We start from the raw sequence: 55,727 nt of genomic DNA, 5'->3' as shown, positions 1-55,727 counted from the left end.
CGTTGAGGCGGCCCTGGATCCTGAGACCCACCGCGCCCGGCGGCAGTGCATCGGCACTCACCAATACCGGGCCGAAGCCGCCGGTCCTGTCGAAGTTCTTGCCGATGGTCCATTGCGGCGTGCGCTTCTGGTAGTCCCGTACCGACATGTCGTTGAAGCAGGTGTAGCCGAAAACGAGCGACAAGGCATCGTCCTGCGAAACATGCTTGCCGGACTTGCCGATCACCACCGCAAGTTCGGCCTCGAAGTCGAATTTCTCCGAAACCCTCGGCCGCAACCCAGGTTCGTTCGCCGCAAGCAGGGATGTCGCGCCACGGTAGAAGAACCATGGATACACCGGCTTCTCGCGGCCGCCCTCCTTCGCATGGTCGTAGTAATTGAGACCGAGGCAGATGATCTTGCCGGGCTCCGGGATCAGCGGCGCGAACTTGATGGCGCCGATGCCCAAGCGCGGCGCAGACGAGGCGATGGCGGCCTTTGCCGCTCCAGCAAGGTCCGCGCCCGCTCGCAATGCCGCGCGCAGATCTGCCGGCACTTGAGGCTGGGCCTTGTTCAGGTCGATGACGCCATCGCCATCGACAACCCCGAGCCGGGGCACGCCCGCTTCGATGAAAGTCACGAATTTCATTGGGTTCTCCGTTTGATTTCTTTTGCCGTGCCCATGCACTCATGGACCCGTGCACTCATGCAGGCTTGAACAGCACCCGGCGTTGCGCCTCTTTGAGTCGCGCGCTCGGCGGCCGCGAAATGCCCCAGTGGTCGACCCGTCCGGGCGGCCACTTCCAATCTTCCGGACGGCCTGCCACGTAGCTGTCGTCGATCTGTTCGACCTCGGCCGTGTACTCGATGACGATGCCGAACGGGTCGATGAAGTAGTTGAAGGCGTTCGCGCCCGGACCATGGCGACCCGGACCCCACTCGATCGGATGGCCCGCGTCCTTCATCCGGCCGCCGCCGCGCATCACCGAATCGAGCTCCGGCATCATGAAAGCGATGTGATTGAGCGCATCGTTGTCCGAGTCGCCGAGCGCGATGCTGTGATGGTCGCGGTCGCAATTCATGAAGGCCATGATGCGGGTCCGGTCCGCCAGCGTGAAGCCCAGCGCCTGTTCGAAGAAGCGCTGGGTCGCCTCCACGTCGTGCGCGTTCAGCACCGCGTGCGCCAGCCGGATCGGCCGGTCCCTGACCTCCGTGGCCTCGGCGCGGCGCTCGTCGCCATGCACGACCTCGATCACTCGGCCGTCGGCATCGGCGAGCAGCATTGCAATGCCGCCCGATGGCTCATCGCTCGCGCACGGCGCCTGGAGCACGCGGCCGCCGGCCGCCACTGTTGCATCGGCGACGTGCTGCAGCGCCTGCGCCGAGCGGGCGCGCAACGTGACCTTGCGAATCGCCGGTGCGAGGCCGCCGCGGTGCAGGGCCAGCAGATGGTGATCGGCACCCGTGCCGCGCAGGTAAAGCACCTCGGCGCTCCGCGCGGCGACTTCGAGGTTCCATGTGCCGGTATAGAAAGTCTCGGCCAGCGCAAGATCGGGCACGTCGAGCGAGACGCTGCGCAGCCCCGCGATCCACGGTGAACTCATGGGGAACTCCTTGTCTCAATGCCCAGGAAGGCTTCGGCGTTCAGATGAACGAGCCGCGCCCGCGTGGGCTCGTCAAAGCCTGCTTCGGCCACGCGTTGCGCGGGCAGGCGCTCGTGGAAGTTGAATGGATAGTCGCTGCCGAGCATCAGTTGCCCGTGGCCGAACGTCTTCACCAAGTGCTGCAGGGCAGGCGTGTCGAACACCAGGGTGTCGTAGTAGAGCCGGCGGGCCTGCTCCACCGGTGACAACTGAAGAGCCTCTTTCAAGGCGGGGAAGACCTGCCAGCCCTGCTGCAGCCTGGGCAACAGCGCACTCAGGGTGCCGCCGCCATGGCTGAAGGCAACGCGCAGGCGCGGGCGGCGCAACATCAGGTTGCTGGTGATCACTGAAGCAGCGGAGAGTCCCACTTCAGCGGGGTAGGCGAGCACTTGCTGCAACGGCGGCGGCCCGACCAGCCGGTCCATGCCCGTCGGCTTCACGGCATGAACGAACACCGGCATGTTCAGCGCCTCGCACGCCTCGAAGAAGGGATCGAGGCTCGGATCGCCCACGGGAACCCCATTGACGTTGCTTCCCACTTCGATGCCGACGAGGCCCGGCGTTCGATGGATGTGCTGCAGCTCCGCGATGGCGGCATCGATGTCCTGCAAGGGCACCGCGCCAAAGCCCAGCAATGCACCCGCCGACTCGTCGACCATCGCAGCGATCGTCTGATTGAGAAAGCGCAGCAATTGCTGCGCTGCGGGAGCGTCCATCCAATACGACAGCAGCTCGGGCATCGGCGAAATCACCTGGCGCGAGAGCCCCATGGATGGCAGGTCTGCGAGCCGCTTCGGCACATCCCAGGCCTTGTCGGAGACCGTGCGATAGAGCTTGCCCGCGATCATCACGTTGCGATGACATTCGTGCGCCGGCGCCATCGAAGGCCATTGCGCCGGCAGCTTGCTGCCCAGGTAAGCAGGGAAGTCCCGCGGGACGACATGCGCATGCACGTCGACACCGCAGCGGCATGTCATCGTTGCGTTGCCCATCCAGTTGTCTCCAGCTCTATGGGGCCGAACTCTAGACAGAAGCGCCGCATCGATGAAGGTGATTCCGTGAATACATTGAATTCATGCGGTGGATGCACCCGCAAACGAAGCTTCGTGGCCGTGACAAAGTGCGCAGTGGCGTTGCTGTATCTAAATGTTTAATACACCGCGATCTCAACAAAACTCCAAAGGAGCCACTCCGTGCGCCACTCAATGCGTCGCTCAATGTGCAATGCCGCCATCAGTCTCGCCCTTGTCTCCGGCCTGCTCGCCGGTTGCGCGACCAAGGCGCCAACGGCCGCCAACGTCTCGACCATCAAGCTCGCCAACGGAATTCTGGTCGACGACAAGGGGATGACTCTCTACACCTTCGACGACGACAAGCCGAACACGGGCCGTTCGGCCTGCTATGGCAATTGCGCCGTGACGTGGCCGCCGGTCCTCGCTGGCGAAGGCGTCAATCCGACGGGCAATCTCTCGGTGATCACCCGCGCCGACGGTGCCAGGCAGTGGACATTCAAGGGTCAGCCGCTCTACACGTGGCCCGAGGACCAGGAGCCCGGGGACGTGTACGGCGACAACTACGACAAGGTCTGGCACGTCGTGAAGACGGGCCAGCTGTAAGCGTATGCAGAGCCACTCCTCACGCCGGCGCGTCTTGGCCATCCGCAGTTCGGTGGTTGCCCTGGCCGGTGCGCTTCTCTGCGCACTTTGCGCGGCAACGCCGCTTCAGGTCAGCGTCATTGACAAGGACGGACAACCCGTGACCGACGCGGTCGTCGTCGTGGTCACGACCTCGAAGGCGGCACCGTCCCGTCCGTTGGCCAAGGAGGTGACGATCAGCCAGGAGAAGATGCGCTTCGTTCCCGCAGTGACCCTGGTACCGGTCGGCGCAAAGGTTCACTTTGTCAATAACGACCCATGGGATCACCACGTGCGGGCTTCAGCCGCCGGGGTCGCGCAATTCGATGTCGGTCCCGCAGGCGGCTTCGAACTGATGATCGCCGGCAAGCCCGAAGGCAAACCCGGCAAGACGGCCGACGCGGCTTTCGAGAAGGCCGGCCCGGTGCTGCTCGGGTGTCATCTCCACAGCTCGATGCGGGGACACGTCTACGTGAGCGACTCGCCCTGGGCCGCAGTGACGGCCGCCGACGGCCTCGCCACGCTCGACGTGCCCGAGGGCGCCGCGACCATCAAGGTGTGGCACGCAGACCAGCTCATCGACATCGCACCGCTCCAGGTGGTGCTCGGAGATGGCCCGGCCAAGGCGAGCTTGCAACTCAACGTGGTTCCTCGGCGCAAGAGGATCTGAGGGTCTGAAGGCTCTGCCCGCGCGTGCTGCGCGCGCGGCCGTCACAAATGCGGATGTGCGCTCTTTGAGCGCGCTCTCGCCCGGCCGATGGCCAGCACGCTGAGCGCCGCCGCAGCCGCGAAAGCAAGCGCCGCTGTGTTGCCCGACACCGCGCGCCCCATGTCGAGCGCGATCTCGCCCGTGCGTGGCGCAACCAACTGGAGGCGCCGCTTCGTCAACTGCGTGCCCAATTCGCCGAGCTGGTCGCGCATCTTCTGCTCGGCCGCGGGAAACACGATGGTTTCCTCATCGGCCACGTGGTGAATGACGTCGCGCATGAGAGCCATCACTGTCTCGTCGTAGTCGATCGCCTCGGGCTCCATCTGGCGAAGCAGTTTGATCAGCCGCTTCATCTCATCGTGCTCGTGCAGGCTTTGCTGGATGCGCTCGCCGCAGATCTCCCGCACCGCCGGATAAAAAATCTCTTCTTCCAGCTGCGCATGTATCTCCAGGGAGGTGCAGATGGTGTTCACGAGACCCTTCTTGACGCGCGTGGGCGCATCCACCTTGAACTGGTGGAACGTGGACATGACATGCGTATGGTCCAGCCGAAGCATATTGGTCGCGCTGGGCATGATCTGGGAGACGAGACTGGTCATGAGACCTCCATTAAACAGTGATGGCTCATTGAAAGATCAGCACTGCGATCCTCCCGTCAGAAAGAGGCGAGCGCGCCGCGCGTCTGCATCCTACGTAGCGCTGCCGAGCGGCGCGGCTAGCATCACCGTGGCCGAGGTGCCGCTTCCGGCGTCAGCGCCTCGCGGCCCTTGTCGGTGATTCCGTAGACCATGACTTCATCCAAGTCTTCAGAAAGGCCCGCTTTGACCAGTCCGGCGGCATTGAGGAGCATCACTTTTTCAACCCTCTCGCCATCGTGGAAAAGTTGCGGAAAGGGCCCTTTTCCCACCTGGGCCAGAAGTTCAAACGGCATAGCTTTTGTCTCCATCGTCTTGCGCTAAAACGGAAAAAGCCCCTCGCCAAGGAGCCTTGCGCGAGGGGTCTGTGACAACTCCGGCGTGCGTTTGCGTGCCGAAATCGTCGACGCACCATATGCCCCGGTGACAAGGGGCTGTTCAGAGGTTTTCGCAGCCGCGTGTAGGACAGCGCTTATTGTCCGGAATCGTCCACATCGCATTCATTGATCCTGACCCGAGGTTTCATGAAAAAACTCTCTTCACGTTGGCTTGTGCTCCTGCTGGAGTCCAGTGCATTCGCGCTCTGTCTCTGTGGAAGCGCCTATGCCCAGCCCAAGGCACCAGCGACCGCGGCAACCCCGAAGACTCAGGCGCCCCCGCGCGCTGCGCACGGAAGTAGCGACATCGTCGATTCCAAACTGGCGGTGACCAAGAATTCGTATGTCCAGATGGCGGGCCAGCTCAGCAGCGACGCGGGCATCGCCTACCGCTACGGGCCGGACGCGACGGCCTACGGCACGGCCAACACAGGGCCTGCCCTTGCGAAACGGGAGGACACGCGGCTCACCGAGCCGGCGCAGAACCTCCCGTTCTACTGGTCCGTTGGCGGGCCGGTGACGGCCGACGCGGGCCCCTTCTCCACAAACCAGGCCAATGCGATCTTCGTGGCGGACGATCCAGCGCAACGGGTCGGGGTCAGCCTGCTCCAGGTTTCCGCCTACATGTACAACGTGTTTGCCCAACTGCCCCAGCTTCCGTGGCAGATCTACCAGGCAGGGCAAGGCATCGACACGCCCAACGTCATGAACTACAAGGCGGCCGGCATCGCCAGCGGAAATCCGGTCGCCATCGGACGCTGCTCCGGCCGCACCGGCTTCTGCGCGGAAGCCGTGGTCGCTTTCCAGAACGGAGTGCTCGGCGCAGTGGGCAGCAACACGGCGAGCAACAACGCCACCGCCAGGCTCGCGCCCAACAAGGTGCCGACCGGCGTCGCCGTGACCAACGGCAACGAATTCGCACTGGTCACCGTCTGGGACACCGCAGCGATGAAAGGCCAGGTCGCCGTGGTGGCGCTCGCCGGCTTGTGCGACGGCTGCGACGCAATGAATGCCGCGGAGCACAAGGCGGACGGCCGCTCTTACGCAGCCTGGCACAACTGGTGGAACGACTGGATCGGCGTCTACCCAGGCTTGCCCAACATGGGCAACATCGCCTTCATGAAGGTACTGGGCTATGTCGATCTGCCCGGGATGACGGCGCCAACCGAGATTGCGGTCACCACCGGCCTGGACCAGTTCAGCACGGTGCAGGGGGGCGGCATCTTCATGGGCGCCGACCACTCGCCCCTGCACAAGCATTGGGCGAGCTTCGTTCGCGGCGGACCCAACTATGATCGCTACGCCAAGGGCGGCGTGGCCGTGGTGATATCGAAGTCGGAGCAGAAAGCGGCCTTCATCGATCTGAGGCCACTCTTCAGCTACTTCAACGACACCTACTTCAGCCCCAACGTCGTCAGCACATCCAATCTCGGACGCGCACCCAACCACTGGCCCTTCGCCTTCGAGCACGTGCCCTCGCAGATGCCGGAGGTGATCAAGACGGTATCGCTCGGCGCCCGGCCCACCGCCGTGAAGACGACCATCTTCGGCAGCAATCAGCGCGCCTGGATTGCCACGCAGGACGGCACGCTGCACATCTACAGCCTGGGCGGCTTTGCGCCGGGTGCCGTGGTCGCCACGCCGAAAGCCGATGCGGATGCCATCGCCGAAGTCGGCACGGTGACCGGCATCGGCCGCAATCCGACGTCCCTGGCCACGTCGAAGGGCGAACCGGGCAAGTGGGACGGCGAACCGATCAACCAGCAGGTGATCGTCGGCTCGCGCGGCGACAACCGGATCTCTTGGGTGCGCTTCTCGAAGGACGGCAACACCGGCAGCGTCGTTCGCACGATCAAGCACAACCTGCTGACGGATCTCGTCGCAGTCGAAGAGGCCGACAATTTCGCCAACGGCAATCACGTAGTGAGCGTGGCCGACTACGCGGGAAGGGCCGTGCGCAACTATCGCTATGGGCCCGTCGTCTTCGCGGACGGCGGCGCTTGCCCCGCGCCCAAGGGGTGCCCGGTCAATGCGATCAACGGCAGCATCGCCGAGTACGGGGGCGCCCTGTCGATGCCCGGCAAACCTTTCCAGATCTCAACGGCGAACGTGCCCTGAGGCGCGCAAGGCTCCTGTTTGCTCCCTACTCGTGTGGGGGCAGATCCCCTTCAACAAAAAAAGCCGGGACACGAGCACCGGCTTCTTTGCCTTGAGTTGGCCTACTCACAGGGGAAGACCGCGCCCGCGCGAAGCGGCAAAGGCTTGGGACCGCACGCTGGCGCGATCGACGACGCCGACGGCTACGCTGCCGACGCCTTGCCCATAGCCTTCCGCGTACGGGTTCGCGCTGTGCGCGGCCACAACTGCATCGTTGCGCACGTAGGTGCGAGCGACCGATGAGTTCAGCCGCGGCGCCACGCGCGAAGAGACACCTTCGGCGTACGGGTTGTCGCTGTGCGCGGCAACGACGGCCTGAGAGCGGACGTCGCCGCGTTGGTTGACAGACACGGGCGCGTGCACGCCTTCATAAGTTTCCGCTTGAGCGGCGATCGCGGCCAGGAGCGAGACAGCGGCGGCGGCGGCAATGATCTTCGAGGTCTTCATTTCGGATTCCTTCAATGGTTGGGATGATTTGCAACAGAACATCGGATGAGGCCTGTCAGATGAAGTTTGCGACAGCTGGCCGAATAGAAAAACCGCTCATCTCGCACTGTTGATTTGTGAACATCGCAAAAATGCTCGCAGGTGTTCTCATGACTGCTTCTGAAGATCCAGACGGAGCGTCGTCACGATCCCCGACAGGCGAAGGGCAGTGAATCCAAACCGTCGGGCAAGCGCAAGCACTCCTACGTTGGTTGCGAGCGCATGCCCGCTCAATTGGCGGAAGCCATATCGGCGCGCTGCGTCGATGAGGCGTGACATCAATTCGCGCCCGAGGCCAAGCCCCTGCCAGGCATCCGCCACCACGATGGCAAAGTCTGCCTCTTGCTGCGACTACCTCAGCGGCAAGGTGCGGGTCTTCATCGATTGGGTCATTGCGCTGTTCGAGCGACACGAACATCTGAAGCGGCCACACACCTCTCCCTAGCGTCCTGAGGCGCCGAAGCGCGTCGGCGATCACCACTATTGCCGTTCGAACAAAGGTCGGTTTCACCGTGCCCTCTGGATAGCTGGGCGACCTATCCCTAGAGTCTCCTCATTGGTTCCAATGGAACTACTTAGGAGACGGCGATGAAGCTATGGAAATTCATTGAAGAGCATCACGAAGACTTCGGCGCCGCGCTCTTCATCCTGCCGTGCCTGTTGGCAACGTTCTCGATCGCCGGCGTTGAACAGAGACTGAAAAGACGAAGAGTGCAGTCAATCCCACGGCCGGCAAGTAGAAGCCGACGCCCACCAGAATGCCGATGGCCGAAGAACCCCATATTGACGCCGCAGTGGTTAACCCGCGGACATTGAGGCCCGTCTTGACGATGAGACCTGCCCCCAGGAATCCAATGCCCGCCAGGATGCTGCCGATCACTCGAGTGGGGTCCCCCTCGGTAGCATGCACGGTCCCCCAATACCAAAGCCACGGGAAGCCCGCCAGCAGGGTCACCGCACAGGAAGTGGTGCACACCAGACAATAGACCTGGCTGCCCGCGGCTCGCCCGCTGAAGTAGCGTTCGTAGCCAACGGACCAGCCCAGCAGCAGCGCAATGCCCATGTTCGCCACCATCCAGAGGCCGGCGCTATGCCAAACGGTACTGAGGTCGAAATGAGGCATGCGAGCTCCGCAGAGAAGCTCTTGCCCTGCCGCAGATACGGTAAGGCGCCGCGGGGGCAGAGCATCTCAGGCGGCGATTTAAGCAACGCCCGAGCGATCCGTCGAGGTTCTGTGAGGCTCAACCGACGAAGTTGCCGTTTCCGTTGAGCAGTGTCTGGCTCACGAATTCGCTCGCGCGCCCAGCTTGGTTGAAAGCGAGGTGCCAGCCATCGAGCTCGAGTGGGCGTCGACGCTGGAATTCCGCAAGCACGCGTGCGCGCGTCGGATTGGCGCCGACCCCCGCGAGTACCGTCGCCGTGTAGCGCCCTGCCAAATAGCCGGCCAGGCTCACCGGCGACGGCGCCTCGTCAAACAGACGCTGCAGGGCCGCCCGGTATGCGAGGACCACGGGCAACTTGCTGGTGAGTGGGTTTGGAACCACATCGGTGAATATCACCGGTACCGACTTCCCGGGGTTCAACTGCATGAATGTATTTGTGTCGCTGTCCGACAGGCACACCATGTAGCGCTGCATGCCGCGCTTGCTGAGTCCCCGCGTGAACAGCGACAGTTCGATGCTGCCACCCATGAACAAAAGGTAGAACGGTGCGCTCGCCGGCAGACGCGAGGCGAAACCGGCGACGTCCTGGTCGGGCGGCACGACGATGTCGCGCGTATTCACTTTCAGGCGGCTCGCCATGGCGGCCATCCCGCCGTGCATCGCCTGTGCGTGACGCGGGTTCGGGTAAACGACCCCGAGTTCGCTCACGCCAGCCACCGCGAGCGCCTTGAGTACATGCCGGACCTGATCTTCGCGCGAGGCGAAAAGCGCGAACAGGCGTGGATCCCCATCCATCCGCGAGTCCGCAAGCCAGGGCGCGACATGCGCAATGTCCATGCCCAACTGCGCGGATTCGGCAAGGCTCGAAAGCGCCAACTCCTCGCCTACCGCGCCCAAGATGGCGACCTGAGCCGGGTCATTCCTGACGTCCTGCAAAGCGCTGCGGACCGCCGCCTTCGTGCCATCGGTCTCGACGGTGGCGAGTTGCGGCACCGGCACCTTCGATTTCTTCAGTTCGGCGAAGGCCAGGCGAAGTCCGGTCGAATAGTCGCGTGACAACTGCTGCTGGTCTGGCGACATGTCGAGCAACTGGGTCACCCGCAAGGCGCTGACATCGAGCGGTCGCGACTGCGCGTGGACGAATGAAACGGGCGTGGAAAGAGCGGCAAAGCTGGCGATTCCAGCCGCGCTGCGGAGGAAGCGCCGCCGATGATGGACTGTTCTGGACGAATTCATCGGGCGCATCCTGCGGATGCAATATGTCGATTCAACGACACAGGCCTGCGTGGACGTGAACTAAGTCACGATCGCGTCACGCTTTCAGCGCTGGTATCGCGACGCAGGTGCCGCCCGCCTACCTGGGACGCGACTACGCGATCCTGGTGCCACAGGTCGACGCCGACGGCAACGACCTGGCCGGCATCCGCAGCCTCGATGTGGCCGTGCCGCTGGGCACCAACACCGGCTGGAACGTCACGAACGTCCCGGGGCGTATCGACCAAGCCGGTTACGTGGCGGCCGTGACCTCTGCAGCCAACGACCTGGTGGCGAAGCGCTTCATGCTGCGCGCGGATGCCGATGCAGCAATCGCTGCGGCAGCGGCGACACCGGTTCTGCCTTGACTTGGAAAACGGCTCGGCGATCTCCGCTGATCGGCTCGGCCGGCCCGCGCCGGTGAGCACAAGGCAACATGCACGCCATCGATTGCGGAGCGCGAAAAAGGTATGCCTGACTCAGCGAGGCATGAGCACCTGAAGCGCAATGCGCATTCCGTACTCGTAGGCCTCATCGGCGGGTATGGCGCCGATTTGCCTTTCAGCAGCGCCCACCGACGACGAGGCCGAGACGACAGCTGGCGCCGAAACCGGAAAAAAGTCGAGCCAGTGCGAAGCGGACAGCATCGCGGGCTCTTCCCCGCGACCCTCCAGCACCATCCCTGCAAGCCGCCCTGCAGCGTCGAGAACCGGTCCGCCGTAACTGCCAACTATTCCGATGCCGAGCTTTCGATAGCCATCGCGACCCAGAAAACTGCCAAAGAAGCCTTGACTCAGCCAAGGCCATGCAGGCTGCGCGCTCTCCTGTGCCGCATAGGCGAATGCGAAACCTGCGCTCCCCGCGAACGGATCCCGCGGCGCCACGGCCGGGATCCCCTCGACCGGTAGTGCAACGTCAAGGCGCAGCACCGTGACGCCGCGCGACGCGAGGGGCTGCGCGACATCCGCATGCGCTTGCGTTATCAGCCCCATGCCGTTGCGGACCCGGACGGCCTCGCTGCTCGCAGGCTCCACGGCTGTGCTGGGTACCAGCGCCATCGTCCCATTGGCGACCAGCACGCCACTCGAAACCACGCGGACCGAATTCGGAAGGGTCGGCGCGCCGCGCTCCGACACGGCCTGCGGTGCCATGCGCTGCGGCGACTGCAACAAGAGGCCCGTTGCGACGGGGGCCGCAGACGCGAAGGCTCGGGCGACTTCGAGCCCGACGGGATCTCCTGGCAGGCGCTCGCGCGTTTCCGTGAGCACGCGCGTCGCAAATTGCCTCTGTCCCCCTGCGCTGAGCAGCCAGGCGTACAACGCGCCCGCAGCGCCGGATTCAAGGTGAGCGCCGCTCACATGGGCACAGAAGGACAGTGCCCGCCGGTACTGCCCGGCCTGCATGTAGGCACGGACAAGGCCCATCTCGGTATCGGGCGCGTGCAGCATCATGGCCGCGCGCTCGAAGGTGTCGGTGGCCTCGACGACTTCGCCGCGGGCGAGTTGCGCCTCGGCGCGGTCTAGCAGCGCGGAGCGGGCCGCCATCATCATGGGGTCGTTCACCCGGAAGTCCGTGATCGCCGCCGCCGAGTGAGGCCAGGAGTTGTTCGCGGGGGCCTGCTGTGCGAGGCTCTGCATACCCTGCAGGCTCAACGCGAGCACCGCCATTGCAAGGGTCCGGACCGCGCGCATCAATCTCGATCGCCGTCAGGGGAGCTGCGTGATCCTCGGAATCGCCAGTGCGGGCAGCGTCGGGTCGTAAGCGGGCCTGGGCGCCTTGTAGCCGCCGTTCAAGTAGGCCGTCAGCGCATCGATGTCCTGGGCACCGCCGAGCGAGTTGGTGCCGCCAAGCAGAACCGTGAAGCCGTCGCCGCCGGTGGCCATGAAGTTGTTGACGGTGACGCGATAGGTCTTGGCCGGGTTCTGGACGACGCCATTGACCACGATATTGTCTGGCGCACCGGTCGCAATGGGCGGCGTCACGGTCACGTCGGTGGGCGTCAGCACCAGGTTCACGATCTTGGAGCAGGCCGGCGCGCCGGCGCTCCAGGAGTACTTCAGACCGTTCGACACCTGCATCACACGCTGTGCAGTCTGTCCCATGCAGCCAGTGAATTGCTGCTCCAGCAGATCCTTGATCTGCTGCCCCGTCAGCGTCATGGTCACCAGGCTGTTCCCGAAGGGCTGCACGGTGAAGCCATTGCCATAGGTCACGTCGTACGGGTAGGTCCCGGCCGCATTCACGAAGCCCGGGCTGCGCACGCCGCCGGCATTCATGAACGCGACGACCGCGCCACCGAGCGATACCGGTTGCGTAGCCTGCAGCTGCGCGTCGGCGATCAGGCTCCCTGCGGGCATCTCACCGGCCGCATTCGCGGTATTCGGCAGGGCCGACGTGATCGTGCTGATGACCTGGTTGGACAGCGGCGACACGAGCGTGTTGTATCCGTCGACGATGTTCCGGACGCTCGGGTCACTCGCAATAGCATTGTTGATGGCGGGGTCGGTGCGGTCGACCAGGCGGTTCGTGGCCGACACCGCCAGCACTTTGTGGGTACGCGGGTGCAGGGTCAGGTCGATGTCTGTCAGCACACGACCGAAGGCGCTCGCGCTCGTGACGGGGACCAGGCGGCCTGCACGGTTGGGCAGCCCCGTCGGCCGCGGCATGCTGACCGGCGCGCCGGTGACGCCCTTCACCTCGACCGTGTTGGCGGAGCAGTTGTAGGCGGCATGCGTGTGGCCGCTGATGACCAGGTCGACCTCGTTGCCGAGACCCTTCACGATCCTGGCGATGTCGGAATCGGTACCGTCGGCGTTCTTCAGGTTGCCATCACAGCCGTTGATGTCCCCGACGTTGGGGCTGGTCTGGAAGCCTCCCTGGTGGACGAGCACCACGATCGCATCGACGCCCTGTGCGCGCAGCCGCGGGATCAGGGCATTGACGGTCTGCGCCTCATCGCGAAACTCGAGACCGGCGACGCCGGTCGGCGTCACGATGCTCGGCGTGCCCTTCAGCGTCATCCCGATAAAGGCGATCTTCGCGCCCTGGAAGGTCTTGATGCCATAGGCGGGAAACGGCGTGCGCCCGGTCGCCGTCTCGATGACGTTGGCCGACAGCCACTTGAAGCGAGCACCGTCAAACGTACCCGGCGCATTCGAGCCCAGTCCCTTGCAGCTGTTCGGATCGGGCATGCCACCGGTCGTCTTGCACCCGCCCGATTGCAGCCGCCGGAGTTCGACCGAACCCTTGTCGAACTCGTGATTGCCGACGGCGTTGAACTCGACGCCGATCCTGTTGAGCGTCTCGACTGCGGGCTCGTCGAAGAACAGAGCCGAGATCAGGGGCGACGCACCGATGAAGTCGCCCGCCCCCACCACCACGTTGTTGACGTTCTGCGCCTTCATCCGCGCAACGTATGCGGCGAGGTATTCGGCTCCGCCGACCGCTGGGCGCTCGGCTGCCGGCACCAGCGTGTTCACGCCGAAGGTGCCGGGTGTCTGCAGGTTGCCGTGGTAGTCATTGAACCCGATGATCTTGACCTTGATCGGCTCGGGCGGCCGACCGTGGTGGTCGTTGTCTCGGTCATGGTCGTGATCACGATCGCCTCCGCGATCACGCTCATTGTCGCGGCCCCCGTCCCGGTCGGCACTATAGGAATTGCGGGATCTCGCATCGGGCTGCGCGTGAGCCGTGGTGATCGTCAGTGCCAAACATGGCGCCATTAACGACAGGGCGCAGACCAGCGAGAAGCGAAGTTTCGACATGGGGTTCCCTCCGGGCCTTTGGATCGCAAACTATCGAGTCCAAAGGTGACCGTGTGGTGACGGCACGGTGAAACCGAGCGCCATCGTCCCGATGTTGCGAGGACATCGACGCATTCAACTCGCGATGAAGATCCTCGAAGAGTGGCGCATCGACCGGTACTACGCGGGAAAGGCGAAGTTCTTCGACCCGTCCCATCAGGTCAGGCAGATGTCATTGTCTTAGAGAGCAACAGAGGGGCTTGATCGTTTGATCGTTTGATCGAGCATCACCCCAGCGCCGGCATCACTTGAACCCGATCGTCTTGCCGGACCCGTCCTTGATCTCGCTCCAGGCCGAGACGGCCGCCGAAGAGTCGCGGGCTAGCGGGCCCGAGCAGCCACGCGACCGCGGTGACCGCAAGAATCTTCGAAATCGGTGTGTTCATGATGGTTTGCCTTCGATGGCCTGGAGCGCTACCCCATTGCGGCGCCATGCGTCAAAGGCTAGCGGCCACCTGTGGCTCTGCGATGAACAAGCATCAAAGCCCAAGCCTGCCGTGGGGTCGGTCACCAAACCTCCACACGGGACCCTTTCTGCGCTGCAGATCTTGGACTTCGAAGCATGGCGCAACGCAGAACTTATCCGGACGCCTCTGCCTCCGACGAGCCCAGTGCGCGATCTGGACTATCTGGATCAGCGATCGAAGGTTGACGTTTTATTGCGAAGTCAGGTGGGGCTTCCGAGGCGCAGCCGGCTCGGGAACTGACGATCGAATTCGTGTGGCGTGATGTCCGCGAGATGCTCACAGGCGGCATTTGGAAGCGCCACGCTGATTTCCTCGTGCCAGAGCACAAGACCGAAGAGTCGACGGACCAGCATGCGCTCCTCTCGTGGCATTGGAAACTCCGACACATGGTCAGGCACGCGCTGCATTGAAACGCGTCGCCTCACCTCGATCATGAACACGCCCGTACGCTTCGCTCGGATACGCACGGCGCTTGCCATTCGGAACTGGAGTTGGAGTTCCCAACCCGCCAGCAACAGAAGGATGAGCAATGCGGCCAGCATGAGGCTTCGTGCGTAAATGGTTCTTGGAAAAAGAAAAATCGAGGACCTTGAGCGAAGACTAGGCTTCGGTGCGTCTTGGCGCAATACATCGAAAGCGCTGACTCGGCAACTGGTTCACGAATATCGAGGTTCTATCGCTTGCGAGCAACTCTGTCTGGCGGTGGCGCAAGGGCGATCAATGCCAAGGGGCTTAACCAAGAACTTCCTTCAGTGGTGGCAGAGCTACTCCGTGCTGCCCTCGCACCGCCCTTCCCGCCTCGAACATGATGCGCTCCAGGATGCAAGGCACTTCGAAGATTGCGCGATTCTGCATCCGCCGAGTCGCCTCTCGATAGCCATCCAGCCCGGCCATCAGGCATTCGACCGCCTTGTCGATCTGCGTAAAGCTGCTGCACACCACTCCCAGGCCCTGCTCCCTCAGCCATTGGACGTTGTAGCGCTCCTGCGGAAGCGTTGCTCGGTTTCGCGCGACGATCACTGGCAAGTGCATCTGCACCGCCTCGCTGAGGCTTCCAGGTCCTGGCTTGCCGATGAAGAAGTCCGCAAGCTGCATGTAGCGTGCCACGTCCGGCGTGAATCCCAGCACCAATCGCGGCGCGCGTGACGGCAGCGCACGCAGGGCCTGCGCCAGCTTCGCGTTGTGCCCGCACGCAAAGATGAGCTGCATGTCCGGCAACCGCCGTGCGATCGTCAGCATGGCCTTCGAGCCTTGACCGCCGAAGAGCACGATCCCCGTCAGGCGATCGGGATCGAGCCCGCAAGCGGCTCGCTCGGCGTTGCGATCGATCCGCGGTGCGTCATGAAAGGCCGCTCGCAACAGCATGCCGGAGGTCGCGTGAATGCGCGCCTCGGCGCAGCCGGCGGCGCGGGCTTGCTGAACGGCTTTGGGGCTACCGCACACGAGATGCTGCGGCAGATCCTTCTCGATCCAGAAAGCAGGCGGATGGTCGGCAAGGTCGGTGAGGACCGTCACATACGGTACGCCCGGGAGCGTGGACCTCAGCGACTCGCACAGCGAACGGTTGAAGTTCGGGATGAGCGATACCACCATGTCCGGCTCCATGACGAGCCAATGCCGTTGCAGGATGCGGACGAGGCCTGCATGCGCAAGTCGAATCAGACCTTGCAGCAGCTTGAGTTCGTGCGAGAGCCCCAGCGTCCATCCGCGCGCGAGCCGCTTGTTGTAGATGTCCTCCGGGTCCATGCCGGTGAGCTTGCGGAAGCTGTCGCCGGGATCGAGCATCTCGCGCAGGTTGACCAGGCGCACCGTCCATGGCAGACCCGCGCGCTGAATGGCCGCCGAGAGCGCCAGCGCCGAAGCCCGATGGCCCCCGCCCGCATTGAAGTAAACGAGGTCGACCGTCCTACGCGTTCCCGATCGTGGAAGCTTGACGCCGGTCATACGCTTGCCGGCTCGGACCGGAAAGCTGGCCGTCCGGCTTGGGTCGCCACGGGCAATTGGCCGGCCCAATAGAGGATTTCAAGCGTCCCGTCAGTGTGCTCGGCGAGGGCGGTGAGGCTCTCGACCCAGTCGCCGTCGTTGGCGTACAGAATGCCGTCGATGTCCCGCAGTTCAGCGTGATGGATATGGCCGCAGACGACGCCCTGCACACCAAGGCGTCGCGCTTCGCGCGCGACCGCGGTCTCAAAATCACCGACATAACTGACCGCACGCTTCACTTTCTGCTTCAGGTACTTGGAAAGCGACCAGTACGGCAGGCCCATTCGTGCGCGCAACGAATTCAGATGACGATTGAGCCGCAGCGTGAACTCGTACAGTGAATCCCCCACATGCGCCAGCCACTTGGCGCACTGGATGACACCATCGAAAAGGTCGCCATGCATGACCCAGAGCTTGCGGCCGTCCGCTGTCTCGTGGATCCATTCGTCCGCCACGTCGATGCCGCCGAAATTGTGGTGGAGATACTTGCGCGCGAACTCGTCGTGGTTTCCCGGAATGAAGATCACGCGTGTGCCCTTGCGCGCCTTGCGCAGCAACTTCTGGACAACGTCGTTGTGCGTCTGCGGCCAGTACCAGTGACGGCGCAGTTGCCAGCCGTCGATGATGTCGCCGACCAGGAAGAGGGTCTCGCAATCAGTGTGCTTGAGAAAGTCGAGCAGTGCAGTCGCCTGGCAGCCCGGGGTTCCGAGGTGCAGGTCCGAGATCCACAGCGTGCGAAAACGCTGGAGAGGCCGCGTCGCATCCCCCTCGTCCGGATCAATCAGTGGAGGAGCATTGGCGTGCCATGCACGCAAAAAAGCGTCGTCGCGTTGCATGGACACACAGCTTCGCACCCGCGAGTGACCAGGAAGTGGCACTCGCGTGACGCAGCAAAGACATGCCGCCAGATGCCGCGGACGCTCTCGGCCGCCTCGCGCTCCGCTGATCATCCGTGTCGTACGCCGTCTAGACGCTGCATGCCCCGGTCGGGATAAAGAAGATGGTGCGTCTCCTTGTCTCCCGTACGAGATCCAGCATACGCCGCGTCTGCGCGAACGCAGGGGCCCTTGAAACTTCCTACCCAGTCAGCGTCCTCGTCCCACACCGGATGCGCGCGGCGCGCTCAGATTTTCTTTTCCGTTCCAAAGGAGTGCAAATGAGCGCAACGGGCTCCTATGAGGATGCGGTCGACCTGGGAAGACGTATCGCGGTGCTCGCCGCGGACGGGTTCGAGAAGGTCGAACTGACCGTGCCCGTCACGGCCATGCGAGCAGCGGGCGCGGACGTCGACATCATCTCCCTTCGCCACGGACGCATCCGCGGGGTGAACCTTCACGAGCCGGCGAGCCGGGTGAAGGTGGACTACACACTCTCGGAAGTCGCGATAGAAGACTACGACGCCCTGTTGATCCCCGGCGGCTTCATCAACCCCGACCTCCTGCGCCAATCGGCGGAGGCGCGCGAGTTCGTGCGCAAGTTCGACGCCACCGGCAAGCCCATCGCGACCCTGTGCCACGGGCCCTGGCTGCTGGCCTCTGCCGGACTCACTCAGGGCCGGCGCATGACGTCCTGGCCGGGCGTGCGCGATGACATGGTCAACGCGGCAACTGGCTCACCAGCCGCGGACCACAGGACATGGTGCCGTTCGTGCGCGCACTGGGAACGATGGGGAGGATGGTGCCTTCGCCGAGCCCGAACAGCAACGAAGGGCCGAAGGCCGGCACGGCGTTCGGCGCTATGCTGCAAGACTCGTTTCTCCAATGCACTGCGCCATGCCCTCTCGTCTTACAGCTCGTGATTTCGACCAGGAACTGCTCATCCTCTTCGATGCCTATGTGCATGGCGATCTCGACCGGCGTTCCTTCCTGAGCCAAGCGCAGAAATTTGCCAAGGCGGGAATTGCGGCGACGACCTTGCTGGCCGCGCTGAGCCCCGACTTTGCGGCCGGACAGCAAATCAGCCCCGGCGATTCACGACTCAAGACCGAACGGGTGAGCTATCCCTCGCCCTCGGGCAGCGGCACGGTCAAGGGCTACCTCGCGCGACTGGCGGCCGCTGGTGACAAGCGCCTTCCCGCAGTGCTCGTCATTCATGAAAACCGCGGACTCAATCCGCACATCGAGGACATTGCTAGGCGGCTGGCGCTCGACGGTTTCATGGCATTTGCGCCGGATGCACTGACGCCGCTCGGCGGCTATCCCGGCGATGAAGACAAGGCGCGGGAAGCATTCGCCAAGCTGGACCAGACGCATGCGCTGAATGACTTCCTGGCCGCTGCGACGTGGCTTCGGACGCGTCCCGATGCCAGCGGCAAGCTCGGCGCGGTCGGTTTTTGCTACGGCGGCGGCATCGTCCACCAGCTCGCGGTCAGGCTGCCGGACCTCAATGCCGCTGTTCCGTTCTACGGCAATACGCCCGCGCCGTCGGAGGCCGCGAAAGTCAAGGCGCCGCTGCTCATCCAGCGCGCCGAAGTCGACGAGCGGATCAACGCCGCATGGCCAGCCTATGAAGCCGCCTTGCGTGCCGCCGGCGTGCAGTTCACAGCCTATCAGTATCCCGGCACGCAGCACGGCTTCAACAACGACACCACGCCGCGATACGACGAGGCCGCAGCCAAGCTCGCCTGGTCGCGCACGGTCGCTTTCCTGAAGACGCAGCTCGCTGGCGAATAGCCCGGAGCGCCAGAAAGCTTCACGCTTCACCCTCCACGAAATAAGTCTGGATCGGCTCCGCCTTGCCCTTGACCATCGCCGGCGGCATGGCCCGCAGGCGCACCTGGTCGTCGACGATGCGGCGGATGTCCTCGGTGACCAGCAGATCGACTTCGAACTTGCTGGTCAGCCCCTCCACCCGCGACGCGACATTGATCGGGTCGCCCGTGACGCTGAACTTCGAAAGCCCCGCAGTGCCGATCACACCGGCAACCACCTCGCCGCCGTGGATGCCGATGCCGAAGCGCAATTCAGGCAGTCCCTGCTCACGCAGGATGGCGTTGTAGCGCGCCAATTCCGCACGCATGTCCAGGGCAGCGAGCACGGCGTCCCGTGCCTGCCACGGGTTGGACTCCATGGCGCCGAACAGGGCCAGCAAGCCATCGCCCACGAATTCAGTGACGTGGCCGTGATGATGGGTGATCGCTGCCGTCATGTGCCGGAAATAGTCGTTCAGGATCTTCACCGTCACGGCGGGATCGAGCCGATCGCAAAGCGCCGTGAAGCCGCGCAGATCGGCAAACAACATCGTGACCTGACGCCGTTCGGGCGCGAAAGCGTCGCCGGCGCGGGTGAGCCGCTCGACCACGTCAGCCGGCACGAAGCGCTCGAACTGGCGCTGCAGCTGCTCCAGCTTGTCGTCGGCCGCCAGCAGCAGCTTTTCGAGCTGCTCGTTCTGCCGCCTGGCCCGCAGCACGAGCACCGCAAAGGCCGAAAGTGCGATGACGACGCCAGCCCCAAGGACCCAGGTCAGCGCCATCACTCGAGCAACATCGCCAGGCGAACGGTTCCGTTGGCCAGGGATGCCACTCCGATGGCGTCCAGCAGCGCGTCCGTGCCCAGCTGGGCGCCGAGGGCGCGCGTCTTTTTCTGAATGGACGAAGGCTCGTAATACACCGTGTCTCGCGCCCAGGCCAGCAGACCGGCTTCACGCGGCGCCAGCCGGGGGCAACGCAGCGTTGCCATGGCGGTCTCGATTTCCGTCTGGCTCAGGCCCTGCTCGCGCAGCAACCGTGTGGCCGCCGCCTCGCAATGCGGACACCCGAGCGTGCGCGCGATCACCGCGAACATCAGCGCCTTGGCATCGCGACTGAGCACGCCGGAGTCGAAGGAGCCGTCGAGCGCCGCCTTCATGACCCCGCCCGCAGGCAGACCGGCAAGCGGCGCCACCACCGCGCCGAAAGGGCCCTTGGCCAACTCGGATGGGCCCGGCACGGCATCGGCAGGCTTGGCGGGTCCGAACTTCTTCATCGCCGCCATCATGAGCGGCAGCATCCAACGGAAAGGCCCGGCCGCCATGCGTTCGAATTTTTGCTCCGGCGGGCACGCCAGCAAGGTGCTGACCCGGTTGAAGAAGCAGCCGAACGAGATCGAGAAGGCGATCTCGCCGACCTGCACCGGCGTGTAGCCAAGCGCCAGCAGCTTCGCCCGCTCGGCCGCGGCAGGCCGGGGCCTGGATCGAGCCAGGCTGCGGCAGAAGGCGATGTAGGCGCGCTCCTTTTCGTCCAGCTCGGCCGTCTGCACGTCGCGTTCGACCTTCTGGATGAAAGACTCCGAATACCCCAGCACCTTCATGTAGGCGCGGTTCGCGCCATAACAGTAGCGGCACGCGTTTTCCTGCGCCGTCACCATGCTGCCCATGCGGTACAGCCGTTCGGGCAACACCGCCGGCACATAGCTCGTCGCCTGGTAGGCCGCCTCGCGCAGCCAGGGGCTGGGCGCGACCCGCCGGTCGACCTCGAGCACCTGCGCGCCGCGGCGCTTGAGCTCGGCTTCCCACTCGGCGTCGTGCGCCGTCGGCAGCAGCGGTTCGCTCCACTGGATTTCGCTCAGCAAGACTGCCATGGGCGCGCTCCTGTCGGCTCGTGATTGGGGTCCTCGGCGATTGGCCCTGCGCTAACCAATGCGAGCGGCCTCGGTCCTTCATTTCCATCGGGGCAGGGTTCTCGCGTCTGTGACCGGGACTGTACGCGCATGACTTGCTCCGCGTCACGGGCCGCCTACGCAACCACGGAAATCGCTCGCGTGGCCAAGCCACCCAGCTCACGCCTCATCCGGGCTCCTATTGCTCATCGCTTATCGCGGCCGCTAGTGTTTTCGCGGCCGCTTGATGGTTGGAAAACTCAAGCGCGAGCCTCGGTTTGCCATCCACGGATATCAGCAGGTAGTCGCCAGCTAAACGGTCCACGAACAAGCGGCCACCGCTTCGGGACTTGAACCATCCGGAGCGAAAGCCCGGAAGTCCGACTCCGTTGACGCGTAAGCCGACCAAGTCATCTTTCGAACCCGCAACTATCGTCTGGACATTCGTGATCGTGGGCAACGGTACGCTGGTTGCATAGAAGGTCGACTTCACAGTGAGGACGGCGTCCTGAATCGTCACGCTCCGATTCAACATCGCACACCCGACCGCGCCGAACACCAGGATTCCGATGGCAAGAATTCCCCAAAATGCAAAATGGTTGGCGCTACCCGCCTGGCGCTGGAGAACCACGCCCGCAACGATCGGCCCAATGGCAAGAATCGCAAACAAGATTCCAAAGGGCTTCACACCCAGGTCTTGCAATTGCATGTAGACCTTCGCTCAGTAGAGTGCTGCTGCACGCAGCGCCATATTTTGAATGGTGGCGAGGACTTCGCGCCGGGACGCTACCGGAATCCCGCGCCGCGGATTACTCTCAATGTTCTGCCAATCGGAGATGGCACGCAACCAAAGGCCGGCAATGTCCAGCAAATAAGTAACTGCCGAATGCGCCGCTATTTAGTTCTATTCAAACATTCGCTTGTTGGGATTTGGCATTTGGTATTAGCCAATTAGAACCAACAGGGATGTTTTTGCTGCTTCCGGATAGACCCAATAGGCAAATGGTCCCCAGGAAGCACGCCTACTCCGTGTTCGAAATGCAACGACACCATTCCATGACGATTGCATAGGACTTCGGCGCTCTACTCGTTGACGCCACCGCGTTCTCAAACGCTTCCGCCGCACAAGTAGCTTGCGCGGCCGAGCAAATCAGCGAAGCGGCACGCCCGCCGTGTGGGCGATGGCTCCACGGCATACTCGAAGCGATCACAACTGTGTTGAAAACCCTTCCGTATGGACAAAGAAGTCGACCCCGCAGTACTTGCGGTCATCAATGAAAAGCGCCTGAGAGGCGAAAAGCGGACGCCCGTCGAAATCATCGCCAAAATGGGCGTCTTCGAGGCCCGCGACAAGGCATCCGACCACGCCTGGCTGGCCACGGGCGACAACGTGATCGCCACGATCTGGGCTGAATTCGTCAGTGTCGGCGTCGGCGGGCGGTGGTTCTATCTCGAGTCGCTCGACACCCATCACCGGATCGGCGGCGGCGAACGCAGCGCATTGCAGATGCAGCGCGCCAAAGACCGGCTCACCCTGCTCAAGCGCACGCTCGACGCAGGACAAGGGCTGAGGGCGGTTCTTCAGACGAACCGCGTCGCCATTCTCGACATCGAGACCGACAGGGCGGCCAGGGTCTCCACCCGGGTGCCGGACGATGAAGAGTGGCATATCGCGTCGTGGAATGCCGATCAGAAGTTCGCGGTCCTCGTTCGCGGCGAGCGGGGATGGCAACCGACGGACGAAGAGATCCAGGCGGCGCGCGCGCGCGGCAGCCTTCCCACAGTGGCCCCGGCGCCGGAGGGTTCCTCGGGCCAGGCATCGCGGGAAGAAGTCCAGACAGCGGCGTTGGACTATCTGACGCGCCATTTCGGAGGCTACGGCTACAAGGCTGAGAACGTCACGAGCCAGAAGCTCGGCTACGACATCGAGGTGTCCGACAAGAAGGGCAACACCCTGCTCAAGCTGGCCGTCAAGGGCACCGTGCCAGGCATGACCAGCTTCCAGCTGACGAGCGAAGAGCGCGCGGGCGCGAAGCGGGGCGACCCGTGGCGCCTGGTGGTGGTCACGGACGCCACGAGTCCCGCAGCGCAGCACAAGCTCTACAAGCCTTCCGAGATCGACAGCGCGCCCGGGCTCGAGCCCCTGCTCGAATAACTCGCCGGGCTGCTGGCCGGCAGGCTGCCGATGCCGACCAGCGTGGCTTCGACCGCCTGATCGAGCGGTGTGTGCGGCTCGCGGCCGAGCGCCGCGACGAGTCGCGCGTTGTCCATTCGCACGGGCGTTCGCCACAGGTAGCGCATCTCGCGCATTTCCCGGAAGGCGCTCACGAATGGCGACGCCAAGGCCAGCAGCCACCAGGGAAAGGCCGAGACGCGCGGCGCCATGCCGGTGCGCCGCATGACGACGCGCTGGATGGCGCCGCTCATCTGCGTGCCGTCCGCATCCCAGTGACCAGCCATGTGAAAGCTGGCGAAGGCATCGAGCGTACGGCGGCGTGCCAACAGTTCGACCATGGCTCGTGCCACATCGGGCAGGTATGACCATTGATGGCCGACGCCGCGCCGGCCGGGGTCGCTCACGGACTTGACCGGCTGTCCCGGCTTGACGAGGCCCTGCGAAAACCAGTTGTTGGCCGCCTTCGGCCCGAAGAAATCACCGGCGCGAACGATCAGCACGCGCGCGCCCTCCTGGCTCGCCTTGCGCAGGCGCTGTTCCATTTCGACGCGGATCGCGCCCTTGCGGGTCGACGGGCGCTGCGGCGAGTCTTCATGCAGCACCGGGAACGCATCGGGCCCGAAGTTGTAGACCGTACCCGGCAGCACGATCGTCGCGCCTTCCGCGATGGCCGCCGCGATGGTGCTGTCCAGCATCGGCAAGACCCATTCCGACCACCGGCGGTAGCCCGGCGGATTGACCGCATGCACGATGACCGCACAGCCCTTCGCGGCCCGGGCGACGTCCTGCGGATTCAGCGCATCGCCCCGCAACCATGTGAAGCCATCCTTGTGCTCCAAGGCTTGTTCGGCGCGGCGCGTGAGTGCGCGGACGTGCCAGCCCTCTTCCTTCAGTTGGCGGGCAAGCTCACCGCCAATGCCGCCGGTGGCGCCGAGAACCAGAACCGTCTTGCTGCTGCCGCTCATGGGATTCACTCCGTTTGTTGCCGATGCATGGATTCTTGGCTTCGATCCGCTCAATTGAAATTGCCGAGAACGGATGTGCCGCTATACATTTATGTATGACTCTGAAGACTCAGGAAATCGGATGGGAGCTCTATCGGTCGTTCCTTGGCGTGCTGAAGGAAGGCTCGTTGTCCGGAGCGGCGCGCGCACTCGGCATCACGCAGCCCACTGTCGGCCGACATGTTGCGGCGCTCGAGAAGGCGCTGGGCGTCGTGTTGTTCACGCGCTCCCAGCTCGGGCTGATGCCGACCGAACTGGCACTGGCGCTTCGCTCCTACGCCGAAGCGATGGAAAGCACGGCCGCCTCGCTGGCGCGCGCAGCCTCCAGCCAAGGCGAAGGGGTGCGCGGGGTGGTGCGCGTGTCAGCCAGCGACGTGGTCGGCGTGGAGGTGTTGCCGCCCATCGTTGCCCGGCTGCGTGAGCGCCACCCCGACCTGAAGGTCGAACTGGTGCTGACCAATCGGGTGCAGGATCTGCTGCGGCGAGAGGCGGACATTGCCGTTCGCATGACGCCCCCGAGGCAGGAGCAGCTCGTGGCACGTCGCGTTGCACGAATCGAACTTGGCCTGCATGCGACCAAGGAGTACCTGAGCCGCCAGGGCACGCCGCGCAATGCGCGCGACCTGGAGAACCATTCGCTCATCGGATATGACCAACCGACCGATTTCATCCGGCGCGTCGGCAAGACCCTGCCGGGCTTGCGTCGCGACGGCTTCTCGTTGCGCACGGACAGCGATCTCGCCCAGCTGGCGCTCATTCGCTGCGGCGCGGGAATCGGCTTTTGTCAGGTCCCGCTGGCCAGGCGCGACGCTTCGCTGCGGCGTGTGCTGGCGAAAGCGTACTCGCTTCATCTCGAAACCTGGGTGACGATGCACGAGGATTTACGCGGCAGCCCCCGGTGCCGCGCCACTTTCGACGCGCTGGCCGACGGCATGCAGGAATACTCGGCCGCGCCGCGCCAGGCCGGCCCAATGCCTTAGGGCCGATCCCATCCCCCTCTTCCCGCCCCCGCCCCGTACGTGTTTGCTACGTGGGCGCCCGGATTACGCAGCGGCCCGTGGCATTCCATGATCTGCAGGGCCAATAACGAGCCGACAACCCGGTGACCATCATGACCCTTCTCTCCATGACATCGCTCAAGCGCTTTGCGGCCGCTGCCCTGATCGCGCTGGCCGCGGGCTGCAGCACGAACGCGCTTACCAACGACAACCTGGCCATTGCGTCGGGTTTCAAGGTCGTGACTCCCGTGAAGCCGGACCAGCGCGCCATGCTCGCCAAACTGCCCAAGGACCAGGTCTCGCCTGTCAACTACCAGGGCAAGATGTACTACGTGATCCCCGATTCGATGAACAACCTGGTCTATGTGGGCGGCCCCGCGGAATACCAGCAGTACCAGAAGCTGCGCGTGGCCAAGCAGCTCAGCAACAACAACCTCGAGGCGGCCCAGATCAACCAGATGGACATGGATTGGGGTGGCTGGGGCGGATGGGGCGGACCGGGCTTTATCGGATTTGCGCGCTAGCATCGCAGCTTCGCGCGAGGTCGTCCGCCGGACGGGCGCGTTGCTGAAGGAGCGGCCATGCGCCTGGCCAGGGTCCTCAAGGTCTTTTGTTTGTCGCTGGGCATCTGGCTCGCAGGGCCTGCGCATGCGGACGACAGCGTGCCGACCCGGTTGGTCATGCCTTTCGAAGGCGGCTCCGGCACCGCGGTCGCGCTGTATCTGGCCGAACGAGCCAACGCCGAATACGGCGCCCACGTCTATGTCGAGGAAAAGCCCGGTGCGAGCGGCCGCATCGGCGCGATGATGGTCAAGAACGCCGCGCCCGACGGCAGAACGATCGCCTTGTTTCCCTTCGTGGTGCCGGTGCTGGCGCCGCTGATCTTCAAGGACGTCCGTTACGACCCGGTGCGCGACTTCGCGCCCGTATCGCAAATCGCCACCTACAGCCTGGCGCTCGCGGTGCCCAACGACCACCCCGCCACGTCGGTTGCCGGGTTCGTGGCGTGGGCCAGGGAACATCCCTCGCAAGCGTTCTTCGGCACCGGCGCGGCGGGAAGCCTGCCGCATTTCCTCGGGATGATGATGGCGCAAGCGGCGGGCATCGAGATGATGCACGTGGCCTACAAGGGCGCGGGGCCCATGACGGTCGACCTCATCGCGGGCCGCATCCCCGCCGGCATCTCGACGATTTCCGACCTGATCGAGATGCATCGTGCGCACAGGTTCCGCATCATTGCGGTGTCCGGCCCGAAGCGCCTGGCGCAATTGCCCGAAGTACCGACCTTTGCCGAACAGGGCTTTCCGACCGTGCAGGCCACCGGCTGGGTCGGCGTCTTCGCCCCTGCCGGGACCCCCAGGAAACTCGTCGATCAATGGTCATCGATGTTCGCGAACATCGTGCATTCGCCGCAGGCAAGCGCCAGGCTGGCCGAGTTGGGTCTCGAACCGACCGGAACGGGCCCCGGCGAACTCGCGGCCGCCTTGGCGAGCGATATTGCCCGCTGGCAGCCAGTCATCAAGGCAGCGGGCTTTCACGCCGACTGAATCCGGCGCAGCCGCACCATTGCCCGAAAGGTCTATTGCCGTAGGACAAGACGCTCGCTAGCATGGGCGGCCCGACACAACTGGACGTCGTTAATGGCCGTGCGCCCCTCCGATGCCTGTCCCCCACCGGCAGCCATCCGGCTCGTTTCCGATTCGCTGGCGGGCAAGGTGCAAGAGCCGCTTCCGCCTTCAGTACACGATCCGCTGCGCTTCGAGCGGCTGCTCTCCGACTTGTCGGCGACATTCATCGCGCTGCCTCCGCAGGAGATCGATGGGGCCATCCAGGACAGCCTGGCGCTCATCGTCTCGACGCTCGGCATCGATCGTTCCACGCTCGCGCGGGTCTTTCCCTTGACCGGCCGCATCGAGGTCACCCACTCGTACGCCGTGGAGGGTATCGAGCCGGTGCCCATGAGCCTCGCGGCGCGCGAGGTCAGTCCCTGGGCGTTGAAGATGGCGATGGCCAACAAGCCCGTCGTTTTCGAGCGACTGGACGATCTCCCGCCCGAGGCCAGCGTGGACAAGGAGAACTACCGCAGCATTCGCCTCAAGTCGCACGTGACGATGCCCATCATCGTGGCGGGCGAACTGCATGGCGGCCTGAGTTTTGGCTGCGTGCGCAACGAGCGCAGGTGGTCGGCCGACCTTCTCGGCCGCATGCGACTGCTGGCGAATATCTTCGGCAGTGCCATTGCACGCAAACGCACCCAGGACCAGCTCGACAACGCCATCGGCTTCGAAAGGCTGGCAAGCTGCATCCTGGCATCCCTGGTGCTGGCCGATCCAGGCCAGACGGACGTCGCCATCGGAATCGGCCTGCGGCAGATCGGACAGTTCATGGGCGCCGAGCGGGTTTCACTTTGGGACCGCATGGCGGGCGAGGCGACCTTCCGTTCGGTCCAGCGCTGGGAAGAGGATGAATTCGCGCCACCACTGGCGCTGGGCGACACACCGGATCTCCCCTGGATCATGCAGCGACTGGCCATGGGGAACATCGTGCGGCTGGCCCGGGTCAGCGACCTTCCGGGGGACGCCGAGGGCGATCGCATTGCGTTGCAGGCCTCCAGAGTCCGTTCGTTGCTCGTGGTGCCCATCTCGGTATCGGGCCGCATCGCGGGCGCCTTGTCCATCGCGAGCACACGGCTCGAACACGAATGGCCGGACGCGCTGATGCCCGGCGTCAGCCTGCTCGCCGAAGTGTTCGGCAGCCTTCATGCCCGCGATACCGCCGAACGCCGCAAGCTCGCCGCCGAGATCGAGGCAGCGCACTGGCGCGAGCGGCTGGCCCATCTGGTCCGGGTGCATACGGCGGGCGAGATGTCGGTAGCGCTCGCGCACGAGATCACCCAACCGCTCGGCGCGATCGAGAACTATGCGCTGGCGGCGCGCCGGCGTGCCGGTGAACCCACACCTGATTTGGCGCGGGTGACCGAACTGCTCGACAAGGTGGTTGGACAGGCCACCCGCGCCGGCGACGTGGTCACGCGCATGCGGGGCATGGTGCAGCGGCACGAGCTCGACCTGAAGCTGATCGAGATCGAACGCGCTGTCTCCGAATGCATCGGCATGGTGAAGATGGACTGCGATCTGCGCGAAATCGAGGTCCGCTTGTCGGCCGACAGCGGACTTCCCCGCATCACGGTGGACGAGATCCATCTGCAGCAAGTCGTGCTGAACCTGCTTCGCAATGCGATGGAGGCCATCGAACAGGGCGGTGGCGAGCGCGTGATCAATATTTCGATTGCGCTCAACCATCGGGACGAGGTCCAGGTCGAGGTCGCCGATACCGGCAGCGGCATCGCCGAAGGCGATCTGGAGCGGATCTTCGAGTCCTTCTATTCGACCAAGGCCAGTGGCCTGGGCGTCGGCCTCGCGATCTGCCGCAAGCTGATGGAAGCGCACGGCGGCATGCTCTGGGCCGCGCACAATCCGCGCGGCGGCGCTCTTTTCCGATTCACCATTCCCACCGCTTCTCATGCTGATTGACAAGATCGACGACATGGCCGAGCCGACCGTATTCATCATCGACGACGACGAAGGCTACCGGGACTCCGTGCAGGAGCTCGTGAGTTCGGTCGGCCTGCCCACCGAGACCTTCGCCTCGGCGCTCGATTTCCTGGAGAGCTTCGATTGCGCGCGGCCTGGCTGCCTGGTGCTGGACGTGCGCATGGCGCGCATGAGCGGCCTGGCACTTCAGGAGCGGCTCCGCACGATGGGCGCCACCATCCCGATCGTCTTCATCAGCGGCCACGGCGACATCGCGATGGCCGTCAAGGCCGTCAAGGAAGGTGCGGTGGACTTCGTGCAGAAGCCCTACCGCGAACAACAGTTGCTCGACGCCATCGACGAAGCGCTGCGCCGCAACGCGGCCCCGCGCACCTACAGCGGCGACACGCAGCAGGCGTTGGCGAGCCGCGTCGCGGCACTGAGCCCGCGCGAGCGGGAAGTCATGACGCTGGCGCTCCAGGGGCTGCCCAGCAAGGTGATCGCGAAGGAACTCGCGATCAGCCATCGCACGGTCGAACAGCACCGCAGCCGCCTGCTCGAAAAGCTCGGCGTCGGCTCGATCACCGAGCTGCTGCGCCTGAATCTCCAAGGCTCGCTGGAATAGCGCAGGCGGCTGCGGCCGCTCGCTACGTACGTGGCTCTGCGTGCTCACCGGGATGGACTGCCCGGGTGCGGGCGGTCACCATGGGCACAGGAAAGGGCCGATCCAGTGGGCACCGACGGGCATGCCGCCGCCATACGCTGGCGTGGTGATTCCCATCGTGATGAGTGCCGGCTTGTCGGAATTGATGCCTGCACACGTGTATGTCCTCGTCCTCGATCCGCACGATCGCGCATGGATCGAGTCTGCGCTCGTGCGCTGGGTGGACTCGCTGGTCTTCCTCCACGATGTGCGCGGTCAGCTCGCCAAGGTGCCGCGCGGCCCGGGACATTGCCTGATCGCCTCGGCCGACGAAGACGAAGCGGCGACGCTGCGGCTGGTGCGCGAGCTCAGGAGTTCGGGCGCTACCTTGCCGGTCATCGTGCTGGGGCCGCACACCGCGTTTCGCACGGCGGTGGACATCGCGAGGCTGGAGGCGACCGATTTCCTCGAAAGGCCGGCGAGCGCGAGACAACTGTGCGCGGCAGTGCGGCGCGCCTGCGCGGAGACGATTTGACAGCGACCGCCGAGTCGACCATGAGCGACACCAAGATCGATCCGGACTTGCTGCCCGGTGCGCTGACGACAGCCACGTCGGACCTGTCGAACGCGCTGACGCAGGCCCTGCCGCTGCCGGACATCATGTTCGGAGGTTGCGTGCTGGTCGTGGTGATCATGTTCCACGCGTTCTGGATACGCGTCATCACCAACTCGTTTCTCAAGCGCTCGCAAGTCATCCGCATGCATGTGTCGCTATGGCGCGCGGACCTGCTGTTCGCCGCCATGGTGATGATGATGCTGGTGCTGCATCTGGCGGAGGTGGTGGTCTGGGCGGCGGCGCTCTTCTTCGGCAACATCGTCGGCAACTGGGCGAGCGCGACCTACTTCGCAGCCAACTGCTATACGGCACTCGGCGAGCCCTTCTCGCTGCCGCGCACCTGGCGCATCGTGGCGCCGATCATTGCGATGTCCGGCATCTTCGCGTTTGCATGGACCGCGAGCGTGCTGGTCAATTTCGTCGCCCGCTACAACGAGCTTCGGGCGGCCATTCTGGTACCTGGGCCGTAGCCGGCCTGATCTTCCCTCGACAGTCAACAGGAACTCCCATGAAAGTGTCTCTCTTCTCCGCCGCTTCGCTGGCGTGTATCGTGATCTGTGCCGGCCAGCTTGCCGGCTGCGCCTCGCCCAGCACAGGCGCCGACGTCGTGGCCTCCGAGAATTCGAAGGACAAGGTCCGGGATGTCGGCTTCCTGAGCGAGCCGGGCCGGCTCAAGGCAGTGGCCGCGACCGGCGGTTTGCTCTGCTGGCGCCAGCCCGGCGTGGACTGGAAGCGCTACGACAAGGCCATGATCGAGCGCATCCAGGTCTACATCCAGCCCACGCCCGACCAGCGCCCCATCGACCCGAGCGATCTCAAGACGCTGCTGGACTACTTCCATGGCGCGCTCGTGCGCGATCTGGGACGTGACGTGAAGATCGTGGACACGGCGGGGCCAGGCGTCATTCGTGTCCGGCTGGCATTGACGGCGTTGGTGCCCACCAACACCGCCAAGAGCCTCGCAGGCACTGCGGTGCCCTACGGCTTCGTGGCGGAAATCGGATCGGGCTCGACCACTGGCCGCCCCGTCGGGTCGACGCCCTACATGGGCCAGACCGGTCTCGAGGCGCAGTTCCGCGACGGCGCCACGGGCGCGGTGCTGGGTGAATGCGCCGACACGGAGATCGGCCTGAAGTACGCGGCCGACCTGAACAGCGGCGCAACGACCGCTGCCAAAGCATGGCTTGATGGCTACGCCAGCTCGTTCCAGAGTTGGACGTATGCTCAGGACGCCTTCAACAAGTGGTCGGCGGCCTTTGCGCGCAGGTTTTCGGAGTTGCGCGCTGGAGCCTGATCTTCTGGTAAGCCCATGAATCGCATGAATCGCCTGAACAAACTATCTCTCCCGACCGCCTGCCTGCTTCCGCTGTTCGCAGCGCTTCCCGCCGCTGCGCAGGACTTGCAGGCAGCCAACGCGTGGCAGTTCGAGTTCATCCCATATCTATGGGCCGCCGGCATCCGCTCGGACATCAAGCTCGGCCCCTTGCCCGAGAACACCGCACGTATCAAGTCGAGCGGCGTGCTCGAGGCGCTCGACTTCGGCGCGATGGGAACCCTGGAAGCACGCAAGGGACCCTGGGGCGGGCTGCTCGACGTGCAGTACGTGAAGCTCGGCGTGTCGAACCAGTTCCTGGGCGGTCTCGCGGGCGGCTACAACTTGAAGTACGAGCAAACGCTCGTGACGCTGGCGGGCTACTACCGCGTCCTCGATGACCCCAGGGTTGCGGTCGACGTGCTGGGCGGTGCTCGCTACGTCGACGCGCGCAGCACCCTCGACATCTCGCCCAGCCTGCGCGGGCTGGGCCGTCAGACGGATGCATCGGCCAGCTGGTGGAATGGCATCGTCGGCGTTCGCGCCATCGTGCCGCTCGGCGACAAATGGTCGGCCATGGGCTACCTGGATGCCGGCGAAGGCAATTCGACTTCGAGCTGGCAGGGCATCCTCGGCACCAGCTACCAGTACTCGCCCACGGTTTCGCTGAAGTTCGGCTATCGCTACCTGAGCTTCGATCGAGACAACGCCGTTCTCAACAAGGTCGCCCTGGGCGGCTTTTACGTCGGCGCGGGTTTCAAGTTTTAAGACGGGGGCCCGGCGCGACGCCCGGAGCCCGCCGTGCAAAGCGCTCTGTGAACAGCGGCCCGGCGATGGATGTGACCAGCACCATGATCAGCACGCCGTCGAACATGCGGCCGTCAAGCAGGGGTTGCCCGGCTGCATTGAACGTCTGCTTGGCCACCAGCGCGGCCGCGAGCGTTGCAGCGACCTGCGGAAGGGTCAGGGACCACATCGTCATCCGTTCCTCCGGAAGGTAGCCGAAGGCACGGCCACAGCTCTCGGTCGCCACCAGCTTGCCGATGAAGAGCGCGCCGATGATGCCGCCCGCCAGGAGGCCGTCGACAGACAGGCTTCGCAGCAGCGCCAACGGGTCGATGAGGAAGCCCGTGACGACGAAGAAGACGGGGATGAACAAGGTCGTCCCCATGAATTCGAGCTTGTTCTTGGCCGGCTTGTCCTTCACGGCGGCGTTGACCGCCAATCCCGCCATGAAAGTGCCCACGATGCCCGGCAGATTGATGGCCTGCGCGAGCAGCGCGGTGATCGCCAATATCGCCAGCATGATGATGAAGTAGGTTTCTTCATCGTGCTCCACCCTCTTGAGGATGTAGGCCGCCGCACGACTCAGCCCCGCCAGCACGAAGACGACGAATGCGACGATCTCGATCACCTGCACCGCCAGGCCGCTCGCGGAAAACCCACTGACGAACATCGGAACGCAGGCAGCAAAGACGAGCAGCGAGAGTGTGTCGGACACCATCGTGGCGCCGATCGTGACGACCACCGGCTCCGACTTCGTCAGGCCGCGAGCGGTGACGATGGGCAGCGCGAGCAAGGTGTGCGAGGCGAGCAGCGAGCCGACGACGATCGCGGGCAGGAGCGTGTAGCCCAGCCAACTGGCCACCAGCGCACCCAGCACCAGCGGAACCGAGGTCGTGACCACCCCGAAGATGATGGATCGCGCGAGCTTTTCGCGAAAGAGCGTCAAGTCGATTTCCAGCCCGGCGAAGAACATCAGCAGCAACATGCCCAGGTCCGAGAAGAACTGTGCGGTCGGGTGATCCTTCGGGAAGACGTCCAGCATGTGCGGCCCGAGCAGGACGCCACTGAGCAACAGGCCGACGACCACCGGCACACGAAGGATGCGGGCAATGTGCGGCATGACGAGGATCAAGGCCATGAAGATCGCGAATCTCGCCAGCGTCGGAAGCAACTCTATGGCCCGATGTACGACTTCAAGGAACAGCATGTCGATCCCCGGTGATTGGCTGGCGACGTGCCAGCGCCGATCTCTGCCGGGGATTTTGAACGCCGGTGCAGGCGTTGCCTATGACTGCGCGTACTGACCGCTACGTACGTGGTCGAAGCCGTGGCCGCCACGATTCTCCAGCTGCCGGACTGGGCCTAGCCTTCAGGGAATGACAAGGCCCGACGGTTTCACATGAACTCCACACCCCGACGTCCAACCGGCGCGAAGCGTCCGTCTGCACCGCCGTCCGCACTGCCAGTTGCCGCTCCCGGCGCTGCGCCCACATCGGCGCAGATCAACACCGACCTGGCCATCGACCGCACCGTCATGGCGGCAGACCGGACCTTGATGGCCTGGACGCGGACTTCGCTGTCGATGATCAGTTTCGGATTCACGATCTACAAGGTCCTGGAGGCGCTCGCGAGCCAGGCCACCACGCCGATCAGGCAAGGATTGCCGCGCGATGCCGGTCTTTTCCTGACGGCCCTGGGCACATTGGCCATGGTGATGGGCTCGATCGAATACTGGACGCGCATCAAGGAGCTTCGGCGGACCAAGTACTTGCGGCTCATGCAGCCCTCGTTCATCATGGGGCTGATCATGTGCGCGGTCGGGATATTGATCTTTGTCGGGATCATCTCCAGGACGCTATGAGCGCGAGCGAAATCGCACGTACGTGGTGCTGCGTGCGCACTCGGATGGCTTTCGACGCCCCGAGTCTTGAGAATGCCCACAAGTCCGGATCCAGGGCCACCTGGCACCTCTCCATCAGTTCAATCACAGAGGAACAAACATGACGAGCAAGAAGCCGAACATCCTGATCCTATGGGGCGACGACGTGGGCTGGTGGAACATCAGCTACAACAGCCGCGGCCAGATGGGCTACAGGACGCCGAACATCGATCGCGTGGCCAACGAAGGCATCGCATTCACCGACTACTACGCCCAGCAGAGCTGCACCGCCGGCCGGGCCGCCTTCATCACCGGCCAGAACCCCATCCGGACCGGATTGACCAAGGTCGGAATGCCGGGCGCATCCGTCGGCCTGCACGAGGAAGACCCGACCATCGCCGAGCTCCTGAAGCCGCATGGCTATGCGACGGGACAGTTCGGCAAGAACCACCTGGGCGACAAGGACGAATACCTGCCCACGGTGCACGGGTTCGACGAATTCTTCGGCAACCTCTACCACCTGAACGCGGAAGAGGAACCTGAGGACCCGGACTACCCCAAGGACCCGAATTTCAAGAAGGCCTTCGGCCCGCGCGGCGTGCTGCACTGCCTGGCGGACGGCAAGGGTGGGCAGACCATCGAGAACACCGGCCCGCTGACCAAGAAGCGGATGGAAACCATCGACGACGAGACGACCGAGGCGGCGCTGAAGTTCATCGACAAGTGCCACGCGGACGACAAGCCATTCTTCCTTTGGTACAACACCACGGCCATGCATTTCCGCACCCACTGCGCGGAAAAGCACAAGGGCAAGAGCGGCCAGGGCGACTACAACGACGTGATGGTCGCGCACGACGAACACATCGGACAGATGCTCGACAAGCTGGACGAGCTCGGCATCGCCGACAACACCATCGTCATGTATTCGACCGACAACGGCCCGCACTACAACAGCTGGCCCGACGCGGGCATCACCCCCTTCAGGGCCGAGAAGAACACCAATTGGGAAGGCGGCTGGCGCGTGCCGTGCTTCGTGCGGTGGCCCGAGAAGTTCAAGGCCGGCACGGTGATCAACGGCATGGTCTCGCACCAGGACTGGCTTCCGACGCTGCTCGCGGCAGTGGGCGAGGCCGACGTCAAGGAGAAGCTCGTGGCAGGCTGCAAGGTCGGCGACAAGAACTTCAAGGTTCACATCGACGGCTTCAACATGCTGCCCTACCTGAGCGGCGAGGCCAAGGCTTCGCCGCGGGACACCTTCTTCTACATCAGCGACGACGGCGAGATCATGGCGATCCGCATGCACGACTGGAAGGTGGTGCTGATGGAGCAACGTGCCAAGACGCTGCAATGCTGGTTCGAGCCCTTCGTCAAATACCGGGCACCGAAGATCTTCAACCTGCGTCGAGACCCCTTCGAGCGAGCGGACGAGAACTCCAATACCTATTGGGACTGGGTGATCTCGCACGCCTACATCGTCTACGCCATGCAGTCGGTGGTGTCCAAGCAGATCGAGGCATTCGTCAAGTTCCCGCCAAGGCAGAAGCCAGCGTCCTTCAACCTGGATGAAGTCTTGCGCAAGCTGCAGGAAGCGAACAGCGCCGCGCATTGACGCCCGCAAGGCGCCGGCCGGAGGTCACTTCGCTTTGACGAGGTCGCGCACGACTTGCACATAGCCGTGCGCGACCCGCGCCTCTTTCAAGGCGCCCTTTCGCTCGAGGATCGCATGCATGCGGCGCAAGTTGTATGACGGCACGGTGGGTGCCAGATGGTGCTCGACGTGATAGTTGACGAAGTTGGGCGCGAAGAGAAGACGCTCCCACCACGACGCGAGGACAGTCCGGGTGTTGCACCATACGTCCTGGCTCATGGTGCCCGGCAGCGCGCCGTGCTCTGCGGCATTGCGGATGCGGCTGACCAGCATGTAAGTGGTGAGCCATGACGCCGGCCAGAGCACATACGCCATCGGGTGGCCGCAAGCCCACAGCAGTGCCAGTGCGGCTGCGTGGACCAGCAGGATGCGGCGAGCATTCCACAGCAGATGGCCCACGGTGCGCTTTCCCGGCCCGTCGGCAAGCGCTGCCCCGGCGTCGGCACTCTCCTTCTTGTAGGCATAGCCGAATCGCAGTTTCTGGGGTTCCGCATGCGCATACAACATCGCCAGCGTCGCCGCGGCCTTGAGCCCGGTGATGCCGACGAGGTCGCGCAAGACCTTGCGTGCGAGGGAAGCCTTGGTCACCGGATAGCCGCGGTAGTTGGGCAGGTCGGGATCGTCCGGCGTACCGGTCTTCACATGGTGGGTCATGTGATAGCTGCGATAGATCGAAAGATCCGCGAACACGGGCGCGGCGCACAGCCACTGTCCAATCCAGTCGTTCAAGGCGCGCGAAGGCGTGAACGAGCGGTGTGCGCACTCGTGCATCAGGATGCCCAGTCCCAATTGGCGGCCGGCCAACACCAGCATGGCCACGCCCACCGCGGCAACGCCCGGCCGTGCGATGACGAGGGCAAAGCTGGCGGCGATCAGGCTCCAGTTGACCAGCAGCATCCAGGCGGCGTGCCCGTTGGACTTGCGCTGCAAGTCGCGCAGCTCCTGGCGGTCCAGCAGTTTGCGTACGTCATTCATCGATCACACTCCATTTCCAATCCGGAAGCCTCGATTGAAGCAAAGCACCGGCACAATTTGTTGACATGAAGCGCCAGATCAATGACATGAAAGCGTCGGGCGCCGCGAAGCCAGTGCGCGTGGCGATCGTTCTTCCTGACAGGCCGTGGGCAGGATCGGTATTGTTGGTGCGCGACCTGCTCCAGGCCGCTGGCACGCTGGCGATGCGCAACGACGACATCGCGGCCAGTGCGCTGTTCGATGTGCGGCTCGTGGCGCGCAGCAGAGCGCCGGTCACAAGCTTTGGCGGCCTGCCTCTGGCACCTGACCTGACGCTGAGGCGATCGGGAGACTTCAGCGTGGTGGTCGTGCCTGCGCAGTTCGCACCGGCGGCCGAGACCACCGAAGACGACGCGCAGTACGGCCTATGGCTGCGGCGCCAGCACGCGCGCGGTGCATTGCTGATGAGCTTCGGCGGAGCGCTTCTGCTGGCGAAGTCGGGGCTGCTCGATGGCCGCGAGGCCACGGGGCTGCTGAGCGAGCGCTCGATCATCCAGCGGCGCTTTCCGGAGGTGCGCTACCAGTCGTCTCGCCGGATCGTCGCCGCCGCCGACATCGTGACGGTATGCGGCATTGGCCCCACGGTGGACGCTTGTGCACACCTGATCGAGCGATTCTTCGGAATGCAGCGCGCACGCCGCTTTCTGCGCCACACAAGCACCGAGGCGCTCCCTGCGGACAACAAACTCGCGCTGTGGAGTGCGCCCTACAAGAGACACGGCGATGCGCAAGTCATTGCCGTACAGGAAACACTCGAACGGGAAATGGACCCGCCGCCCACCCTGGCTGCGCTTGCACGGCAGGTTGGATTGAGCGAGCGCAGCCTGTCACGCCGCTTTGCCGAGGCCGTGGGCCTCAACATGCGCCAGTACGTCGCGAACCTGCGGCTCGAACATGCCGACCATCTGCTTGCGACGACGCGCCTGCCATTGGCGCACGTGGCGCGCGAGTGCGGCTATGCAAGCGCCAGCACCCTGAGTCGCGCATTCGCCGCCGCTCGCGGCAAGGCTCCGCGCCGCTATCGGGTCGATCATTCGGTCGGGCCACAGGGACGCTGATCGACGCTGAGCGACGCTGATCGACGCTGAGCGACGAACAAACAAAATCATCCAGGCCGGCGAACCGGCCTGGATGAAGCGCGGATCAGATCAGCTGATCAGATCGGCGTCGCCTGCGGTGCCGGCGGAAGCGGCGTCCCGCCTGGGCCGTTCGCATAGGTGCGGGGCGAGACGGGCGCTTGCTGCCCCACGCCCGGCTTCGAGTAGTCGCAGACGCCCGTGCTGAACACTGCTTGCAGGCGGGTTTGCTGAATGCCCGTGAAGGTGATGCCGGTGTAATCGCTGAAATTCAGCGGCTTGAGCGTGCACTTCAGGATGTTCTCCGCGCGTGGGCCACCAGCGACTTGCCGCGGCGACGCATGGATGGCGAGCTTGGGGTCCGCATTGCATGTCGCCTGATCGGTCACCTTGGTCGAGAACGAAGTGTCGGTGCTCAGGTAGCAATAGTCGAATGCCGCCGATGGCTTGGAGGCGAGCACCTGAGCCGGCGTGCGCTCGCTGTTCAGCGTCGCCTTCGGCGCGGAAGTGACCAGGCTCGAGAGCCAGGTGTCCATCATCAGGAAAGACTGGAGCGTGAGCGGTGCCGGCGCAACCAGGCCGGTACCGAAGCGCCACATCACCTGGTTGCCGTGGCCACCACCGTCCTGGTCGAGGCGATCGCGTTCCGCGAAGCTGCGCCAGATGTAGTGGATGCCGGATTCGTCATAGCCGCGAAGATCGATGATCGGGAGCTTTGCGAGCTGCACGCCGCTGGCGACGATTCCACTCTGATAGGCGATCTGCAATCCGGCCGGATCGGCCACCGAGCGCGACGTCGTCAGGTTGGAATCAGCGTCGCTGCCGCCGACGCCTTCGTTCAGCGTCACGAATTCCTCGGCGTTGATCGCTCCGGAAAGCAGCGCCTTCAGGCCGTACTGGACGCCGACGTTGTCGTTCGTCTGGTTGGCTCGCGTCGTGCCCGGTGCAACTCCCCAGACAGCGACTGCGAGATCGGGGTCACCGCAGCGCGGGCCGGTCGGGTTGGAGACCGGGTCATAGACCTGGCTGGCCGGCAGCTTGCAATTGTTGGTGGTGGCACCCGGCACGAGATCCCCGGCCGGATTGGCAACAAACATCGGCGCGTAGTTGCCGGGCTTGTTGTTGTAGCCGAAGGCGTTAACCCACGAATGGCAGCCCGTTTGATCGAGGTGGCCATTGATGGCGGTCTTCTTGGCGGCAACGGTCGGTGCGTCGAGGCCAGTCTGGAGATTCTTCCAGGCTGGGCTGGCGTAGAAGTTCACGAGCTGCACGCAGTCGGCCACTTCGATACCGGTGGTGATCGAGTCGGGGTAGTCGCACTGAACCTGAATACCGTCGAGCAGGCCCGGGAACGTCGACGCCACGGTGTTTTGTCCGATCGATCCGCCGGAGCAGCCATTGCCCATCGTGTACTTGATCTCGCCGTACGACTTGGTGATGTATTCCTTCATCATCATCACGGTTTCGCCGGCCAGGATGCGATTCGAGTTGTAGAGCGAATCGGTCATGCTGTTGTCGACGACCATGACGCCGCGGGAGAGCGCGCTGTCGTCCGCCCAGTTCTGTTCCGAGCGGAACTGCTGGCGCGGCTGGCCGGTGCTCGCCCCGAACGAATAGACCACCTTGCCGGTCCATTGCGCCTGCGGTGCATTGGCAGTCCAGGGCTTGGTCGGATCGAACAGCACGGCGATGTCGAAGATGCCGCGGTTCACGGTCCCGCGCTCGACCCTGACGATGTACGGCACCGGCGTCGTCGCGCCGAGCGGGGTGGTGGTCGCGACCGACGACATTGGCGTCGTGCCGTGCACATAAGGCTGCAGGCACGAGTTCGCCGGTGTCGGCGGGTTCGGATTCGCAATGGTCGGCGAGGGGTCCGGCAGCACGAACGAACAGCCGCCATCGCCGGCGGTCGCGGTCAACGGCGTGAGCGTCCGATAGTACAGCTTGGCCTGCGTCGCGATATTGCATTGCGCGTCGGTCGCGGTGGTCGGCAGGCCACTCGCATTCGTTCCGGCGGCCGATGCCGTTGCGGCCGTCGGTGTCGGCGTCGCGCAAACCCAGGGCATGACCTGCGAGCTCAACAGCACAGGACCGCCGATCGGATGATTGGTCAGTGTGAGCGACGCGCCGCGGAAGGAGTTGTCGGTGGACGTCACCTTGAGTGAGTTGTCACCCTTGGCCAGTCCGGTCACGAGTCCCACGGTTCGCCCGTCACTGCGCTTTTCCTTGAAAGCACTCGTCACGTCGGTAGAGCCGAGCGTGACTTTCAGCATTGAAGTCGAGGCGCCGACCGGCATCTTGATCTCGACCAATGCAGAGCCGCCGGACACCATGTCGGCGCGCGTCGACAGCGGCTGCACCTTCACCTGTCCTCCCTGTGTCGACGTGGGGAGCCACCCGCCTCCACCACCGCCGCCACAGGCAGCCAATAAGACGCACAAGGTCGAGCCCGCGGCACACGCCGCCAGCCTTTTATAAAGCCTCATATGTTTGTCTCCGTTTTTCTCAGGCGTTAGAAAGCCGAGTCATGCTATGGGTGACCGAGTGTCACATTCACGAGGTTTTCCCTAATCGGGCCTCATTGCAACTCGGCCTTAGTCGCATCGGAGACAGTGGTTAATGCAGAGTGCGGAGCACCCGTCAGAGCAAGTCAGGAATAGCGCTTCTCCAACGCATCCCACTCGGGCTTTCCGACCAGGCGCTGTCGCTCCGCGAATGGCGCGACGAGTGCCGGGTCTTCCGTCAGACGGCGGGAGTCGCGCAACGTGGTGAGTGCTTTCTGCATTCCCGCGACGGCGCCCTGGAGTGCCGCGTTCGCGTAGAGCACCACGCCGTATCCCAGCTGTCCCAGCTCCTCAGCGCCAAAGATTGGCGTCTTGCCGCCGATCACCATGTTCATCAGTTGCGGCTTGTGCAGGCGCTGCGGCAATGCACGGATCTCTTCCGCTGTGGTGACCGCTTCGACGAAGAGGATGTCAGCGCCGGCCTCGGCGAACTTCTGCGCCCGTTCGATGGCAGCCTCGAAGCCTTGCGTGGCACACGCGTCAGTGCGCGCGAGGACGAGAAAGTCCGGGTCATGCCGCGCATCGACGGCCGACTTGATCTTGCTCACCGCCTCCTCGGTCGAGATGACCTCCTTGCCCGAGAAGTGGCCGCATCGCTTGGGTGCCACCTGGTCTTCGAGCTGGATGCAGTCGGCGCCCGCCCGCTCCAGCACGCGAACCGTGTGCCGCACATTGAGTGCGTTGCCGAAGCCGGTGTCGGCGTCGACGATGAGCGGGACGCTCACCGCATCGCGAATGCGCGCCGTGTGCTCGGCGATCTCATGCAGGCCCATGAAGCCCTGGTCGGGCATGCCGAACCACATGTTGGTCACGCCGGCACCGGTGATGTAGATGGCCTCGAAGCCGAGGTCTTCGACGACCTTGGCCGAGAGCGCGTTGAACGCGCCGGGCACGATCACGCCGCGGCGGGCTTCGACCAAAGCCCTGAGTTGTTTGCGGGTAGACATTCAGGAACTCCTGTGAGATTCAAAAGCTGTCGCCAGGCACGCGAACCTGGCCTTCCATATGGACAGGATCACCGTCTTGCTGGTGCTGGACGTTTCGCCGCGGCCATGCCGTCGGCGCCACCATCGTAGATCGAGACCTCCTCGGCCGTATCGCTCGCCTGACGAATTACTTTGCGGGCGCCTTGCTGCTCCCCTATGCGCCGTTCCTCACGGCGGCGGAGAGCTTGCGCTACGACTTCACTCCCTACCCGGCCGGATCGGCGAATCCGAGGTGGTGGCGCCCGCCCGGGCTGTCGTGCGCAGGGTCTTGGCGGCTTCCACCATGTGGGTCAGCGCGGAAATCACTTCTGCCCACTGGCGCGTTTTGAGGCCGCAGTCCGGATTCACCCACAGTCGCCCGGCCGGAATACGCTCGGCCGCCTTCTCCATCAGTTGCACGATGTGCGCCTGCGTCGGGATGTTGGGCGAGTGGATGTCATAGACACCGGGACCGATCTCGTTCGGATAGTTGAAATTGTCGAACGCGTCGAGCAGTTCCATGTTCGAGCGCGAGGTCTCGATCGTGATCACATCCGCATCCATGTCGGCGATCGACCCGATGATGTCGTTGAACTCCGAATAGCACATGTGCGTGTGGATCTGGGTCTCGTCGTGCACGCCGTTGGCGGTGATGCGGAAGGACTCGACGGCCCAGTCGAGGTAGGATTTCCACTGCGATTTGCGCAGCGGCAGCCCTTCGCGCAAAGCCGCTTCGTCGATCTGGATCACGCGCACGCCGGCCTTCTCCAGGTCGAGCACTTCCTCGCGGATCGCAAGCGCCAACTGCTTGCAGGACACTGAGCGCGGCTGGTCATCGCGCACGAATGACCAGTTCAGGATCGTGACCGGGCCGGTCAGCATGCCTTTCATCGGTTTGTCGGTCAGCGACTGCGCGTACCGGATCCATTCGACCGTCATCGCCTTGGGGCGGGTGATGTCGCCGAAGAGGATCGGCGGCTTCACGCAACGTGAGCCATAGGATTGCACCCAGCCGAGCTGGCTGAAGGCGTAGCCATCGAGTTGCTCGCCGAAGTACTCGACCATGTCATTGCGCTCGGCCTCGCCGTGAACCAGCACATCCAGGCCCAATGCCTCCTGCTCACGCACGCAGCGGGCTATTTCCGCCTGCATTGCGGCCTTGTAGCCAACTTCATCGAGTTCGCCGGCCTTGAACTGGCTTCGCGCGTGACGGATCTCGGCGGTCTGCGGAAACGAGCCGATGGTGGTGGTCGGGAACGCGGGAAGCTTCAGCCTGGCCGCCTGCAGAGGGGCACGTTGTGCGTAACCGCTTTTGCGCTCACCGAGCTTGGCATCGAGTCGGGCCATCGCCGCCTTGACTGCCGGCTTGTTGACGCGCGGCGACGACCGACGCGTCGCGATGGCAGCGTGGTTGGCGTCCAGCGCGTCGTTGACTGCATCGCGGCCCTGGTTGAGACCTGTCGCCAGCACCTTCAGCTCGTCCAGCTTCTGCAGTGCATAGGCAAGCCATGACTTGACTTCGGGGTCGAGCTTTTGCTCGCTCGCCAAATCGACCGGCACGTGCAACAGCGAGCAGGACGGCGCAATCCACAATCGGTCGCCAAGTTGCTGCGCGATCGGCTCGACCCAGTCGAGCGCCGCGGCCAGATCGGTCTTCCAGATATTGCGGCCGTCGATCACGCCCAGCGACAGCACCTTGTGGGATGGCAACAGGTTCAGCAACGGCTTCACGTCGTCGCGCCCTTTGATCGCGTCGATGTGCAGGCCCGCAACCGGCAGGTTGACCGCGAGATAGCGGTTGTCCAGCAGCTGTCCGAAGTAGGTGGCCAGCAGCAGCTTGACGCGGGCGCCCTTGAGTTGGTGATAGGCGATGTTGAAGGCGTGCTGCCATTCGGCATCAAGCTCGGTGACCAGCAACGGTTCGTCGACCTGCACCCATTCGATTCCCTGCGCGGCGAGGGTGGCGAGCAAGTCGGCGTAGACCGTCAGAAGACGTGGCAGCAACGCCAGCTTGTCCGAGCCATCCTTGGCCTTGCCGATGGCCAGGTAGGTGACCGGCCCGACGATCACGGGCTTCGCGTTGACGCCTTGGGCCTTCGCTTCGGCCAGTTGTTCCAGCAAGCGAGAGGCATCGAGCTGGAACTGGGTCTGCGCGCTGAACTCCGGCACGATGTAGTGGTAGTTGGTGTCGAACCACTTGGTCATCTCGCCGGCAGCGACACCGCCGCAGCATGCACCGTGGTCTTCGGCGCCTTGAGCCGAGCGACCGCGCGCGACCCGGAAATAGTTGTCCAGTGCATCGCCATGGAAATCGCACACGCGTTCGGGCAGATTGCCCAGCGTGAAGCTCATGTCCAGCACCTGGTCATAGAAAGCGAAATCACCGACCGGGGCGAGATCGAGGCCGGCCTGATGCTGCCAGTGACGTTGGCGCAGCTGCGCGCCTAAAGCTTTCAGCTCGTCGCGTGAGGATGCGCCCTTCCAATACGACTCGAGCRCGAACTTGAGTTCGCGCTTCGCGCCGATGCGGGGAAAACCAAGGTTGTGGGTAAGGACCATGAGAGTGACTGCCTTGGACGATTCAGATTTCGGATGGCGCGATCGTAGACAGGCGTGTCCATGAAGTAAAATGGTCTTATTTCAACGATCGATTAATTTCGCTCATACAAAATGCTCGAGCGGATTCACTTGGCCATCGTGCAGGAAGTCGCCAAACAGGGCTCCCTGACCGCCGCTGCAGGCACGCTTTGCCTCACGCAGTCAGCGCTGAGCCATGCGATGAAGAAGCTCGAGCAACAACTGGGCACCGCGATCTGGCTGCGTGAGGGACGCAGCCTGCGACCCACGCAGGCAGGCGTTTACCTGCTCGCCTTGGCCAACCGGGTGCTGCCTCAACTCGACGTCGCGGAGGAACGCCTCCGGCAGTACGCGCAGGGCGAGCGCGGCACGCTGCGCATCGGCATGGAATGCCACCCCTGCTACCAGTGGCTGCTCAAGGTGGTGGCACCGTATCTCGCTGAATGGCCCGACGTGGACGTGGACGTCAAGCAGAAATTCCAGTTCGGTGGCATCGGCGCGCTGTTCGGCTTCGAGATCGACCTGCTGGTGACCCCGGACCCCCTGTTCAAACCCGGGCTGCGCTTTGAGCCGGTGTTCAACTATGAACAGGTGCTGGTGGTCGGTGCCAGGCATCCGCTGGCTTCAGCCCCCTATGTCAAGCCGCAGCAACTGACATCCGAGGTTCTGATCACCTATCCCGTGGCCGCCGAACGGCTCGACGTCTACAACCAGTTTCTGATGCCCGCCGGCATCACCCCCAAGCGCCACAAGACCATCGAGACGACGGACATCATGCTGCAGATGGTCGCCAGCGGCCGAGGCGTGGCAGCCCTTCCCCGTTGGTTGGTGCAGGAGTACGCGGGAAAACTGGAGATCGTCCCTGTGCGGCTCGGCCGCCATGGGCTCGCCAAGCAAATCTTCCTCGGGGCCCGCGAGTCGGATATGGACGTGGACTACCTGAAGGCTTTCATCGGGCTGGCGCGCCGTGCGCCCGCGCGGGGAAAGGCAACCTGACTGGCCTGCGCTGACCGGTCTGCAATGTGTCAGCGAATCGTCGAGAGCCGCGCGGGTACGGATCCACCCGCACCGCAATCCCTCAGCAATTCAGCGGACTGGGTGACCTGGTCGGCCATCCGGTCGTTCAACGAGGCCCAGACGCGATACGCAGGGCGGATCACGAGCAACCATGCCAAGGCAGCGGCAACCGCAAAGAAGCCAGACACCAACAGCCAGTGCATCGATTCCATCCATCATTCCGCTTGTTTTTGTTGACCCGGAGTTTCTTGCCGGAGTCGGCGGAAGGACATCCTCAAAAGTGTTGATGACAGATGAAAACGCTAGCACCCACTGCCCAGCGCAGTCTTGCTCTCCCCCATCGGCTTGACACCGTGCGCCATGAGTGGACGAACGACCCGGCTGGCGAATTTTTCCAGGTCAGCGGCTGTGTCTTCGCCGTTCCAGGACACCTCGATCGAATCCGCTCCCCGCGGCAGGCGCCAATGCTCGATCTTGATGCCTTGCGCCTGCGCTCGCTCCACATGGCTGACGCATCCGAACGGCTTTGCCATGAAACGGGCCGGCAGCAGAGTCTCGACCTCGCCGGCGGCCTGGCAACTGAGCGAATAGCTCTTCTTCGTCAGCCCCTCGGCAGTCCAGCCCACGTCGACTTCACTCTTGGACTTTGCCTTCGCCCTTGCCGGAAACGGGCACTGCCAGCGCGCCAGCGGATCGCCGGCCGAAAATGCATCGGCGCTTCGCTGCTTGACCATGGATTCGACGGAACGCCCGGAGGAGCGCTGCCGGACGATGAGGGCCGAGCGATCCTTTGCGTCGGCCGGCTGCTCGACTGAAAAATACCGCACCTCGAAGGACTTGCGCTTGCCGACCCCCAGCCCAAGCAAGGCAGCAGCCTCTTCGATCGATCGGGGTCCGCCTGCCGCGGTGTCCCAGCGAATGGCGAATTCCGCAGGGCTCCCGGCGTGCGCCATGTTGGCGAGCCACAGCAAGACTGCGGCCGCGATGACTGCGCGGCTCTTCAAGCTTTGTCCTTGTCTTTGCCCTTGTGCTTCTTCGCCGGTGCGGCGTCGCCGTCGAGCACCAGGTGGCTCGGATCGAGTTCGCGCTTCTTGAGGTCCTGCAGCAGACCCGCGTCGCTGAGATCGATCTTGTGCGACGACTCCCAGTCGCGCAGCGCCGTCTCCTGCAGGCGGTGCACCGTGCCGGGATCATCTGTCTCGATCGCGAGTTCGCGCCGTCCGTCGAAGCTGCCAGGCGCCAGATTGATCGACCCGACGATGGCTCGCTTGCCGTCGGCCAGCATCATCTTCGCGTGCAGCTTCAAGTGCCGCATCGTGTGCACCTTGGCGCCAACATCCTGGAGGATTCGAAGTCCACCCACGCCCTCGATCAGCTTTTCGGCTTTCAGCGAGTGTGGCGGCTTTGTCAGGATGTGGACCTTGACCCCGCGCACTGCCGCGCGCACGAGTCGCTCGATGATCACCATGTCCTGATAGCGTTCGTTCTGCACCCACAGGGTGCTCTCGGCCGAGTCGATGAAAGCGGCGACGCGCTGGCGCCCGTTGTCCGGACACCAGATCAAGCGAGACTCCGGGTGCGGCGCGAAGTCCTCGTGGGCCCAGTCGGCGTCGAAGCAGGAGACCATCTCGCGCGTCTCCAGGTCGTGCGTGGTGATGACCGCGTAGTCGCGCGTCTCGGTCAGGTCCCTCGGCTCCCAGTTCAATGACTCGACGAAGCCGGTCTGGTGGTCGACCACCATCGACTTCTGGTGGGTCAGGTCGAATTTCGGGTTGCTGTCGCGCACTTCGATGCCGGCGGCCACCAGCTTGGCGCGCGCCTGCTCGTTCTCGCTTTCTCCGCTCCGGCGTGCGGGATTCAGCATCACGCGAACCTTGACGCCGCGTTGCCGGGCCGCGATGACGGCATCGAGGAGCGTCTCGTCGGTGAACAGGAACATCCGGATGTTGAGTGCCGTCTTCGCCCCCTGGATGGCGTCCAGGATGGGCTTGGATGTGTCGTCGGGCAGAACAATGAGCTTGTGGGACATGGTGTGAACCTCACGCGGATGCAGCAGCGGCAGCGGCCGACGGCTGCGTTTCGTATTGGATGCGATGCAGTTCGGCGTACACGCCCCCGAGTGCGATCAGTTCGTCGTTCGGTCCTTCCTCGACCACGACGCCGTCTTTCAGGACGATGATCTTGTCGGCGTCGCGAATCGTGCTGAGCCGGTGCGCAATCATGATCACCGTGCGCCCCTTCATGAGGCGCGTCAATCCTTCGATCACCAGGCGCTCCGATTCGGTGTCGAGCGCGGCGGTCGGCTCGTCCAGGATCATGACGGGGCTGTTGCGGATCACGGCGCGCGCGATGCCGATGCGCTGGCGCTGGCCGCCGGAAAGCGTGTCGCCGCGTTCGCCCACCAGCGAGTCATAGCCGTGCGGCATGCGGCTGATGAATTCGTCGGCATTGGCGAGCTTGGCCGCCGCAACGATTTCTTCCTTGGTGGCATCGGGCTTTCCGTAGGCGATGTTCTCGCCGATGGTGCCCCTGAAGAGCACGGTTTCCTGCAGGACGAAGCCGATCTGCGAACGCAGCGCCGCGAGCTTGTACTTGCTGATGTCGTGGCCGTCGATGAGCACGCGCCCGCCGGTCGGATCGTAGAAGCGCGGCATCAGGCTCACCACCGTCGATTTGCCGCTGCCGGTCGGGCCGACGATGCCCACGACCTGACCGGGCTCGATCTTGAAGCTGACATCGCGGAGCACCGGAGGGTCGTCCGCGCCATAGCCGAAGGCCACGTGCTCGAAGGTGATCTCGCCCTTCGCCCGGCCTGGATCGACGGCATCGGGGTGCTCATGGATGATGTCGTCGGCACCCAGGATCTTCTGGATTCGCTCGAGCGCGACTGTCGTCTGGGCGATCGTGCTCGCCATGCTCGCAAGGTCCTTCACAGGTTTGAAGAACTTGCCCAGGTAGGCCAGATAGACCGTCAACGCCCCCGCGGTCATGGTCCCGGCGACGATGAGCGCCGTCCCCTTCCACAGCACGATGCTGGTGCAGAAAGCAACGACGATGGCGACCACCGGCGACAACAGCGACTTGATCTTTCTCGCCTGCAGGGCCGCTTCCGCGGTGGCGTGGCTGGCGGTCTCCATGTGCGCAAACTCGAGGTCTTGGCGGCCAAAGGCCTTGATCGCGCGCACGGAGCCGAGGCCTTCCTGGACCACGGCGACCACCTCGCTCTGGCGCGCGCGAACATTGCGCGTGACTTCCTTCACCGCCTTCTTGAACCGGAACACGAACAGCAGAAGGAAGGGCATCACCGCCACCGCAATCAGCGTGAAGTCCCAATCCAGCCACACCATCAGTCCGAGCATGAAGATGATGGTCAGCATGTCGATGGCGATGCCGAGCGTCGACGAAGAAGCAAAGTTCTGCACCGTCGCGACATCGCTCGTGATGGTCGACATCAAGGTCCCGGTCTTGGCGCTGTCGTAGAACGCGAGGGACAGCCGATGAAGGTGCTCGTAGATTCGCAGGCGAAGATCGTTCGCGACCCACTGGCCGATGCTGGCCGAGTAGTAGTTGTCGATGTAGGCCGCAACGCCGCTGATGACGGCGATCAACAGGGTCGCGATGCCGGCAAACAGCGCGACGCCGAGCGTGTGCCGGCCGATGCCCATCTGGTGCGCCCATTCCAGCCATGACGGCAAGTGGTGCTTGCCCAGCGCGTCGTCGAGGATCAGCTTGAGCGGCCAGGGAGCCGCCAGGCTCATCAGCACTTCGACCAGCATGGCGATCAGCACGATCACCAGCCATGTGCGATAGGGCTTCATCAGGCCCAGCACGAGGCGTGTCATGTCCCTGCTCTGCGCCTTGGCGGCACGTGTCGCAACCACTGTTGCGGAATCCAGCGGTGCGGTCGCCGATTTGGGCGGCACCGCCGCTTGGGGAGGGATCGGTATTGACATGATGGGCCCAGGGGCTGGCTAGCCTGGGATTCTCGATTCGAACGCGCCAATGGCAATCCCGGGGGCCACCTACGGCCACGTACGTGATGCCTCCGGATTTGATGCACTCACCCGTGGTCGCCGGGATTGACCCATCGCACAGGCGGTTCGACGATCACTGCCTCCAAGGGCATACGTCCATCTACAGCAGGAACCCAGCAACATGGCATCTCCAGACTTCAGCTCGCTGGTCGCCAGCCAGCGAGCCTTCTTTCTCGAAGGCCACACTCGGCCCGTGGCCTGGCGCAAGGCCCAACTCGAAGCGGTCAAGGCACTCTTCACCGAGCACCACGACGAACTGTGCGAAGCGCTATGGAAAGATCTGCGGCGCAACGTGAACGACGCCGATCTGATGGACGTCGACTACTGCGCCAAGGAGGCTGCCTACGCGCTCAAGCACATCGACGCGTGGATGGAGCCGATCCACGAACCGATGCCGCTGGTGTTCGAGCCGGGGTACATCCGTGTGAACCGCGACCCTTTGGGTGTGGCGCTCATCATCGGCGCGTGGAACGAACCTTTCATGCTGGTCTTCGGGCCCCTGGTGGCTGCACTGGCCGGCGGAAACACCGCCGTGCTCAAGCCCTCCGAGATCGCCACCCACTGCGCCGCCGCTGCCGCCCGTCTGGTGCCGAAGTACTTCGACCCACGCGCGGTCGCGGTGGTCGAAGGCGCGGTTCCCGAGACGACGGCCCTCCTCTCGCAGCAATGGGACATGATCTTCTTCACCGGCAGTCCGCCCGTCGGCAAGATCGTGCACCAGGCCGCCGCAAAGAACCTGACGCCGTGCGTGCTCGAACTCGGCGGCAAGAATCCGACCATCGTCCACTCGTCGGCGAACCTGAAGTCGGCCGCCCGGCGCATCACCTATGGGCGTTTCCTGAATTCAGGGCACATCTGCACCGCGCCTGACCACGTGCTGGCATGGCCCGAGGTCAAGGACGAATTCGTGCAGCACATGAAGGACATGATCCGCGAGTTCTACGGCGACGATCCGAAGCAGAGCCCGGACTATGGACGCATCATCAATCGTCGCAACTTCGACCGCCTCGCGGCACTGCTCGACAGCGGCAGGGCCGTGGCTGGCGGCCAGACCGATGCCGATGAGCTGTACATCGCGCCCACAGTGCTGGTGGATGTTGCAGTCGATTCGCCGATCATGAAGGAAGAGATCTTCGGACCGATCCTGCCTGTGCTGGAGATCGATTCGGTCGATGCGGTCATCCAGTGGACCAACAGCCGCCCGAGCCCACTGGGGCTCTACATCTTCGCGGAGGACAAGCAGGTGGTCGACAGGATTCTTTCGGCCACGCGCTCCGGTGATGCCGAAGTCAACGACTGCGCCATCCATCCGCTTTTTCCGGAGCTTCCATTCGGCGGCGTCGGCAATTCCGGCATGGGCAAGTACCACGGGCGATGGGGATTCGAGGCCTTCACCAACGCACGCGGGGTGCTTCACCACAGCAGCGCCGTGGACCCTGGCGTGCGCTATCCGCCCTACGCCAGCCACGGGCTCGAGCGCGTCGTTGTCAACAAGCTGATGCCCTAACCGCGGCGGCATCATGGTGTTCGATGCGGTCCTGCTGTCGCGAATCCAGTTCGGGTTCCTGATCAGCTTCCACATCATCTTCCCGGCATTCACGATCGGGCTGGCGGCGTGGCTGGCCACCATCGAAGGCGCGAGGCTGGCGACTGGCAACAACCTCTATCGGAGAGTCTTCGATTTCTGGCTGCCGATCTTCGCGGTGTCTTTCGGAATGGGGGTGGTCACCGGCATCGTGATGGCATTCCAGTTCGGAACCAACTGGGGCGTGCTGTCGGTGAAGACAGGCGCCATCCAGGGGCCGCTGCTGGGCTACGAGGGGTTCACGGCCTTCATGCTCGAAGCGACCTTCTTCGGCGTGATGCTGCTCGGGCGCGACCGCGTGTCGCCGCGCTTCTACTTCGTGGCTTGCTGCATGGTGTCGCTGGGCACGATGTTCTCGTCCTTCTGGATCCTGGCCAACAACAGCTGGATGCAAGTTCCGCTGGGTCACACCATCGTCGACGGCAAGATCATCCCGAGTGACTGGATGCAGATCGTGCTCGGTCCTGTCCAACTGGTTCGATGGCCGCACATGCTGCTCGCGGCCATGCTGACGACGTCGATGTGCGTGTCCGCAACTGGCGCCTGGTATCTGCTGCGGCGCGTGCATGTCGACGAAGGCCGGATGATGCTGCACTGGGGACTCGGGCTGGCCGCGGTACTGATCCCGGTTCAACTCTTCTTCGGGCATCTGACGGGCGAGTACGTGCTGAAGCACCAGCCGGCCAAGTTTGCCGCCATCGAGGCACGCTGGAAGAACGAGCAACCCGCGAGCGAAGTGCTGATTGCCATTCCCGACGAGAAGAATGAACGCAACCTCTATGCCATCTCGGTGCCAAGGCTGGGCAGTTTCATTGCGTCCGGCAACTTCACCTCGGCAGAGCGGGGCCTCGAATCGTTTCCGCCGGAGGACCGGCCGCCGGTGCTGATTCCGTTCTTCGCGTTCCGGTTGATGGTCGGCATGGGACTTGTCATGCTGGCTGTCTCGTGGGTTGGCAATCTGTTGCGCTGGCGCGGCAAGCTGGAGTCCTCGCGCTGGTTTCTCTGGTGCACCTTCGCGGCCTTTCCGACGGGCTTTGTCGCCATCCTCACGGGCTGGTACACCGCCGAGATCGGGCGCCAGCCCTGGGTGGTCTATGGCCTGCTGCGAACCGCGGATGCCGTCACCCCTTCGCTCACCGCCAGCGACGTGATGACATCGCTGATCGTCTACGTGGCGGTCTACTGCCTTTTCGTTACCTTCGGCATCTACTACATCTACAAGCTGCTTCGGGACGGACCGCGTGCCAGGACGAAGGTGACGGCCACCGTCACGGGCAGCCGGCCGCTCGCCATTGCGGCGCACACTGAAACGCCCGCCGACGCCAGGGCCAGGGCCAGGGCCGGAGGCATCGCATGAGCCAGGCCCAACCCAGCGATCTGGCGCTCTTCTGGGCGGCTGTGATCGCCGGGTCGATCCTGGTCTACGTGATCCTCGACGGCTTCGATCTCGGCGTCGGAATCCTCTTCGGCACCACGTCCGAAGAGAGCCATCGGTTGTCCATGATGGAAACGATCGCGCCCTTCTGGGACGGCAACGAAACATGGCTGGTGGTGGTCGGCGCAGGCTTGTTCGCGACCTTTCCCGTGGTCTATGCCGTGTTTCTCGGCGCTTTCTACCTGCCCATCCTCCTGTTGCTCGTGGGCCTGATCTTTCGAGGCATCGCCTTCGAGTTCCGCTTTCACAGCCGCAGGATGCGCTGGGTCTGGGACACCGGCTTCTTCCTCGGCTCGACGATGGTCGCGTTCGTCCAGGGAGCGGCGGTGGGGGCCTTGATGCGCGGGCTTCCGGTGGCAAACGAGCAGTTCGCAGGCACTTCCCTGGAGTGGCTGCATCCCTTTTCGGTGCTCACCGGCGTCGGCCTCGTCCTCGGCTATGCGCTGCTCGGCGCAGGCTGGATCGTGCTCAAGAGCGAAGGCGAGCTGCGCGCCTGGGCCTATCGCCGCATTCCCTGGCTGGCAGCGTCAGTCTTCGCGATCATCGGGCTCGCTTTCGCCGTTTCGCTCACGGTCGACGCGGGAGCGGTCGCGCAGGGGCACCTCGCCGATCGGCCCTGGGGTTGGGTCTTTCCGGTGGTGGCAATTGCCGCGCTGATCGGCGTCCTCACCGGCGCCCGCTCGCGCAGGGATGGCGCCGCCTATGCGATGACCGTGCTGTTCATCGCCGCAGCCTACCTGACGCTGGGAGTGATGTTCTGGCCTTACATGGTCCCGTATGCAGTGACGGTCGGCAGCGCGGCAGCGCCGGACGAATCGCTGCGCTTTCTCTTCTATGGCGGTGTCGTCGTGCTGCCCGTGATCGCGCTCTATACCTTCGGCGTTTACTGGGTGTTCCGCGGCAAGGTACGCGGCGCCCAGGCCGATTCGAGGAACTAAAGCGACAGATCTCTCCCGGCGGTCCTGCTATCTTCAAAATCGCAGATCCGCAAGCTTTCCAGGAGAAATCCATGTCCTTGTTTTCGTTGGCCGGCAAGGTGGCCATCATCACGGGCTCGTCGCGTGGCATCGGGCGCGCCATCGCCGAACGCATGGCTGAACAAGGCGCCAGGGTCGTCATCTCTTCACGCAAGCCGGAGCCTTGCGCCGAAGTGCGTGATGCGATCAACCGCAAGCACGGTGACGGCAGCGCGATCTCGATCCCCGCGAACATTTCCTCCAAGCAGGAGCTCAAGCACCTGGTGGAAGAGACGACCCGGCAGCTCGGCAAGGTCGACGTGCTGGTCTGCAATGCGGCGTCCAACCCCTACTACGGGCCGCTGGCAGGCATCGAAGACGACCAGTTCCGCAAGATCCTCGAGAACAACGTAATCGCCAACCATTGGCTGATCAATTTCGCGGTGCCCCAGATGATCGAGCGCAAGGAAGGGTCGATCATCATCGTCTCTTCCATTGGCGGGCTGCGTGGATCGCCGGTGATTGGTGCCTACAACGTCTCGAAGGCTGCCGACTTCCAGTTGGCCCGCAACCTGGCCGTGGAGTATGGGCCGCACAACGTGCGCGTGAATTGCATCGCGCCCGGCCTCATCAAGACCGACTTCGCGCGCGCGCTCTGGGAGGACCCGGAGAACCTTCGGCACCGCACGGCCAGCACGCCGCTGCGGCGCATCGGCGAACCCGACGAGATCGCGGGCGCCGCGGTTTTCCTCGCATCGCAAGCGGGCGCTTTCATGACGGGGCAAAGCCTCGTCATCGACGGCGGCGTGACCTGTTAACGCCATCAGGCAGAGGAACACATGGACTTCACACTTTCAGGAAAGCAGGTGCATTGGCGCGATCGCGTCGTCGCCTTCATGAATCGCCACGTCTACCCGGCGGTGCCGCTTTACATGCAGCAGATGAAGGACTTCGGCGAGAACCGCTGGCAAGTGGTTCCCATCGTCGAGGACCTCAAGGCCAAGGCAAAGTCCGAAGGTCTGTGGAACCTCTTCCTGCCGCTCGATTCGGTGCCCGAAGGCAGCCCCTACCGCGGCGCGGGCCTGACCAATCTCGAGTACGCGGTCTGTGCCGAAGAAATGGGCAAGGTCAACTTCGCGTCCGAAGTCTTCAACTGCTCGGCGCCGGACACCGGCAACATGGAAGTGCTCATCCGCTACGGAACCGATGAGCACAAGGCGCGCTGGTTGCAGCCGCTGCTGGCGGGCGAGATTCGCTCCGCCTTCCTGATGACCGAGCCGGACGTAGCCTCTTCGGACGCAACCAACATCCAGACCGAGATTCGCCGCGACGGCGATCACTACGTCATCAACGGCCGCAAGTGGTGGTCTTCAGGCGTGGGCGATCCGCGCTGCCGGATCGCGATCGTCATGGGCAAGACGGACCCCGACGCGCCGCGCCATTCGCAACAGTCGCAGATCCTCGTGCCGCTGGACACGCCCGGCATCGAGATCGTGCGCATGCTGCCGGTGTTCGGCTTCGACGACGCTCCGCACGGGCATGCCGAAGTGGTGTTCCGCAATGTGCGGGTCCCGGCGTCGAACCTGCTTCTGGGCGAAGGCCGCGGCTTCGAGATTGCACAAGGTCGGCTCGGCCCCGGTCGCATTCACCACTGCATGCGAACCATCGGCAGCGCCGAAGTCGCGCTGGAGAAGATGGTCAAGCGGCTGCAGTCGCGTGTGGCTTTCGGCAAGCGCATCTCCGAGCAGTCGGTGTGGGAACAGCGCGTGGCCGAAGCGCGCATCGACATCGAGATGACGCGTCTGCTGTGCCTGAAGGCGGCGGACATGATGGACCGCGTCGGCAACAAGGTGGCGCGGCTCGAGATCGCGATGATCAAGGTCGCGGCGCCGCGCATGGCGCTGAGGATCATCGACGACGCGATCCAGGCGCACGGCGCCGGCGGCGTGACCACCGATTTCGGCCTCGCCAAGCAGTACGCGAGCATGCGCACGATGCGCCTGGCCGACGGGCCCGACGAAGTCCACAACCGGGCGATTGCCCGGATGGAATACGGCAAGTACCCGGCGGCCTGACGGCACTTACTTCATCAGGTCGCTCAGGTTCACCGGCTTGATCTTGCCGCCTTCAACGGTGGCAACCACCGGATCGACGATGGTTCCGCCCACGTCATCCACACCCTTGAAATCCCCGGCGTTGGTTTCCTTCGGCAGCTTGGCGAGCGCTTCGCCCATCTTGGCGCGAATGGCGGCGGCATCGGTAGTCGTGCCCGCCAGCTTCATGGCGTTGGCCAGGGCATGCGTCAACGCGTAGTTGTAGGAGGATTCGGTGGTCGGATCCTTGTCGGCGCCGTAAGCCTTGCGGTAGGCCGCGGCGAAGGTCTTGGGGCCCACGCGTTCGTCGTAGGACACCGGCAGCACGCCGATCGAGCCTTCCAGAGGCGCGAGGCCACCCGTGACCTTGGCCATCTCGTCGAGCTTTGCCTGGTCCATGATCAGGAAGCCGCCCTTGAAGCCGAGCTCGCGCGCCTGCTTGGCGACCAGCGCCGTCGGCTCCGACGGACCGCCGATGAACAGCACGTCGGGCTTCTCGGCCAGCACACGGCTCACGCCGCTGTAGAAGTCGGCCGAGCGGTTATAGGACATGGGGTTGTTCGACACGATGGTGCCGCCGGCCTTCTCCCATGCGGGGCCGAAGAGCTGCGTCCAGTTCTTCGCGTACTCGTGGTCGCCCGGCAGCATGCCGACCTTCTTGCCAAACTTGGTCATCTCGTAGCGCGTGAAGGGCTCGATGTAGGAATTGAAGGTCGGCGGAATGCGCACCGTGAGCTTATTGCCCGTCTCTGTGATCTTGGGCGTGCTGGAGTACGCCATCACGATGAACTTCTCCTGCTCGTTGAAGGCCTGCATGGCGTAGATGCCGCCGGAGTGCGGCACGAACACGGCCGGGGTCTGGTATTGCTGCACGAGGCGGCGGGCATTGATCGCGGCATCGGCTGGCGAGTATTTGTCGTCGAGCGCCACGAGTTCCAGCTTGACCTTCTTG

At 64.0% G+C, this 55,727-nt stretch carries 53 protein-coding genes and 2 pseudogenes (2 of these 55 cut by a window edge); 26 read left to right on the top strand and 29 right to left on the bottom strand.

The window, feature by feature from the left end; genetic code table 11:
- The 3 genes in view from AC1DSF_RS09090 to AC1DSF_RS09080 are tightly spaced (at most 55 nt apart) and all read right to left on the bottom strand, a layout consistent with a single transcriptional unit that may run on beyond the window.
- A protein-coding gene (locus AC1DSF_RS09090; RefSeq protein ID WP_478182703.1) for a fumarylacetoacetate hydrolase family protein crosses the window boundary here: on the bottom strand, positions 1-628 show its 5' portion. It extends 236 nt beyond the left edge of the window; the window shows 628 of its 864 coding nt (coding positions 1-628); its start codon is at positions 626-628; the stop codon falls past the left edge of the window.
- A gap of 55 nt (positions 629-683) precedes the next feature.
- Positions 684-1,583 carry a VOC family protein gene (locus AC1DSF_RS09085; RefSeq protein WP_478182702.1) on the bottom strand — a complete coding sequence of 300 codons (900 nt, stop codon included), beginning with the start codon at positions 1,581-1,583 and terminating at the stop codon, positions 684-686.
- Positions 1,580-2,614: an amidohydrolase family protein gene (locus tag AC1DSF_RS09080; protein ID WP_478182701.1), complete on the bottom strand. Its 1,035-nt coding sequence runs from the start codon at positions 2,612-2,614 to the stop codon at positions 1,580-1,582. Before AC1DSF_RS09080 ends, AC1DSF_RS09085 begins: the two co-directional genes overlap by 4 nt.
- A 201-nt stretch (positions 2,615-2,815) precedes the next feature.
- On the opposite strand from AC1DSF_RS09080, the gene AC1DSF_RS09075 reads away from it, so the two are divergent.
- A complete protein-coding gene (locus AC1DSF_RS09075) occupies positions 2,816-3,238 on the top strand; it encodes a COG4315 family predicted lipoprotein (RefSeq protein WP_478182700.1) in 423 nt (140 codons plus the stop codon).
- A gap of 4 nt (positions 3,239-3,242) precedes the next feature.
- The gene (locus tag AC1DSF_RS09070) at positions 3,243-3,926 is read left to right on the top strand and encodes a cupredoxin domain-containing protein (protein ID WP_478182699.1); all 684 of its coding nucleotides are present in this window, start codon (positions 3,243-3,245) and stop codon (positions 3,924-3,926) included.
- A 41-nt stretch (positions 3,927-3,967) separates the two neighbouring features.
- Here AC1DSF_RS09070 and AC1DSF_RS09065 read toward each other — a convergent pair whose 3' ends face one another.
- A complete protein-coding gene (locus AC1DSF_RS09065) occupies positions 3,968-4,564 on the bottom strand; it encodes a hemerythrin domain-containing protein (protein WP_478124412.1) in 597 nt (198 codons plus the stop codon).
- A gap of 122 nt (positions 4,565-4,686) precedes the next feature.
- Positions 4,687-4,896: a hypothetical protein gene (locus AC1DSF_RS09060; protein ID WP_478124411.1), complete on the bottom strand. Its 210-nt coding sequence runs from the start codon at positions 4,894-4,896 to the stop codon at positions 4,687-4,689.
- Between the two features lie 228 nt (positions 4,897-5,124).
- Between AC1DSF_RS09060 and AC1DSF_RS09055 the strand changes: the two genes are divergently transcribed.
- On the top strand, positions 5,125-7,095 hold the full coding sequence (locus tag AC1DSF_RS09055) for a hypothetical protein (protein WP_478182698.1): 1,971 nt from the start codon (positions 5,125-5,127) through the stop codon (positions 7,093-7,095).
- 105 nt (positions 7,096-7,200) lie between these two features.
- Here AC1DSF_RS09055 and AC1DSF_RS09050 read toward each other — a convergent pair whose 3' ends face one another.
- The 4 genes from AC1DSF_RS09050 to AC1DSF_RS09035 form a co-directional block, all read right to left on the bottom strand.
- On the bottom strand, positions 7,201-7,581 hold the full coding sequence (locus tag AC1DSF_RS09050; RefSeq protein WP_478124409.1) for a helicase SNF2: 381 nt from the start codon (positions 7,579-7,581) through the stop codon (positions 7,201-7,203).
- Positions 7,582-7,728: 147 nt separating this feature from the next.
- Positions 7,729-7,941 carry an N-acetyltransferase family protein gene (locus AC1DSF_RS09045; protein ID WP_478124700.1) on the bottom strand — a complete coding sequence of 71 codons (213 nt, stop codon included), beginning with the start codon at positions 7,939-7,941 and terminating at the stop codon, positions 7,729-7,731.
- Between the two features lie 322 nt (positions 7,942-8,263).
- On the bottom strand, positions 8,264-8,743 hold the full coding sequence (locus tag AC1DSF_RS09040; protein WP_478182697.1) for an MgtC/SapB family protein: 480 nt from the start codon (positions 8,741-8,743) through the stop codon (positions 8,264-8,266).
- A gap of 118 nt (positions 8,744-8,861) precedes the next feature.
- Positions 8,862-10,019: a type 1 periplasmic-binding domain-containing protein gene (locus AC1DSF_RS09035; protein WP_478182696.1), complete on the bottom strand. Its 1,158-nt coding sequence runs from the start codon at positions 10,017-10,019 to the stop codon at positions 8,862-8,864.
- 89 nt (positions 10,020-10,108) lie between these two features.
- Here AC1DSF_RS09035 and AC1DSF_RS09030 point away from each other — a divergent pair.
- A pseudogene (locus tag AC1DSF_RS09030) lies at positions 10,109-10,405 on the top strand (alpha/beta hydrolase domain-containing protein); the annotation flags it as partial.
- A gap of 111 nt (positions 10,406-10,516) precedes the next feature.
- Here the strand turns inward: AC1DSF_RS09030 and AC1DSF_RS09025 are convergent.
- The 6 genes from AC1DSF_RS09025 to AC1DSF_RS09000 all read right to left on the bottom strand — a co-directional run bounded on the left by AC1DSF_RS09025 (position 10,517) and on the right by AC1DSF_RS09000 (position 17,126).
- Positions 10,517-11,728: a tetratricopeptide repeat protein gene (locus AC1DSF_RS09025; protein ID WP_478182695.1), complete on the bottom strand. Its 1,212-nt coding sequence runs from the start codon at positions 11,726-11,728 to the stop codon at positions 10,517-10,519.
- A gap of 15 nt (positions 11,729-11,743) precedes the next feature.
- Positions 11,744-13,801 (bottom strand): bifunctional metallophosphatase/5'-nucleotidase, encoded by a 2,058-nt coding sequence (locus tag AC1DSF_RS09020; protein WP_478182694.1) that lies wholly within the window; start codon positions 13,799-13,801, stop codon positions 11,744-11,746.
- A 266-nt stretch (positions 13,802-14,067) separates the two neighbouring features.
- Positions 14,068-14,226, bottom strand: a complete 159-nt coding sequence (locus AC1DSF_RS09015; RefSeq protein WP_478124404.1) for a hypothetical protein — start codon at positions 14,224-14,226, stop codon at positions 14,068-14,070.
- A 281-nt stretch (positions 14,227-14,507) separates the two neighbouring features.
- Positions 14,508-14,849 carry a hypothetical protein gene (locus tag AC1DSF_RS09010; protein ID WP_478143714.1) on the bottom strand — a complete coding sequence of 114 codons (342 nt, stop codon included), beginning with the start codon at positions 14,847-14,849 and terminating at the stop codon, positions 14,508-14,510.
- A gap of 190 nt (positions 14,850-15,039) precedes the next feature.
- Positions 15,040-16,251, bottom strand: coding sequence for a glycosyltransferase (locus AC1DSF_RS09005; protein WP_478124402.1), 1,212 nt, complete (start codon positions 16,249-16,251; stop codon positions 15,040-15,042).
- The gene (locus AC1DSF_RS09000) at positions 16,248-17,126 is read right to left on the bottom strand and encodes a UDP-2,3-diacylglucosamine diphosphatase (protein ID WP_478143712.1); all 879 of its coding nucleotides are present in this window, start codon (positions 17,124-17,126) and stop codon (positions 16,248-16,250) included. Before AC1DSF_RS09000 ends, AC1DSF_RS09005 begins: the two co-directional genes overlap by 4 nt.
- 320 nt (positions 17,127-17,446) lie before the next feature.
- Between AC1DSF_RS09000 and AC1DSF_RS08995 the strand changes: the two genes are divergently transcribed.
- Together AC1DSF_RS08995 and AC1DSF_RS08990 are read left to right on the top strand one after the other, a co-directional pair.
- Positions 17,447-18,088: a type 1 glutamine amidotransferase domain-containing protein gene (locus AC1DSF_RS08995; RefSeq protein WP_478182693.1), complete on the top strand. Its 642-nt coding sequence runs from the start codon at positions 17,447-17,449 to the stop codon at positions 18,086-18,088.
- Positions 18,063-18,962, top strand: a complete 900-nt coding sequence (locus AC1DSF_RS08990; RefSeq protein WP_478182692.1) for a dienelactone hydrolase family protein — start codon at positions 18,063-18,065, stop codon at positions 18,960-18,962. Before AC1DSF_RS08995 ends, AC1DSF_RS08990 begins: the two co-directional genes overlap by 26 nt.
- 19 nt (positions 18,963-18,981) lie before the next feature.
- Here the strand turns inward: AC1DSF_RS08990 and AC1DSF_RS08985 are convergent, their stop codons facing one another.
- From AC1DSF_RS08985 to AC1DSF_RS08975, 3 genes are all read right to left on the bottom strand, one after another.
- Positions 18,982-19,761, bottom strand: a complete 780-nt coding sequence (locus AC1DSF_RS08985; protein WP_478182691.1) for an adenylate/guanylate cyclase domain-containing protein — start codon at positions 19,759-19,761, stop codon at positions 18,982-18,984.
- Entirely contained in the window at positions 19,761-20,846 is a 1,086-nt protein-coding gene (locus AC1DSF_RS08980) for a carboxymuconolactone decarboxylase family protein (RefSeq protein ID WP_478182690.1), read from the bottom strand. The genes AC1DSF_RS08985 and AC1DSF_RS08980 overlap by 1 nt, the downstream gene beginning before the upstream one ends.
- A gap of 217 nt (positions 20,847-21,063) precedes the next feature.
- On the bottom strand, positions 21,064-21,573 hold the full coding sequence (locus AC1DSF_RS08975) for a PH domain-containing protein (protein ID WP_478182689.1): 510 nt from the start codon (positions 21,571-21,573) through the stop codon (positions 21,064-21,066).
- Between the two features lie 525 nt (positions 21,574-22,098).
- Between AC1DSF_RS08975 and AC1DSF_RS08970 the strand changes: the two genes are divergently transcribed.
- Positions 22,099-23,019, top strand: a complete 921-nt coding sequence (locus AC1DSF_RS08970; protein ID WP_478182688.1) for a protein NO VEIN domain-containing protein — start codon at positions 22,099-22,101, stop codon at positions 23,017-23,019.
- Here AC1DSF_RS08970 and AC1DSF_RS08965 read toward each other — a convergent pair.
- On the bottom strand, positions 22,965-24,005 hold the full coding sequence (locus tag AC1DSF_RS08965) for an SDR family oxidoreductase (protein WP_478182687.1): 1,041 nt from the start codon (positions 24,003-24,005) through the stop codon (positions 22,965-22,967). The genes AC1DSF_RS08970 and AC1DSF_RS08965 overlap by 55 nt on opposite strands.
- A 95-nt stretch (positions 24,006-24,100) precedes the next feature.
- Between AC1DSF_RS08965 and AC1DSF_RS08960 the strand changes: the two genes are divergently transcribed.
- From AC1DSF_RS08960 to AC1DSF_RS08920, 9 genes are all read left to right on the top strand, one after another.
- The gene (locus AC1DSF_RS08960; protein ID WP_478124389.1) at positions 24,101-25,024 is read left to right on the top strand and encodes a LysR family transcriptional regulator; all 924 of its coding nucleotides are present in this window, start codon (positions 24,101-24,103) and stop codon (positions 25,022-25,024) included.
- Positions 25,025-25,155: 131 nt separating this feature from the next.
- Positions 25,156-25,566: a hypothetical protein gene (locus AC1DSF_RS08955; RefSeq protein ID WP_478182686.1), complete on the top strand. Its 411-nt coding sequence runs from the start codon at positions 25,156-25,158 to the stop codon at positions 25,564-25,566.
- 57 nt (positions 25,567-25,623) lie between these two features.
- Entirely contained in the window at positions 25,624-26,589 is a 966-nt protein-coding gene (locus AC1DSF_RS08950) for a tripartite tricarboxylate transporter substrate-binding protein (protein ID WP_478182685.1), read from the top strand.
- Positions 26,590-26,682: 93 nt separating this feature from the next.
- Entirely contained in the window at positions 26,683-28,575 is a 1,893-nt protein-coding gene (locus tag AC1DSF_RS08945) for a GAF domain-containing sensor histidine kinase (RefSeq protein WP_478124386.1), read from the top strand.
- Positions 28,565-29,200, top strand: a complete 636-nt coding sequence (locus AC1DSF_RS08940) for a response regulator transcription factor (protein WP_478124385.1) — start codon at positions 28,565-28,567, stop codon at positions 29,198-29,200. Before AC1DSF_RS08945 ends, AC1DSF_RS08940 begins: the two co-directional genes overlap by 11 nt.
- Before the next feature lie 121 nt (positions 29,201-29,321).
- Entirely contained in the window at positions 29,322-29,753 is a 432-nt protein-coding gene (locus tag AC1DSF_RS08935; RefSeq protein ID WP_478124384.1) for a hypothetical protein, read from the top strand.
- A gap of 20 nt (positions 29,754-29,773) precedes the next feature.
- The gene (locus AC1DSF_RS08930) at positions 29,774-30,304 is read left to right on the top strand and encodes a hypothetical protein (protein WP_478124383.1); all 531 of its coding nucleotides are present in this window, start codon (positions 29,774-29,776) and stop codon (positions 30,302-30,304) included.
- 38 nt (positions 30,305-30,342) lie between these two features.
- Positions 30,343-31,128 carry a DUF3313 domain-containing protein gene (locus tag AC1DSF_RS08925; RefSeq protein ID WP_478124382.1) on the top strand — a complete coding sequence of 262 codons (786 nt, stop codon included), beginning with the start codon at positions 30,343-30,345 and terminating at the stop codon, positions 31,126-31,128.
- A gap of 15 nt (positions 31,129-31,143) precedes the next feature.
- A complete protein-coding gene (locus tag AC1DSF_RS08920) occupies positions 31,144-31,914 on the top strand; it encodes a hypothetical protein (protein ID WP_478182684.1) in 771 nt (256 codons plus the stop codon).
- Here AC1DSF_RS08920 and AC1DSF_RS08915 read toward each other — a convergent pair.
- On the bottom strand, positions 31,904-33,139 hold the full coding sequence (locus tag AC1DSF_RS08915; RefSeq protein ID WP_478124380.1) for a cation:proton antiporter: 1,236 nt from the start codon (positions 33,137-33,139) through the stop codon (positions 31,904-31,906). The two genes, AC1DSF_RS08920 and AC1DSF_RS08915, sit on opposite strands and share 11 nt — an antisense overlap.
- A 192-nt stretch (positions 33,140-33,331) precedes the next feature.
- Here AC1DSF_RS08915 and AC1DSF_RS08910 point away from each other — a divergent pair, with 192 nt between their 5' ends.
- Both AC1DSF_RS08910 and AC1DSF_RS08905 read left to right on the top strand, forming a co-directional pair.
- A complete protein-coding gene (locus AC1DSF_RS08910) occupies positions 33,332-33,793 on the top strand; it encodes a YidH family protein (protein WP_478124379.1) in 462 nt (153 codons plus the stop codon).
- 139 nt (positions 33,794-33,932) lie between these two features.
- The gene (locus AC1DSF_RS08905) at positions 33,933-35,420 is read left to right on the top strand and encodes an arylsulfatase (protein WP_478124378.1); all 1,488 of its coding nucleotides are present in this window, start codon (positions 33,933-33,935) and stop codon (positions 35,418-35,420) included.
- Positions 35,421-35,444: 24 nt separating this feature from the next.
- Here AC1DSF_RS08905 and AC1DSF_RS08900 read toward each other — a convergent pair whose 3' ends face one another.
- Positions 35,445-36,434 carry a fatty acid desaturase family protein gene (locus tag AC1DSF_RS08900; RefSeq protein ID WP_478124377.1) on the bottom strand — a complete coding sequence of 330 codons (990 nt, stop codon included), beginning with the start codon at positions 36,432-36,434 and terminating at the stop codon, positions 35,445-35,447.
- 65 nt (positions 36,435-36,499) lie between these two features.
- Here AC1DSF_RS08900 and AC1DSF_RS08895 point away from each other — a divergent pair, with 65 nt between their 5' ends.
- Positions 36,500-37,531 carry a GlxA family transcriptional regulator gene (locus tag AC1DSF_RS08895; protein ID WP_478124376.1) on the top strand — a complete coding sequence of 344 codons (1,032 nt, stop codon included), beginning with the start codon at positions 36,500-36,502 and terminating at the stop codon, positions 37,529-37,531.
- A gap of 98 nt (positions 37,532-37,629) precedes the next feature.
- Here the strand turns inward: AC1DSF_RS08895 and AC1DSF_RS08890 are convergent, their stop codons facing one another.
- On the bottom strand, positions 37,630-40,035 hold the full coding sequence (locus tag AC1DSF_RS08890) for a DUF6351 family protein (protein WP_478124375.1): 2,406 nt from the start codon (positions 40,033-40,035) through the stop codon (positions 37,630-37,632).
- Between the two features lie 164 nt (positions 40,036-40,199).
- Positions 40,200-41,060, bottom strand: coding sequence for an isocitrate lyase/PEP mutase family protein (locus AC1DSF_RS08885; protein WP_478124374.1), 861 nt, complete (start codon positions 41,058-41,060; stop codon positions 40,200-40,202).
- A gap of 152 nt (positions 41,061-41,212) precedes the next feature.
- On the opposite strand from AC1DSF_RS08885, the pseudogene AC1DSF_RS08880 reads away from it, so the two are divergent.
- Positions 41,213-41,296, top strand: a pseudogene (locus tag AC1DSF_RS08880) (ImmA/IrrE family metallo-endopeptidase); the annotation flags it as partial.
- Position 41,297: 1 nt separating this feature from the next.
- Here AC1DSF_RS08880 and metE read toward each other — a convergent pair.
- The gene (gene metE / locus AC1DSF_RS08875; protein WP_478182683.1) at positions 41,298-43,637 is read right to left on the bottom strand and encodes a 5-methyltetrahydropteroyltriglutamate--homocysteine S-methyltransferase; all 2,340 of its coding nucleotides are present in this window, start codon (positions 43,635-43,637) and stop codon (positions 41,298-41,300) included.
- A gap of 111 nt (positions 43,638-43,748) precedes the next feature.
- Between metE and AC1DSF_RS08870 the strand changes: the two genes are divergently transcribed.
- Positions 43,749-44,651: a LysR family transcriptional regulator gene (locus AC1DSF_RS08870; RefSeq protein ID WP_478124372.1), complete on the top strand. Its 903-nt coding sequence runs from the start codon at positions 43,749-43,751 to the stop codon at positions 44,649-44,651.
- Between the two features lie 29 nt (positions 44,652-44,680).
- Here AC1DSF_RS08870 and AC1DSF_RS08865 read toward each other — a convergent pair whose 3' ends face one another.
- From AC1DSF_RS08865 to AC1DSF_RS08850, 4 genes are all read right to left on the bottom strand, one after another.
- The gene (locus AC1DSF_RS08865; RefSeq protein ID WP_478124371.1) at positions 44,681-44,884 is read right to left on the bottom strand and encodes a hypothetical protein; all 204 of its coding nucleotides are present in this window, start codon (positions 44,882-44,884) and stop codon (positions 44,681-44,683) included.
- 90 nt (positions 44,885-44,974) lie between these two features.
- Complete coding sequence (locus tag AC1DSF_RS08860) at positions 44,975-45,676, bottom strand: hypothetical protein (RefSeq protein WP_478124370.1); 702 nt, start codon at positions 45,674-45,676, stop codon at positions 44,975-44,977.
- Positions 45,673-46,701, bottom strand: a complete 1,029-nt coding sequence (locus AC1DSF_RS08855) for a phospholipase D-like domain-containing protein (protein WP_478124369.1) — start codon at positions 46,699-46,701, stop codon at positions 45,673-45,675. Before AC1DSF_RS08855 ends, AC1DSF_RS08860 begins: the two co-directional genes overlap by 4 nt.
- A gap of 10 nt (positions 46,702-46,711) precedes the next feature.
- A complete protein-coding gene (locus AC1DSF_RS08850) occupies positions 46,712-48,514 on the bottom strand; it encodes an ABC transporter ATP-binding protein (protein ID WP_478182682.1) in 1,803 nt (600 codons plus the stop codon).
- 313 nt (positions 48,515-48,827) lie between these two features.
- Between AC1DSF_RS08850 and AC1DSF_RS08845 the strand changes: the two genes are divergently transcribed.
- The 5 genes from AC1DSF_RS08845 to AC1DSF_RS08825 all read left to right on the top strand — a co-directional run bounded on the left by AC1DSF_RS08845 (position 48,828) and on the right by AC1DSF_RS08825 (position 54,757).
- Complete coding sequence (locus AC1DSF_RS08845; protein ID WP_478124367.1) at positions 48,828-50,213, top strand: aldehyde dehydrogenase family protein; 1,386 nt, start codon at positions 48,828-48,830, stop codon at positions 50,211-50,213.
- A 13-nt stretch (positions 50,214-50,226) separates the two neighbouring features.
- A complete protein-coding gene (locus tag AC1DSF_RS08840) occupies positions 50,227-51,648 on the top strand; it encodes a cytochrome ubiquinol oxidase subunit I (RefSeq protein WP_478124366.1) in 1,422 nt (473 codons plus the stop codon).
- On the top strand, positions 51,645-52,664 hold the full coding sequence (gene cydB, locus AC1DSF_RS08835) for a cytochrome d ubiquinol oxidase subunit II (protein ID WP_478124365.1): 1,020 nt from the start codon (positions 51,645-51,647) through the stop codon (positions 52,662-52,664). Before AC1DSF_RS08840 ends, cydB begins: the two co-directional genes overlap by 4 nt.
- Positions 52,665-52,735: 71 nt before the next feature.
- Positions 52,736-53,500: an SDR family NAD(P)-dependent oxidoreductase gene (locus AC1DSF_RS08830; protein ID WP_478124364.1), complete on the top strand. Its 765-nt coding sequence runs from the start codon at positions 52,736-52,738 to the stop codon at positions 53,498-53,500.
- Positions 53,501-53,521: 21 nt separating this feature from the next.
- The gene (locus tag AC1DSF_RS08825) at positions 53,522-54,757 is read left to right on the top strand and encodes an acyl-CoA dehydrogenase family protein (protein WP_478124363.1); all 1,236 of its coding nucleotides are present in this window, start codon (positions 53,522-53,524) and stop codon (positions 54,755-54,757) included.
- Positions 54,758-54,763: 6 nt separating this feature from the next.
- On the opposite strand, the gene AC1DSF_RS08820 is transcribed toward AC1DSF_RS08825, so the two are convergent.
- Positions 54,764-55,727: the 3' portion of an ABC transporter substrate-binding protein gene (locus tag AC1DSF_RS08820; protein ID WP_478124362.1), read on the bottom strand. Its footprint extends 221 nt past the window's final position; the window shows 964 of its 1,185 coding nt (coding positions 222-1,185); the start codon falls outside the window, past its right edge; its stop codon occupies positions 54,764-54,766.

It is taken from the genome of Variovorax sp. 01N429 (assembly GCF_056399425.1).
The sequence above is the reverse complement of the archived record's forward strand: the minus strand, read 5'-3'. Positions and strand labels throughout refer to the sequence as shown.

Excerpts from the sequence above, each read along its gene's own strand:
- cydB (WP_478124365.1), top strand. The coding sequence starts at position 51,645 with ATGAGCCAGGCCCAACCCAGCGATCTGGCGCTCTTCTGGGCGGCTGTG.
- AC1DSF_RS09050 (WP_478124409.1), bottom strand. The coding sequence starts at position 7,581 with ATGAAGACCTCGAAGATCATTGCCGCCGCCGCCGCTGTCTCGCTCCTG.
- AC1DSF_RS08995 (WP_478182693.1), top strand. The coding sequence starts at position 17,447 with ATGAGCGCAACGGGCTCCTATGAGGATGCGGTCGACCTGGGAAGACGT.
- AC1DSF_RS08850 (WP_478182682.1), bottom strand. The coding sequence starts at position 48,514 with ATGACACGCCTCGTGCTGGGCCTGATGAAGCCCTATCGCACATGGCTG.
- AC1DSF_RS09070 (WP_478182699.1), top strand. The coding sequence starts at position 3,243 with ATGCAGAGCCACTCCTCACGCCGGCGCGTCTTGGCCATCCGCAGTTCG.
- AC1DSF_RS09000 (WP_478143712.1), bottom strand. The coding sequence starts at position 17,126 with ATGCAACGCGACGACGCTTTTTTGCGTGCATGGCACGCCAATGCTCCT.
- AC1DSF_RS08910 (WP_478124379.1), top strand. The coding sequence starts at position 33,332 with ATGAACTCCACACCCCGACGTCCAACCGGCGCGAAGCGTCCGTCTGCA.
- AC1DSF_RS08985 (WP_478182691.1), bottom strand. The coding sequence starts at position 19,761 with ATGGCGCTGACCTGGGTCCTTGGGGCTGGCGTCGTCATCGCACTTTCG.
- AC1DSF_RS08905 (WP_478124378.1), top strand. The coding sequence starts at position 33,933 with ATGACGAGCAAGAAGCCGAACATCCTGATCCTATGGGGCGACGACGTG.
- AC1DSF_RS08965 (WP_478182687.1), bottom strand. The coding sequence starts at position 24,005 with ATGAGCGGCAGCAGCAAGACGGTTCTGGTTCTCGGCGCCACCGGCGGC.
- AC1DSF_RS08865 (WP_478124371.1), bottom strand. The coding sequence starts at position 44,884 with ATGGAATCGATGCACTGGCTGTTGGTGTCTGGCTTCTTTGCGGTTGCC.
- AC1DSF_RS08950 (WP_478182685.1), top strand. The coding sequence starts at position 25,624 with ATGCGCCTGGCCAGGGTCCTCAAGGTCTTTTGTTTGTCGCTGGGCATC.
- AC1DSF_RS08920 (WP_478182684.1), top strand. The coding sequence starts at position 31,144 with ATGAATCGCATGAATCGCCTGAACAAACTATCTCTCCCGACCGCCTGC.
- AC1DSF_RS08970 (WP_478182688.1), top strand. The coding sequence starts at position 22,099 with ATGGACAAAGAAGTCGACCCCGCAGTACTTGCGGTCATCAATGAAAAG.
- AC1DSF_RS08945 (WP_478124386.1), top strand. The coding sequence starts at position 26,683 with ATGGCCGTGCGCCCCTCCGATGCCTGTCCCCCACCGGCAGCCATCCGG.
- AC1DSF_RS08890 (WP_478124375.1), bottom strand. The coding sequence starts at position 40,035 with ATGAGGCTTTATAAAAGGCTGGCGGCGTGTGCCGCGGGCTCGACCTTG.
- AC1DSF_RS08925 (WP_478124382.1), top strand. The coding sequence starts at position 30,343 with ATGAAAGTGTCTCTCTTCTCCGCCGCTTCGCTGGCGTGTATCGTGATC.
- AC1DSF_RS08885 (WP_478124374.1), bottom strand. The coding sequence starts at position 41,060 with ATGTCTACCCGCAAACAACTCAGGGCTTTGGTCGAAGCCCGCCGCGGC.
- AC1DSF_RS08975 (WP_478182689.1), bottom strand. The coding sequence starts at position 21,573 with ATGCAATTGCAAGACCTGGGTGTGAAGCCCTTTGGAATCTTGTTTGCG.
- AC1DSF_RS08840 (WP_478124366.1), top strand. The coding sequence starts at position 50,227 with ATGGTGTTCGATGCGGTCCTGCTGTCGCGAATCCAGTTCGGGTTCCTG.
- AC1DSF_RS08855 (WP_478124369.1), bottom strand. The coding sequence starts at position 46,701 with ATGTCCCACAAGCTCATTGTTCTGCCCGACGACACATCCAAGCCCATC.
- AC1DSF_RS08930 (WP_478124383.1), top strand. The coding sequence starts at position 29,774 with ATGAGCGACACCAAGATCGATCCGGACTTGCTGCCCGGTGCGCTGACG.
- AC1DSF_RS08980 (WP_478182690.1), bottom strand. The coding sequence starts at position 20,846 with ATGGCAGTCTTGCTGAGCGAAATCCAGTGGAGCGAACCGCTGCTGCCG.
- AC1DSF_RS09040 (WP_478182697.1), bottom strand. The coding sequence starts at position 8,743 with ATGCCTCATTTCGACCTCAGTACCGTTTGGCATAGCGCCGGCCTCTGG.
- AC1DSF_RS09010 (WP_478143714.1), bottom strand. The coding sequence starts at position 14,849 with ATGCTGGCCGCATTGCTCATCCTTCTGTTGCTGGCGGGTTGGGAACTC.
- AC1DSF_RS08895 (WP_478124376.1), top strand. The coding sequence starts at position 36,500 with ATGAAGCGCCAGATCAATGACATGAAAGCGTCGGGCGCCGCGAAGCCA.
- AC1DSF_RS08955 (WP_478182686.1), top strand. The coding sequence starts at position 25,156 with ATGACCCTTCTCTCCATGACATCGCTCAAGCGCTTTGCGGCCGCTGCC.
- AC1DSF_RS09080 (WP_478182701.1), bottom strand. The coding sequence starts at position 2,614 with ATGGGCAACGCAACGATGACATGCCGCTGCGGTGTCGACGTGCATGCG.
- AC1DSF_RS09085 (WP_478182702.1), bottom strand. The coding sequence starts at position 1,583 with ATGAGTTCACCGTGGATCGCGGGGCTGCGCAGCGTCTCGCTCGACGTG.
- AC1DSF_RS08935 (WP_478124384.1), top strand. The coding sequence starts at position 29,322 with ATGCCGCCGCCATACGCTGGCGTGGTGATTCCCATCGTGATGAGTGCC.
- AC1DSF_RS09035 (WP_478182696.1), bottom strand. The coding sequence starts at position 10,019 with ATGAATTCGTCCAGAACAGTCCATCATCGGCGGCGCTTCCTCCGCAGC.
- AC1DSF_RS09060 (WP_478124411.1), bottom strand. The coding sequence starts at position 4,896 with ATGCCGTTTGAACTTCTGGCCCAGGTGGGAAAAGGGCCCTTTCCGCAA.
- AC1DSF_RS08915 (WP_478124380.1), bottom strand. The coding sequence starts at position 33,139 with ATGCTGTTCCTTGAAGTCGTACATCGGGCCATAGAGTTGCTTCCGACG.
- AC1DSF_RS08900 (WP_478124377.1), bottom strand. The coding sequence starts at position 36,434 with ATGAATGACGTACGCAAACTGCTGGACCGCCAGGAGCTGCGCGACTTG.
- AC1DSF_RS08830 (WP_478124364.1), top strand. The coding sequence starts at position 52,736 with ATGTCCTTGTTTTCGTTGGCCGGCAAGGTGGCCATCATCACGGGCTCG.
- AC1DSF_RS08960 (WP_478124389.1), top strand. The coding sequence starts at position 24,101 with ATGACTCTGAAGACTCAGGAAATCGGATGGGAGCTCTATCGGTCGTTC.
- AC1DSF_RS09025 (WP_478182695.1), bottom strand. The coding sequence starts at position 11,728 with ATGCGCGCGGTCCGGACCCTTGCAATGGCGGTGCTCGCGTTGAGCCTG.
- AC1DSF_RS09005 (WP_478124402.1), bottom strand. The coding sequence starts at position 16,251 with ATGACCGGCGTCAAGCTTCCACGATCGGGAACGCGTAGGACGGTCGAC.
- AC1DSF_RS08940 (WP_478124385.1), top strand. The coding sequence starts at position 28,565 with ATGCTGATTGACAAGATCGACGACATGGCCGAGCCGACCGTATTCATC.
- AC1DSF_RS08870 (WP_478124372.1), top strand. The coding sequence starts at position 43,749 with ATGCTCGAGCGGATTCACTTGGCCATCGTGCAGGAAGTCGCCAAACAG.
- AC1DSF_RS09015 (WP_478124404.1), bottom strand. The coding sequence starts at position 14,226 with ATGAACACACCGATTTCGAAGATTCTTGCGGTCACCGCGGTCGCGTGG.
- AC1DSF_RS09055 (WP_478182698.1), top strand. The coding sequence starts at position 5,125 with ATGAAAAAACTCTCTTCACGTTGGCTTGTGCTCCTGCTGGAGTCCAGT.
- AC1DSF_RS08845 (WP_478124367.1), top strand. The coding sequence starts at position 48,828 with ATGGCATCTCCAGACTTCAGCTCGCTGGTCGCCAGCCAGCGAGCCTTC.
- AC1DSF_RS09020 (WP_478182694.1), bottom strand. The coding sequence starts at position 13,801 with ATGTCGAAACTTCGCTTCTCGCTGGTCTGCGCCCTGTCGTTAATGGCG.
- AC1DSF_RS08990 (WP_478182692.1), top strand. The coding sequence starts at position 18,063 with ATGCCCTCTCGTCTTACAGCTCGTGATTTCGACCAGGAACTGCTCATC.
- AC1DSF_RS08825 (WP_478124363.1), top strand. The coding sequence starts at position 53,522 with ATGGACTTCACACTTTCAGGAAAGCAGGTGCATTGGCGCGATCGCGTC.
- AC1DSF_RS09065 (WP_478124412.1), bottom strand. The coding sequence starts at position 4,564 with ATGACCAGTCTCGTCTCCCAGATCATGCCCAGCGCGACCAATATGCTT.